Source organism: Priestia sp. YIM B13491, assembly GCF_042787605.1.
GTDB classification, from domain to species: Bacteria; Bacillota; Bacilli; order Bacillales; family Bacillaceae_H; genus Priestia; species Priestia megaterium_E.
In genome coordinates this window covers 671,181-728,851 of the sequence record NZ_JBHZOR010000003.1, presented here as the reverse complement: position 1 = coordinate 728,851, position 57,671 = coordinate 671,181, and the positions used below count along the sequence as shown (strand labels likewise).

Genomic DNA, 57,671 nt, shown 5'->3' with positions numbered 1-57,671 from the left:
CAGCCATTGTAGAGGAAAAAGGGTGGACGCCAGCATTTGGTGGTCTTGCAGGTACAATAGCTATGATTGCACAGTTGCCAGCTACTTTGTTATTGCCTAGTCTCCTGAGAGTACTGCCAAATAAAAGATTTTGGATTACATTCTTTACCCTCAGTGTGATTGTTGGTTTATCTCTTTTATGTTTTACAAACGTAACGCCGATTATTTCAAGTATATGTTTAGGAATTGGTGGCGGTGGTCTTGTCTCGCTAACCTTATTGTTACCAATAGATAAGACAGCTTCACCTATAGAAGCAAGTAATTGGTCAGCAATGACTCAAGCCATTGGATATATGATTGGTGCGGTGGGTCCATTTATAATTGGATTTCTTCATGATTATCTAGGAAGTTTTGTTCCTACATTATATCTTCTTATAATTATGGGTTTCATTGTGATCCTGCTAGGGTGGAAAATCACGAAGCCAGCTAAAGTTAAAGTAGATGGGATACCTGCGAAATAAAAACCACGATCTGCTTCGTGGTTTTTATTTTAGCTGTTAAAAAAGATTGTCTAACAACTTTTAGTATAGAGTACTATTTGAATGGGGAAGGGGAGGTTCGTTATCATGAATATTTTAATCTTAGGTGCAACTGGACGAGTGGGAAGTCAAATAGTGAATCATGCTCTTCATGACGGACATCACGTTACGGTATTAGTTCGCACTTCAGAAAAGATCCAAATAACTAATGAAAAGTTAACGATTATTCAAGGAAATGTTTTAAACGAAGATGATATTGTTCGTTCAGTAGGTGGGATTGACGTAGTTATTAGTGCCCTAAATACGGACGGGACTACTACTTTATCAGACAGTATGCCACTGATTATCGAAGCAATGAAAAGGGAAGGCATACAACGGATTATCACTATAGGAACTGCTGGTATTTTACAAAGCAGAAGCATTCCACAATCAATGCGCTATGAGCTAAGGAAATCAAAGGGTAGGTCAGTCCGTGCAGCAAAAGAACATTATAAAGTTTACACTATGCTAAAACAATCCAGCCTCGAATGGACGATTGTCTGTCCTACGTATTTGCCGGATGGAGAAAGCATAGGTGAATATCGCGTGGACGACAATTTTTTGCCAGAGGGCGGGACTGAAATATCCGTGTCAGACACAGCAGAATTTACATTTAGCCAGATAAAAAGTAGGTATTACATAGGATCACGTGTAGGTATCGCCTACTAATAAAGCCTTATATTTTTCTATCTTTCAGAGGTGACGTTATGGATTTACATGATTTAACAAGCCATCTTATTCATCGTACAGATGTAAAAGTAATGAATTATTTTAAGAAAAAACTCAAACCTTATGGCATGACTCCAGTGCGATGGAGCATTATTAACGTTCTAGACACTCAAAAAGGGATAACTCAAAAAGAACTAGCAGAAGCGATTGATAAGAAACAAACAACTATCGTAGAAATGATTTATGCGATGGAGGAAAAAGAATTCATAAAAAGAACATTCAGTGAACAAGATCGTCGCTCACATTATCTGTTTCTTACAGAAAAAGGGGAAGAGTTAAAGAAGACACTTTCGCCTTTAGTTAAAGACGCGCATCTCTTTGTTACGCGTCAATTAAGTGATGAAGAGATTGATCAACTTAAAACATTGTTGAATAAGGTATATGATACTCCTTGTTAATTGATGTTTCTTGTAAGGATAAACTATCTTTTGATCAAAATTCCTGTATTGATATGCAGGGATTTTTTATGGTGAAATACGATTTAGCATGACTGTAGCGTAAGTTGTTTCAAGTTAAAAGAAGGGGAAACACGCTGGGAATTCTACTATAACCTAGAAAAATCTAATGAAATATAAAAGTCAATTTAACAATTCAAAGAAAACCCTTAGTTTTGTTCTTTTTGCATTTTGAAACATAGTCAAATCAATCGCCCGTAAAAGTATACGTTTACGGACTTTTATTTCAGATAGGAAATCTATCATTTTTATAGTTTGTTTAAGTTAGAAAATTGATTACGGACGTATACTGAAAATCATACACATTTACGAACGTTTTTATTGGAATAAAAGGAATAAATAAACATATGAAAGGATTGATTTTGACCCTTTGTCTTTAGATTTCTAGCTTTGTACCCGAAGTCTTGTATCTAAGTTTTTATTTTCTATTTTTTAGAACTTTAGGCCGGTCAACACAACAAGTATTAGCGATATAACATTTTGCATATAAACAAAAAAGAGTTTATAAAAACTCTTTTTTAGAAATTAACCATTAAGGAAGAGATACTAATTTAACCCTTGCTTTTTCGTGGCTAATAAACGCATCGATAAGTTTATCCATATTACCTGTTGGCTCAATTTTGTTTAGACTATATGCATTTTTGGATCCAATATAAAAATTGACAGGAGTAAGTACTAAATTAATTCTTTTTACATGAACAATGATTGGAAGGTCCCAATCAATAATTATACCTTCTACTTCTCCATAAGCCTCTTTATTATATATAGTTGTTTTTTTTACATCAATTTTTATTTCACTAATGACACCATTCCATCGCTCTAATTTCTCTAAACCACTCATTAAAATCCCTCACCAATAATCGAATTATGTATATCAATGGATAAATTCAACTTTAATTTCCAATTCATCTTTGACTGGATTTCGCTAAATGCAAATAAATTATTCAAGTGATAATGACAGATTGAGGAAACTTCTTTTAGTTCTAAAGTCCTCCATGAATTTTAACTGAGTCAAAATCAAATAAACCTTTTAACTTACTTAAATAATGTTGTATGTGCATATTGGTAATTTTAAACTCCCCCTAGGAATTAGAATTTTTTATTGAGTAAATTTATTATATATCAAAATCTTCCCGGATTCTTCAGATAGTTTATATTTAACTAAAGTCCCTTAAATTTAGTATGAAGATTAAATGAAAATATATTGAAAAGATATCTTGTAGGTGGAAATCCATTGTATCTTCTATATAGCAAGAATTGAATCGTCTTATCTACATAATTTCAACCACCTTAACAATTTGATATGGTAAAATATACTTAGTAATATTGTTCTGTTTTTTTGAATGAAAGTTATTTTAAGAACCTATAAGTTTATATGAAAATTAATTATTGTACTTAATTAAATTTTGGAGAGGTTTTAAATGAATGAAAATTTAGAGAGTCAAAATATACTTGCATGGTTAATACCAACTATGAGTGAGCAGAACGATTTAAATTATCAGCACATATTGTTAAAAGAGAGTAAGAGTAAAAGGACATTTGCACTTGCTGATTTACAACTAATAATCGACAATGCACATCAAGATTATAAAAATCATCGTCGTTCGGTTTTATTGAAAAATTTAGATCCGACAATAAAAATTGAGAATTTAGGATCCAATGATCCAGCTTATTATTACCCTCACAAATTAGACTTAACAACTCTTAAAGGATACTTTGGAGAAGTATTCTCTGGAGTTATTGCTGAAAATTACTCTCCCTTTAATGTAGAGGGATGGAAAGTGCCCGTTTACTTTTTTCGCTTTCATCACACTGCCACAGATCAGTTAGAAAATTACCGAAGAACAGGAGAGATGAAGAAAGCTACCGTTGGAAGAACAGGAGATGATTGTCTAGCTTTTTTGTTAGATTCTAGCGATAGTAAGATTGTGAAAACACTTTTTTGTGAAGCGAAATGCTCAGCAAAGCATGATAGTTCAATGGTAAATAAAGCCCATTTAAAACTTAGTGATCATAACCCCTTGCCTGTAGAGCTCCTGAGGATTTTGGAAATACTAAATGACTATGATACAGAATATTCTAAGAAGTGGAGACTGGCAATATCTAACCTTTTCTGTTCTCTTAATGATAATGAGGAACACGAGCGTATAGATATGGTTAGTTATGTATGCGGACAATTTCCTAAGAGGAACGATAATTGGATTCCTAATGATAAACCTCATGAATTTTATAAAGGAGAAAGAAAGTTACTTGCTGTGGAAGTTCATTTAGAAGAAGTAGATTCTTTAGTGAAGACTCTATATAGAAAGGAAGATTAAAATGGATGACCATAATACCAGCGATAATATAGATTCATATATTGAAAAATACAAACAAGAATTTAATAAAAATAAAATACCTCCAAGAATAGCCAAATTATATAGTCAGTTTTCAAAAATGAATATGAATCAATTAGGGCTAATAAGTTGGTCTAATGAAGAGGCTACAGAAAGATTCGATGAAGCAATTAAACTTATATACTTTGGAGTACAAGAAAAGAATAAACGTAATAACGAATGGAAAATCAACTTTAAAATAGCAGGCGAAATATTAGAGTGGTTGTCACACCCAAGGGTTAATATATTTAATTATCCTCTTTATTTATTATCTGCTGCCTGTTACCAAATAGCAGGCTATCCAGCTCTTGCTCTAGGGTTAATTAACGAACGTCCCAGAGAAGAAAATGAATCGGAAATAATAAGGTTATTACTTAAAAATGATTTTCGGAAAATTGAACAACAATTAATCGATTATTGGAAGCAGACCAACACCAAAAATATTAAAAATGATTTAGAATTGTTCAATACAAATACTGACGAATATGTAATAAGAGAAGTACTAAGTATCATAGGGATTTTATTTGCTTATCTAAAATGGGGAGAAACAGATAGATTAACTCTTGCTATAAATAAAATGGAGGAAATGAGTAAATTATTACTACATGATACAAATTCTTTGAATTGGCTTTTAGTAAAACTCATATCTTTAATGCTAAACGAAATCGTTGAAAATTCCTTAAGAAAAAAAGGTAATCCATTACTAGAGTATAAGAATAACTCACTTGTAGAATCTATAGAAAAATACTATAGAAGAAATTTTCTTCACAATAAAGTGCAATTATGGCCTTCTCAAATAAAAGGAATTAATAAGTTATTAACTGAAAAATCTTTTGTACTTTGTACTCCCACAGGATCTGGAAAAACTACTATAGCAGAATTAGCTACCTTAATTAATTTATTTAGTGACTTAAAAACTCAAAAGGGTTATGAAAGTTTTAACTTAATCAATTTGCTTGAAAACATTGAACCAATAGTCCTTTACCTGGTCCCCTCAAGAGCATTAGCTACTGAGATTGAATGGAAGCTAAATAATGTATTAAAGGATATTTCTAATGAGGCTATTAAAGTAACTGGACTTTATGGAGGTACAGATTGGGGTCCAACAGATGCCTGGATTAACCAAAACGAAAAAACCGTATTGATATGTACATATGAAAAGGCAGAGGCTCTACTTAGATTTATGGGACCATTATTTATTCCAAGAATATCTCTTGTCATTATAGATGAAGCACATTCTGTTCAATTTGATGAAAACATTGAAAGTTTAGTTTCAGGAGATAATCGCACTTTAAGATTAGAATCTTTATCGAACAGGCTAATTAATTTTTTACATGACAATAATCGCTCTGTTGTTGCTTTATCAGCTGTAATTGGAACTGGAGCACAAAAATTATCCGATTGGATAACTCAAACAGAAAACTCTATACCTGAAGAATCTGGGTATAGGAGTACACGTCAGTTAATTGGTAGGCTAGAGTATTTTAAAAATGGAAACTTTGAAATACGATATGATCTTTTAAATGGTTCTTCATTAAACTTTAAAACATTTAATGATAGTAAAACAGAAGATGTTCCTTTTATTCCATCACCCTTTGACACAGCTCCTATCGAACTTAATAATTTACCAAAAAGGTATATTGGTAAAAAAATGAAATTCACTAAAAGATCTCGACCATATTTATTTTGGGCAGCGATGCAACTTGCTCAAAATAAAGAAAATGGAAAGCAATCGACAGTATTAATATCTATAGCACAACATATTAATGGATATGCTACAGATTTTTTGCATATTATTGACAGAGTTTTTAAAGATAACACCCTACCTTCTTTTTTTAATATACCAACTGTTGGTTACAATAAAATCCTTTGGGAGAAAAGTCTTAAAGTATGTGCAGATTATTATGGCGAAACTTCAATTGAATACAAGTTACTTAAAAAAGGTATAATAGTACATTATGGTAAGATGCCTAGTATATTATCCAGAATGCTAATCGAACTTATAAATAAAAAAGTTATAGCAATTGTAATTGCAACTTCCACATTATCTGAAGGAATTAACTTGCCTTTTGATATCGTGTTAATACCAACTCTTGCAAGAAGAGGAGAAAAGATACCAGTATCTGAGTTTGCTAATTTAGTTGGGAGAGCTGGACGGCCAGGAAATGGTACAGAGGGAAAAGCATTAATTTTCCTGGAAGCAAAATCTTCTTATGTTGGACCTGGTTCTTGGAATGCAAGACATTATTATGAAGAACTAATTAATGATTATGAATTATTAAAGAACAAGGAAAGAAATAATATAAATACAGGTATAAGTCCCCTTGCTACATTAATTTCGTATATAGAGGATAAATGGAGATTAATCACACAATCTAATTCTGAAGAAGAGTTTTTTGATTGGTTAGAGAAAGCCATTCCCTCAGAAAATGAACAAATTTTTGAAGAGAATTCTGGGATGGAAGCTGAACAAGCTCTAGATACTTTAGATAGTATTCTAATTGCTGCGATAGTTGAAATAGAACAAGCTGATGATAATATGAATTTAGTAAGAGTCGAGCATATGCTAACTGAATTGTGGAAGAAAACATATGCATATTACTCAACTTCTCAACAATCTTTAACTCAAAAAGTGTTTGTTCGAAGGGGAGTATCCCTAATTGAGGATATATATCCGGATAGTAAAAAACGAAGAAGATTTTATAAATCAAGTGTAGAACCAAGATATGCAGTTCAACTTATTGAATCCTATGAACAAATTATATCCCAATTAAAAACAGGTTTTGACTATATTAAATGGAATAAAGAGCAACGAGTAGAATTCCTTATAAATAATGTGAAAGAGATAAACAAGTTAAAAAAATTTACAATAAAAAAAGGCGTGGGTAAAGACCAAGCCTTTGTTAGTTGGGAATTAATATTAAATTGGTGGCTTTCTCCGGAAAATGCTACGATAAAACCTCAAAAAAACGTAGCTGGTTGGATTAAGTTTATAAATGAAAACTTTAATTATAAGTATAATTGGGGAATTGGCACAGTACTATCTCTAGCATTTGACGAGGTTTATCAAGGAGAATTAGTAGCTTTTAAAATTGAAGATTGGGAAAAAACAGAACTTCCCTGGATTGTTTTTTGGATAAAAGAATTAATAAATTGGGGAACATTAGACCCTGTGGTCGCTTTTATAATGTCATGTAATATTGAAATAACTAGAAAAGAAGCAAATGAAAAAGCACAAAAGTACTACAGTGAATACTATGCTATGTATGAAGAAATAGATGATAGCATATTTGACGTAAGAAAAATTCAAAAATGGACCGAAAATCATTTTACAAATACAAACAAGAAAACCACATTAACACAAGCTAAAATTCCAGTAAAGCTACTCAGAGAGATTCCAAAGGATTCTAAAGAACATTGGAAAGTGTACCCTATTGAAAAGGAAAATAAAATAATTTGGATAGATTACTCTGGTTACATTTTTGCTGAAAGTATTGGGGGTATAAATTCAGATAGGAACAATGACTACATATTAAATAGCAGAAATAGTACAGTGAAAGTACAAAAATACATAATGAGTTAAGCGGGATAAATATGCATCCTACTTTTCATTATTAGTTTAAAGAAGCCTTTGCTTAACGGGAACAAAATTTCTTTTTGATGAGTTTCTTCTATGAACAAAAGGTACTTTCTTATCAGAATAAGAAAATTTAATATTCACAGCTTCTTCACTTCCAATAGAATAGCAATAATCGGTAAAACTTTAGCGTTTGTATTGAATAAAGAACGTTCGTTCGTATATAATAAAGAACAAACGTTCTTTATTGAGGGGTACTTTCAATGGATTATGGGCAGCTACCAAACAGAGTCATTATTTGCATCGACATGAAATCGTTCTTTGCTTCGGTTTCCTCAGTCATATCAGGGTTAGACCGTTAAAAACTAAGCTTGCTGTTGTAGGAGATATCAAACGCTCGGGATCTGTTGTGTTAGCTGCGACACCTTTATTAAAAAAAGAAGGGATCAAAACAAGAAGTCGTCTTTTCGACATTCCTAAAAGGAAAGAAGATATCCACGTGGTGAATCCATCCATGGAGAGATATATCAAGGCTTCGAACTATATTTCTAGTTTGGTGTTACAATATGTGGCCCCTGATGATTTTCATGCCTATAGCATTGAAGATTTATTTATTGATACGACAGCTTCATTGTATTTGTTTGTTGAAACACCAGAGGGGCTAGCTCATCAAATACATACTGAGATCTTTTTTTAAAAACTATCTCAAAATTGATTAGATTAGGGTTAAGCAATTTATTATTTTGTAAGTAAGGAAGTATCAGAAGATGGGAGCTTTAACTGGATATGCTGTAGGACTAAGTGAAGATGATTGCCATTCAACAAGCTTGGGCCCTTCCTCTAGTTTCTCAGATCCCTCTGTTCCACAATCTAATTTTGATCATACTTTTGCTCAAAGTATTGAGTCCAGCTCGTATAAGCCCTCACTTAGCTATACCTCCATCTAGTCCATTCTAATGGTAATAATAAATTTTTTTATTTTTGTAACTTTTTATTAAGTGCATTATACTATAAAAAAAAAGCGCTGAATTTCAAGGGAATATTTTAGGAATATCCCTTAAGATTAAGTGTTATGAGCCGATTATTCTAAAAAATTAGTAGATAAATATTACTTGAAAAGATAATAAAAGGAACTTAGAACTATTATTATCAAACTCAATTGATGTGGAGGAATGAAACTGGAAAAACTAGCGATGACATATGATGCATTTTGCTCTAAAATTCAACGTTACGATGAAAATGAATTTCAACAATTTTGTAATAGATTTCAAAAAATAATGAATAGAAAATTTCGCGCTACAAGAGCCATTGGGCCATTAGGTGATTTGAGCAACGACGGAATAATAAGCAGGACGAGTAGACTGGCCGTTTACGGGGTACATCATGATACTATAGATAAAGATGGTAAGATTGCATCGAAAATGAAAACTGATTTTACGAAGATGTTACGAACTCACCCGTTCGTTAGGTGTATGGTTTTTATGACAAGAACCGAGAAAGGTATGGGTCCTAAAACTCAAAAGATGAAACAAGAAATTGAAAGTAAAAGCTTTCAATTACAAGTTTATGAAGATTTTAATAAAGAAAGAAAACATCCGTTAAGCGCACAGACCATTGAGTACTTTTCTAGAACAAAAATTGAATATGTAGATTGCTTGGATTGTTTTGAGAGATTAAGAGATATAAGCAAGATTACAACATGGGAATATCTTTTGGATAATAAACTAACATTATCACCTGTGCTAGAATTGCCTAATAAACAGTTAGATGATCCTGCATTCATAGCTGAATGGCTCCAATCCGCGGTTATTCGTTACGATAATTATGAAGCCCCCATTTCAATGAAATACGAGGAATTACAAAAGCTTGAGCAATCTCTATTGGATAAAATAAAACGCGATTTACGAAAGTATAACGTTGATAATATCATAGATATTCCATATGAAAAATGGGATATTATTGGGGTTTTAACACCAAATAGTCAGTCATCCATCTCGTATTCGCCTGCTTTCGAGGTACCTACAGCACTCTGGAAAGATCGAGATGATGTAATTACTTTAACTTTAACACCTGACATATTACTTTATATTGTCAATAGAATGAGCTTATTCATTTTATCTGTTAATGACCCGAGTGTTAGTTTTACTGATCTTTTTCTTAAGGTTTATAGATTAGTAGAAGTGAAGCGTTTAATAGTTGAGAGGCCTGAACAAGATGAATGGAGTATTAAATCAGAAGTCGCAGAAAAAATAAAAAAATGGAGAACTATCATGGCAGAATGGGTTGTTCAATATTCTAACTAACATAACAATTATTATATTTTATGAAAATAAATTAATTGAAGGTATTAAGATTCAAAAAAAGAAAATCACAAATGTGATTTTCTTTTTTTGAAAAGACATGTAAAAAAACACATGTTTATTTTAGGTTTTTAATAATGATTCAGTAGAAAATCTCCTGTGTTTATTTGCTAATTAAATCTTGTTAATTTTATTCATTCTAGAAATTAATATATTAAAAACTTTTGATCTCCTTGAACCCATCCAAAATATAAATCAATTCCATTAAGATGAATAGGACCTATTATCTGATTTTTTACAGCATTTAAGCCAAAAAGAAAACTAAACTTTTCATAGTCTACAAATCCTTTCTCGCTTTCACTAAAAGAATGAATTAACATAAGAGCATTAGGAGGCGTAAATTTTTGAGCAAGAAGGATTGCTGAAACTGATCTGTATAATAATTGATATCTAAGTCTGGAAATATCCGTGTCAGGCAACCTTTCTAATCCAAGTGTTTCAAGAAGAAATTGAACTCTTTTTCTTAAACTATTACTAGGTTCGAGTCCTAGTCTTTTACCAATTGTTCTACCGAAATCCTCATTTACTTTTCCCTCAAAAGCAATTGTAATCAGTTGCTCTGACTTCTCGTGTAATAGTCCTTTAGCTAAAACAAAGATATCGTTTTGTGAAGCACGACTGCCACCTGGTGAGCTAACCTTATACTCTGGTAGACCTAACAGTAATTCAACATTTTTAAATAATTCAATATTGGAATCGAGAAATGATGATTTGATATCCGATAGAAACCCATTTTGGTTTTCCCAGCAATATGCTAGCGTTTTTGCAGAATATCCTGATTTAAACTGCTCAATCTCATTTACTAATAATTCTCCCCAATTTTCGGGTCCCTTACTTGGTATATAAAAATTTGTGGTTTTCTTCTCTCTTGAACGATTCAGAATCTATCCCTCCTATTTAGTTAACAGTTCTATTCTAGGTTATTGCGTCTATACTTTCTTTAATTTTATGATATGACACTGGCTGGCTAGTTTTTTTAAAAGGTTCAAAAAAATCTTTTTAGCTATAGATAAAAGTTGTAATATTTAACTATTTCTCGTGATATGATGAATAAAATAACTAAACAATAAGACCTATTATATGGATATATAGACTTATTAACTATACTAACTCCACTAACTCCACTGGCTTCATACATTGGTTCTTATTATTGTTTAAAGGTGTGATTAATTGTGTGGAATTTTTTCAATAGAAAGCAAAAAGTATCAAATAAAGAACCTAAAAGATCAAAATATGAAATTAGAAAAGATGAAGTTATGAGTAATGCAAAAGAAAAGTTTGCTGATTTTAGTTTCAATTATCAGTATATTAATGCCCCTCTGAATCAAGTTCTTTTTGTAGACGAGAAAAAAAGAAAAATTGGTATTTATGAGAGTAATCAAAAAAATAAATATGCTCACTCAAACATCCATAAGCATAGCGAAATTTATCAAATAAATTTTAGTGAAATAGAAGAGATAGGTATAGATTTTGGTTCTGAATCTGTTATTTTATGGAGTAATGATGAATTATATCTTCTAGCAAGAGATCAAAATGTAGAAGAAATTCTGGCAGAATTTAAGCAAAAGCTCACATCTAATGTCCCTAACTTATCTTTAAAGATAAAAGAAAGGAATCAAGATCTATATTCTCACGCTATTTCTATAACATTTTATAATAAAGGTGACCTTAATTGTGATCTAGAAAGAAATGTATCAGAAATAGAACAAGTATTTCAATTGCTAGCAAAACATATGTTGGACGGAGAAACAGAATTCCTAGCAGAAAGAGAACGGAAGCAACAGATTCAGGATTATAAGGAATTAGAACAGAGAGTAGAGTACCTTGAACAAAATGAATCATTAATTGATGGTGAGTTTATCCCATTGCTAATAGACTTAATTGATAATTGGGATTTTTTAATACACGATTTTAAATTAGAATCTAATTATAAATACAATTTCGATACACTTTATTTAAAAGCAGTAAGAGATAATACACTATTCATTGGATATGATTCAGAGCATATTGAATTAACTGAAAATCCTTTGATTAATAGATTAATAGAATATACCTTGAGAACAAGAGGGTTTGCTGACATCAAGATTTCCCCCAATATAACGGAAATAGAAGAAGTCTCTCTTGAAAACAACGAGTTAATGTGGAATAGGATTTATGATACATTAGTTCAAATTTTAATTCATAATAATAAGCAATATTATTTCGATATGATAAAAGTGCGAACTTTCCGAGATGGAAGGCTGTTTATTGACTGCCATGGAGATGAAATAGGCGCATTAAGAAAATGGTGGAAATCGTCACAGACCGATATTAATAATCTTCTTCCTTTTACTCTAAATACTTTGACTGGTAATAGTGTTGAAATCATCTTTGTAAATAGTACAGATTCAATTGAATTTATTCCTTTAGATAATCTTGATAAGCTCTGGGAGGTTGTTACTCAAAATGTGTGTACAAATATATGGAATTCGCGCGACCGCGAAGCTCTAGAATCAAGCAAAGTTCATATACTTCAAGATGATACCTTGGCTATATATTTCCCAAGAGAATATAACCTCATTTCCCGTATACTATACCCTTGGGAACCTTACGTTTTATATGATTTGTATATCCATACTAATAAAGATATATATGTCAAAGTTATTGATAATCCAGAACCAATAGAAAATAGGGAAGGGCCAATTCCAGAGAATATAATGAATTGGATTAATGAATTAGAGACACAGCATAAAAATCACTTTAAATTAATGGATTTAAGAGAAAGCTATAGTTGTATCATCATTTTAGTGGATGATAAACTATATTGCCATTCATATTCAAAGTGGAATCCATCTACACATGTGGTTGATTGGCAGCAGTTACCGACTGATTCCGAAATAATGAAACATTCTTTGCGCATATTTGATCACGGCTCTTCGAAGAGTGTATTTATAGGACAAAGAGAATACGAACCTAATGATGAATTTGAGCAAGGTATCAAAGAATATTTAACAGAACTAGATAATACTCAAAAAGAGGAACTTAAAAAAATAAGACAATCCCTAAATACTGGTAAACCTTTTGAGTTAATCCAACGTTTTTATATTAAGGAAATTAAGAATCATTATAGACTTACTGAATTAGTATCGATGTTCGAATGGGAAGAATCTTTTGACGAAACTATCTCCCCACTCTCAAATTTTTTGAAGGAAAAAGGGTATGTATTAGGTGAGAATTATTTAATTGATTATGAAATACGAAACATAGTTAAAGAGGTCATAGTAGCTGATATATCTTCTACATTTTTAAAGGAAAATGCAGAATCTTTTAAGAGCATAAAAGATATGACACTTTCGAATTGTTTAATGGCCTGTAGAGCATTAGATTTTTTCAACCTAGAAAATGATGATGATATGATATCTTTTACATTCTTTTTATTAAATCAAAATAAAGTTTCATACGACTACGATTCTTATCATAGGCATAACCCAGATCCGTACCACCAAATGGTACAAAATGTTAGGGATTTAATTAATGAGATTGGCAAGCAGGATGATTTAGATGAATTTGAAGCATATCTATATTCAGATGATAGTTCATCTAATCAAGAAGTTACGATTGAAATGATTGATACAATGAATGGATATGAATTCGAATTCTTTATAGCTAAATTGTTTACTCGCATGGGTTACACTACCGAAATTACAAAAAGCTCTGGAGACTATGGTATCGACGTAATTGCTAAGAAGAAGGGTACCTCCATAGGTATACAAGCTAAATGTTATAGTAATAAGGTTCCTAATAAGGCTGTTCAAGAGGCAATTGCCGGAGTGTCATACTATAATTTAGACAAGGGTATGGTCGTGACAAATCACTACTTTACTAAACAAGCACAAAATCAAGCTATTAGTTCTAACATTATGTTATGGGATCGAAATATACTCAATCAAAAAATAACTGAATTATACACTTCAGGAACTGTACTCTAAGTTCTAGAAAGAGATAGTTAGAGACTAATTAAAATAAGCATCATGAAAAATTTATCAATTATGTAAAAAACCATCCTTTGTTCATTAGAACAAAGGATGGTTTTTGTCTACTATATTACTTTCTACCAAAATCATTAAAATGTTTTTTTACGATACAGACTTTTCATAGAGTATGAATTCAATCTTTTCAACTTTTATCACTCAGGGAGAAATACCTAATACCCCATGCTTATCATCATAACAAGATTCTATACAAAAAGAAGTATTGATAAATCCATTGGCTCAATATGACAAATTCAGAACATTAAATAACAACTACTTTTTGTATCCAAAACAGTTATAAAATAGTAAAATAGTAACTGTTATAATTGTAGTACTTTAGTTCCGTGAGAAATTTCAATGTATTAAGGATTAATGTAATTGAGGTGAGCTAAAACCTAAAAATATCAGACTTTTCATCAATACTTTATTCTATTAAGTGGAGGAAAAATAATGAACTACGGTTGGTGTGGAACTATTGAAAGTCTTATAAAGAGTGATATAGACGACATAAGGAATCAAGTTGAAAACTATATTCATTTAAATAATTTGAAGTATGAAAGAGAGCATGAAATTTCATTGATTGATTGTTTGAATTTCTTACACAAACATTTGAAAAATCTAAGCGGAAATTTAAAGCAGCATTATATCATACTTGAATACAAAATGGATGATGGGCGACGCCCCGATATTATTATACCCACCCAAAAAAAATTATTTATCATTGAGCATAAGATGTCTTCTGTACCAAAACCAGCGCACTTTACTCAACTATCTCATTACGCAAGGAATATTAAGAATTATCATAAATTAACTTGGAACAAGAACCTTGAAATTATCGATTACCTTCTTTTCACGGGAAGATCTGCATTAGTTAATGAACAGTCTATTTTAAATGATAGAAATTTTACATCTTTCTTAGAAAAAAATCTTGACCTCCCTCTTTCTAAGGAAGGTGTATTAGAATGGGTAGAATCAAGATATGAGCCTATACCCTCAATTACTAGTGCAGTCACAGAGATATTTACAAAAGAGAATTTATCCGAAATTATGAAATCTAAATCAAATATTGTGCAAACTATGAACTATTTAAAGGAACAAGTATTAACTAATAAGAGCAATAGGGGGATAAATATCTTTTTTGTATCTGGTTCGCCTGGGTCAGGTAAAACATTGGTGGGCTTAAAGCTACTGCGTGATTTGATCAAAGAAAAAAATAATTGTATATACCTTTCAGGAAATAAAACCCTAGTTGAAGTACTACAACATCAAGTTGATAGCGTATGTAATAGCAAGAGTGGATATTCCATAGACTATGGCAAATCAATAATAAAGCGCGTAGATAAATACATTGATAACCATATAATATTTAATAATAAAGTGAATTATAAAGAACTTGATCATCAGACTATTATCTTTGATGAGTCTCAGAGAATTTGGGATAGTAAAAAAATGTCAAAGAAATTTTCGTTAAGTGACAAATCAGAAGCTGACGTGTTATTAAATTTAGCTAGACAATCTGTACAAAACAATAACAAGTTAATTAACTTTGTGTGCCTTGTTGGAGATGGACAAGAAATACATGAAGGAGAGGAACGGGGGATTCTAACCTGGACAGAAGCAATTAATAAAATGTTAATAAAAACAAATTTTAACATCAATATTTATTGTCCGGAAAAATTTAAACCTTTAATAGGAATGCATGTTGTGCAAGATGAAAAACTTAACCTTACAAATTACCTAAGGGGGCACGAATCAAACTTATTGCCAATATGGGTCGATGCAGTTTTAGATAATAAAATAGATGAAGCAAAGAAAGTGTTAGAGAAAATAAATAAATTGAACACATTTCCGATATTTATTTGTAATGATCTATCAGTTTGTAAAAAGCATCTACGAGATATTTATTCAAAAACAACAGCTTCTTATGGTCTGATTTTATCATCACATATTAAAAGAGCTATGAAGAATAGAATTAACCCTGGTGGTATTGTTGATATTAAAAATTACGGTGAATGGTTTTCAAAAGAATGTACCAAATTAGATAGTTTTGTCACCCAATTTGATGTACAGGGTCTTGAATTAGACACATCTGTAGTTTATTTTGGAGGAGATTTTAGATATGACTATAATGGTGGCGGTTGGAAAAGAGATACTATTATCTACTGGAAGGAACAGGGGAATTGGAAATTTCGCGAAAAATTGGAGAATTTCCTAGACAAGGAGAAAATTATAAGGAATATCTATAGAGTACTATTAACTAGAGGGCGCGATAGTCTAATTTTGTATATTCCGAAGGATGAAAAACTAAAGGATACTTACAAGTTCTTTAAAGATCTAGGCGTTAAAGAATTAATATAACCTATGGCTTAATATTTATAATGTAACAATCCGTATTTTAACTTTGAAGAGTCTATACATTAGACGCATCTACACTTAATTCTAGAAAGTAGAATTTCTTCCGAATAAAAATATTTAGGCACGTCACATTAGGCGTGCCTCGTTTATATTCTTAATATAACCTTGAATATATAAAAGTTGTAGTAGAGCCTATTAAAGAAAATAATTATGTAGGCAGGATAACATGTTAATCCACTATAAAGGAGAATAATTAAATGACGAAATTAACTACTTTTAATGTACAAGGTGATGCATTTCTCCTGGAAAAAAAGATGGAAGGAGAGGAGAAATGCTACTTTCTTGTAGATGGTGGAGAAAATGAAAAATTTGCTCAAATCCATAAAAAAAAATTCAAAAAAAAAGAAATTAAAATAGTTGTTTGTACTCATACAGATACTGATCATGCAAATGGAATAATAAGTTATTTTCAGGAGGGATTTACTTGTGAAGAACTATGGTTACCAGCCCTTTGGACTTCTAACTTAAGTAAAATTCTTAATGGAGAGGGTACTTTTCTACAAGATTTGGCTAATGAATTAAAGGAATTAAATGATAACCAAGAGTTTAGTCCTAGAAAATATCTTAAGGACACTCAAAGAAAAATAAAAGAGGAAAATATATCAGTTTTAACAGAAGCTATTGATAATTTAAAGAAAGAAAAATTACAATTATGCTCCCACCACAAACCTAATATTCATGAATTCTTTATATACAGAAATTTTTCATTAGAAAATTTTAATACCTTTGAGGAAGTTAACCAAGTTATTAGATTACAAGCTTTGTTTAACTTTAAAGATATAAGGAGGTTTTATTTAGATACTAGATTTATAAAACTCAATTTAAAAGATAAGGTATTAAAATACTACGGTAAAATTATCACAATTGTTCTGTTAGCCCTTCTTAGGGGCGTGAAAAAGATAAGATGGTGGGAATTTGTTGAAGATAATACGCTTATACAAGGGAAAATTGACAAAAGCTCTGAAGTCCTTACCCCATTATGTCATAGAGAATTAAATGGTTTTTTTACAAATTACAAAGCACTATACCAATACGCACTAAGTAAGGTGAATAAAGAGAGTATCGTACTTTTGGCAAAGGAAGATAGACTCTTAATCTCTTCTGATTCCGATTTTAGTGCCTGTAATTATATACCAAGCTCAAAGTCGGATTCTCATGTTTTAATTACTTCCCCTCATCATGGCTCATTTTATAACTCCGAAGCTTTTGAAAGAATAGATAAATATTTAAAGGATACTAAATCAAATGGTATTTGGATTAGAACAGATAGTGGGCATATTAGTATGGGGGATAATTTCCCAAGAATACAGAGCAAGTTAAAATACTGCGTAAATTGTTACAGTTGGGATATTAAGCGTAAGAGAAAGGCTATAATAGCAAAGGGTGCAAATTTAATTGAAGCTGAGTTAAAAGGGAAATGGATAATTAAAGAAAAGAATTGTAGCTGCCAATTTAAATTTAAAAAGTAAATTATTATTGAGTAAATTTTTACTGTAATAATAAAGGTTTTACATAATAAAATCAAAGGTGGTGCAGGAGAATTTTAAATTAACCGCAAAAAAAGAATAGTGAATTTTCAAATCATCTATTTGACAGATGGAACCACATGCGGTTTATTGAAATAAGCTTCTTTTTTAATGATTTTTCAAAAGTATTTTCTTTTATATCTTTTAGAGCCAAAATAATTAAAATCAGGCTATAAATTAGATAAGTAATTTAAATGAAAAAGGATTCTAGTGGTAACTACTATAATTGTAGAACAGGTTATTCCAAAACTTTGTAAAGAATGATATGGAATAAAGACGGGTATCTAAATAAGAAAAGAGCAAACTTTAGTGGTAGGGAGTTTGCTCTTTTTTATTTCTGCATATATCCATGTTCTACAGACAATCGGCCTTTTTGAGTTAATCAAAAACCTCTGTTGATAATACATAGATTCTAATATAAATTTTAAAATAAAAAGGTGGTGTATTTGAACTCAAATTTGTGAATAAAAAAATTAGATAGGCGAACCTTCTCACCCTTTACTGTACCACCTGTGCCATATGAAGTCGGCTTTAAATCTACACCGTCTGTTTTTTCTAGTTCAATATTACCCTCAAATACTTTCTGGTTACGATAATACTGAAGTGCTACATCATCAGCCATGTGTATATCTTTATCTTTATTACTTCGGGGTAGCTTACGTAATAAGTAGTTCAAATAGATATACAGTTTATGTAATTCAACATCAATGAATGTCGCAATTTGTAAAATGAATGCGTAGGTACGAACAAACTTAGTTGTAGAACCTTTAAAAGCTTCTTTTTCTTCCTCGTTTAATTTCTTAAAACGGTCTACTCCTTTGTCAATGCATGCATTAAGTTCTGCTTGTGCCTTTGTTGACTTTTTGAATCCCCCTTTAATCTCTAACTCATTTACTGCTTGTATTTCTTCCTCTGTAAAGATTTGATACGGTCCCAGCTCTGCGTGTAAGTCATATAAAATGTTTGGATCTGTGACTTCTCCAAGACCTGTTGTTTCATAATAAGGTTGAAAAGAAGATTTAATATCTTCTGGGTCATTCACAAAATCAAGAACAAATGTATCATCTTTTCCTGGGCATGTACGATTTAAACGGGATAGTGTTTGAACAGCTTTAATACCATTAAGTGGCTTATCAACGTACATCGTGTGCAATAGTGGCTCATCAAATCCTGTTTGATATTTTTCTGCCACAAGCAATACCTTATACTCATCCGAATTGAACTTATCGGGCAATTCCTTTTCACTAAAACCATTCATATCGGGCTCAGAGTAAGGAATTTCACCGTCTTTCACAATACCAGAGAAGGCAACAACCGTTTTTAAATCATCATAGCCCTTTTCGTTTATATATTGATCAAATGCAATTTTATAACGTACTGCATGTAAACGACTTGCCGTTACAACCATTGCTTTTACACGCCCACCAATTTTATGACGGGTGAAATTACGATAATGCTCAATAATAATTTCTGTTTTTTGTGCAATGTTATGTGGATGTAGCGACACATGTTGAGCTAACTTTTTTGTTGCTTGCTTTTGCGAAACTAAGGGATCGTTATCGACCTGCTTTGCAATTTTATAAAACGTCTTGTAGGTTGTGTAATTACTTAACACATCTAAAATAAAACCTTCTTCAATTGCTTGACGCATTGTATATTCATGAAATGCATGTGGTTTTCCATCTGTACCTATCGTTCCAAACTTTTTAATCGTTTTCGGCTTTGGTGTTGCGGTAAAGGCGAAGAAGGAAAGGTTATCTTGCTTTCCACTTTTCATAATAGTCTCAACGATTTGTTCATCTAAATTATTTATATTCTCCTCAGCAATACGGTCTTCATCATAGGCATCTTCTAACGTCTTATCTGATAAGATATTCGTTAATGCAGTCTAGGCTTTACCACCTTGGGATGAATGTGCTTCATCAATAATGACTGCATACTTTTTACGTGAAAAATCAGAAACCTTCTCCATAATGAATGGGAATTTTTGAAGTGTAGTAATAATAATACGTGTCTCTCCTGTTATGGCCTGTGCAAGCTGGCTAGAGTCCTTATTAATTCGCTCTACCATGCCAGCTTTATGTTCTAGTTGATAGACAGCATCTTGCAATTGCTTATCTAATACACGACGATCTGTAATTACGATTACACTGCTAAACACTACATTGTTTTCTTCATCATGGAGCTTTGCTAGTCGATGCGCTAGCCAAGAGATTGAGTTCGTTTTCCCACTACCTGCACTATGCTGAATGAGATAATTTTGACCGACTGACGTTGTCTTTACATCTTTTTCAAGCTTTCGTACGACATCTAGTTGATGGAAACGTGGGAAAATAAGCATCTTACGTTCGCCAATCGTCTCGCCATCGGCATCCAAAATGTCGTCCTTCTTTACAAATACAAAATAGAACAATGTGAGCTATAATAGTAATAGGAATATTAATGAAAATGAGTGATTATTTATATTAGGTGGGTAAAGTTACAATGTTTAAATCTGAAACACAATTATTGAAATATACTGAAGATATATTAGGAAAAACTTTTCGTGAAATAGATAAGTCTAACATAATAGGCAAAAGGTCAGTAATTCGTTTGCAAAAAGTAGTTGCAGGCTTTTATGGTTATAATAGTGTTAGTGAAGCTGAATCTAGTTTTAATAAACTGGGGATTAACCTTAAGGTAGTGTCTTTTAGAAGACAGAAAAATGGGGAACTAGCAGCCAGAGAAACATTATTTCTAAAACAATTAAACTATTTTGACATTGTCGATGAGGTATTTGAGTTTAATAAAACTCTACCAAAGAAGCTACTAATTATTTGGTATGAACATAATAACGATAGGGCTTATGCTGATATGAAAGTCAAGTATTATCAGTTATATGACTTATCACAAGACGAAGAGCTTTTGAAAAATGATTTTGAAATAATAAGGGAAAAAGTAATTAATGGTGAAGCAGATAAACTTACAGAAATTAAGACAAAATTTCTTACGGCGAGAACTAGAAGCCCTCGGGACGATAAGGTGATGCCGCAACCATTCTCAAATAATTTGGCTACGAGAAGGGCCTTTTCCCTAAAAACATCCTATATGACATATTTGTTAAATATAGTAGCTGGTCAAAAACATCCTAGTATAAGCACTTCTAATCCTAACGGAAAAGGTGGCGTAAATGATGAGGTGTCTGTAAAAGATTTACTGGGACGTAAAACTTTAATTGAAGAACTTAGCAATTTTTTTATTGAATACACTGAGAATAATTCATCACCTTTTTACTTTGGAATATTTGCAAGGTGGGGAATGGGAAAAAGCTCTGTTGTGCAAATGTTAATGGATCGTATAAAGAACGAACATTCTGATACAACTGAGTATATAGTGTGTAAGTTTGATTGTTCGCTATTTGATAGAAAAGACAAGCTATGGATAGCTATCTTAAAACAGGTTTTAAATGCTCTTTCCGAAAAAAAGTTAAAGCAAGTTTTTAGTTTTAACTTTTTCGGCCTTTTTTCATTTAAAATGAAATATTTTTGTTTTAATTTATGGAAATGGTTCAAAAGTAAAGGGTGGCTAGCCTTTGGATACATAATAATACCAGGAATTTTATTGGCTTATTATATGTACGAATTTTCTTCATTTCCGAAAATACCAAAAACACTAATGCCAGATGACTATAAGGAAGGAGCAGCACTTATAACTATAATTACAACTATAGTTACTTTACTTGTTACATTAATTAAAATGGGAGTCTCAATATTTAAACAAAATGTCCTGTTACTTGATAAAAGGAATGAGAATAACAGTTTTGTGCAAAGTCGTAGCGAGTACAGACAACTTATAACTTTAATAAATAAATCTAAGAAGAAAAAGAAATTAAAGATATTACTAGTTTTAGATGAGTTGGACCGAATGCATAAAGATCTATTACCAGATGTAATAGAACTAATCCAATTGTTTAAAGGGTTAAATACTGAGCAAATTATGAAAGAAAGACATAAAGATAGAAAGAGACTCGGAAAGGACAAAATGAAACAAACTTCAGAAAATCAATCAGGAATATCATTCATGTTTTCATTTAACCACGATGTACTTTTTCTAATAATAGGGAAAGAAATATCGTTAGGCGATAATCAATTATTAACAAGTAGTTACCATAACTATAAACACTACATAGAGGGCGAAGGGAAAGACGCTCGAATGAATTACTTCAAACTAGGTAAGGAATTCATGGACAAATACCTTGATTTATCACTATATCTTGAAGAAGAAATTGATTATACAGAACTAATAGAAGAATTATTTACAGATTATATCAAGCCGAATGTAGATAATAATTTATCTTCATCAGAAAAGCCAAAAGAAGGTTCTGAACTGGATGAAGTTGATGAACTGGATGAAGTTGATGAACTAGATGAAGTTGATGAACTAGATGAAGTTGATGAACTAGATGATTCGGAGCAAGACTTTAACTCATTTACAGAAGCAGAAATAGCAGTAATTAAAAATACCCTGTTGAAACATGGATCTAGAGTAGAGCCAAGAAAAGTTAAACGGCTTAAAAATGCTCTAATTTTGCTCAAAAAGCTAAATAAAGGTGATAATATTAAGGACTTTAATAAGTACGAAGAGGAATTCGCAAAATTCATTATGGACTTTCTTGAGATTAGGGATTACCAAGAGAGCAATAAATCTATATTAACTAGTTCGGATTTGGAGAGAAAGGTTAGGAATCATATAAAATTTACAGATTATTTTATACATAACAAAAATAGAGTTACAGTAAACAGAAAACCTTTGGCAGATGCTTCAGGAACAAAAGTTGATAAATAAAACTGAAATTTATATCCTGATAAACAGAAAAAAGCATACTAAATGTAAGTATTAAGTATCGTCTTAAAGAAACATTTGTACTGAATATTCATCCATATCAGTTATGTAGAATGTTTTTCTCACTTACATGATGACAATGTGGAACGAAGAAGAGTATAAAAATAATTTATTTTTACTATAAGTGAATAAATAACAATAAAATATAAGTTCATAATTATATACTTGGAGCAAGTTTTATTAATTATATTACTCCTCTTTCTATTAATGATAGATTTAGAGAAAGAAAAGTTTGATAGAATTATTAGACATAAGGGTAAATAAGTTGGAGGATAATAATATATACGAAGCCATTGATGCGATAAAAGAGGAGTTAGAAAAGTTAAATATCATACAAGTGAAAATAGCTCTATTCAGACGACCAGGGGCAGGAAAATCATCGTTAATTAATGGGTTAGTTTGGGAAGATGTAGCAAAGGTTTCTCAAGAAACTAATACTAAAACTCCACTATTTTTCCGCTACCACCTACTAACCCCCTACTGCATTAAGTTTAATAAAATCTTTAGAAAACAATAGGCAAACGAGGCCTATGACTAAATAGAATAACTTTAAAAACAAAAAACTTAAGTCTAGCTAATTTTTTTTGTTTTGCGCCAAATTAAATATAAGAATCTGTCAACTCATAATGTATTTTCCTTTTATTAAGGTCTCTTAATGTAAAAATCCTTATTTGATACATTTAATATTTCTTTTTCTAATGGAAAGATTCTAATGGGTTCCGATAATCAAACTTATGTAAACTTGAAAAGAAGAAGCCCATGTACTCATAAGCAGTACATGGGTTTCTAGTAATTAACACTATGAATATATACACTACTACTATTACCCCAATAACCGCTTCATCTTCTCTTCTGTCTCATTCTCCCGACAAGGCTGATAAACAGTCACTTTTAATTCGGGCGCATCATAAACTTGGAGCGTAATATGATCCATAATCATTTTTCCTGCCACAGGATGAATAATGGTCTTTTTTCCACACGGTGTACCTAAAACTTCATGATTAGACCACCACTTGTAAAACTGAGGGCTTTTCTCGCTAAGTTCACTAATCATGGTTTTAAACCACTCATCCCCGACGAAACGTGTGTAAGCTAGGCGGAATTGGGCAATTAGTCGTTGGGCATGATCTTCCCAATTCTGAAAAAGGTTTTGATATTCTTGGGAAGTGAAGCAGCGCCACACTGCATTGCGGTTTAGCTCGTCCATTTCATTAAAGTTCCCAAATACCTTCACAGCAGCTTTATTCCAGTCTACAATATTAAGTTTTTCGTCTGTTACATAAGCAGGGCAATGACCTAATTGGTTTAATAGATTTTTTACAACACGATCTATATTTTCTCTTTCATTCTGCACGGTCTCAGATGGAAGCGGCTGATTGCCTAGTAAAAATAAATGCTCCATTTCCTCTTTATTTAATTTAAAAATACGGGATATGGCTTCTAATACTTCAGAAGATACTTGTATATCCCGTCCTTGTTCCAGCCACGTATACCAAGTTATACCGACTCCTGCTAGTTGAGACACTTCTTCTCTGCGTAATCCTTTGGCTCTTCTCCTTGGTCCAATAGGCAAGTTAAAATCTTTTGGAGACAATCGCTCTCGTCTTATCTTTAGAAAATCCCCTAGTTCTTTTCTTCTTTCTTTATCGCTTACCATGATTTTACTCCTTTGTGTAGGTAGTACTTTTACTACTAGTATAACTAGACTCCTATTACCATTATAATCCTTATTTTATGATCTAGGTAAGGGAGGTGAAATAGATGAGAGTAAAAGATAGCGAAAAGACGTCTGATATATCAAAAGGATTAGTTCTTTTAATGGTTACAGTTTGCGGATTTACAGTGGCTAACGTCTACTTGAACCAAACTCTTTTAGTAAGCATGTCCGCCAGTTTTCATGTTTCTGCAGCCAGCATAGGCATTATAGCTACTTTAGCTCAAATTGGATATGCACTAGGAAATCTTTTGATAGTACCGTTAGGAGACATCTTTGAACGAAAAAAATTGATTTTGTTTTTATTATTCGTTATATGTATTGTTCTCGCTTTGAACGCTTTATCTATCAACAAAACGTGGCTGATGGTTACAAGCTTAGCTTTAGGGATGGTAACGGTTGTTCCTCAAATTATTGTTCCGCTGGCTGCAAATATCGCTTCAGATCATAATAGAGGAAAAGTTTTAGGGAATGTCGCCATTGGATTAGTTTGTGGTATTTTAGGCGCTCGGCTTGCTAGTGGTTTTATTGATGTTCATTTCGTCTGGCGAATGGTGTATTGGACGTCTGCTGCGGCTACACTTTTTTTGATTTTGTTAGTTTACGTCTATTTTCCAAGAAGTAAAGGAGGAAATGCGACCAGTTATAAACATTTGCTCATGTCGTTAGGTCCGTTATTTATAAAAGAAAGAACCCTGCAACAAGCATGTGTAAGTCAGGGAATGATGTTTGCTTCTTTTAGCACATTTTGGACCACGCTTGTCTTTTTATTACATACACATCCCTATTTCTATGGAAGTGACATGGTGGGGGTAATAGGGTTAGTCGGGATAACGGGAGCATTTGCCACGCCGATTATCGGACGTTTAATTGATATAAAAGGGGCAAAGTTTGCAAGTCTTTTGTGTATGTCCATATCTTTACTTGCTTTTATAGGTCTTATACGGGGAGGGTACTAGTTACCTGGATTAATTTTAGGAGCTCTCCTTATAACGGTAGGGACTCAAGCGAACCAAGTTGCCTGTCAGTTTACTATTTTCCAATTAGGAGAAGAGAAAAGAAGTCGATTAAATGGATTATATATGGTTTCCACATTTTTAGGCGGGTCCCTAGGATCTTATGTGGGTTTACTTGCATGGAGTAAGTGGCAGTGGTATGGAGTCTGTGCCATAGCCATACTGGTGATAGCCATTAGCTTTTGTTCTTTAATTCCCATGAAAATTCCTAAAAAAACAATAGGAAATTTAATGAATAAGAAAGGAAGTAATATGTAATGAGAACACATACAGATAACTTTCAACGAGGATTAGATATATTAGCTAAGATTGATCCAGAGAATTATGAGGATATAATGGCAGGCTTTGAACAGTCAGCTCTCCCTGATTTAGGAATGCTAGCTGTAGAGTTTAATTACGGACAAATTTTCTCGAGACCAGGTTTAGACTTAAAGTCACGCCTTCTTGCTGCAGTGGCTGGCCTAACTGCATTAGGTAATACGGAACAGCTGAAATTTTATATAAACGGGGCGTTGAATGTTGGGTGGACACAGGAAGAAATTTTAGAAGCAATGTTACAGATGGTTATTTATGCTGGATTTCCTGTAGCTTTAAATATAATTTTGACAGTTGCTAATGAAGTCTTTTACGAAAGAAATGAAAAGGAGAAACAAAATGATTATTGATAGTCATGCACATGTGGCTTTACCTATAGAGAAACATATTAAAATGATGGATGACAGTGGAATAGATAAAACCGTATTGTTTTCTACTCTTGTTCATCCAGAAAAAAGCAGCAATGTTAAAGAATTTACCACGGAAATGAACAAACTAAATCAAATTCTAAATAACGAGGTAAATCCCGTACAAGCACGCTTAAATGCGCTAGAAGAAGTAAGCGGTGCGATTAAGCAGCACCCAAATCGGTTTGCAGGGTTTGGTTCAGTTCCTCTTTCTTATTCTCCGGGTGATGTAACTCTAAATGACTGGATAGAGAAACTTGTCAAAGAGCAAAAGATGAAAGGTCTCGGAGAATTTACTCTTGGTACAGGTCAAATTCCATTGTTAGAACCTGTATTTAAAGCAGCAAGTGACTATATGTCTTTGCCGATTTGGGTACATACTTTTCATCCTTTGAACTTAAAGGATATTCAAGAGTTATTTCTTCTCACTCAAAAATATGAAAATGTGCCGGTTATATACGGGCATATGGGAGGAATTCATTGGCTACAAACGATAGAAATGATAAAAGACACTAAAAATGCTTACTTAGATATATCTGCATTTTATACAACATATGCCTTGTCTTTGGCTATAAAAGAGATACCTGAAAGAACGTTATTTAGTTCAGATTTTCCATATGGAGATCCATATTTAAATTTACAGGCTGTTAAGCGTCATACATCTAGCGGAGAAGTTGCAGATAGAGTGTTGGGTGGAAATATCTCAAATCTGTTACATATATAAATTCAGCGTTTTTGTTTGATGTTATGTTGTATGGGATAACTAGCAGTGAATTTTAAAATTATTTTCTGCTTTGAAATAAAAAAAGGCAGCCCTCTGTTTGGCTGCCTTTTAAACAAGATTGAACAACTAGAATTACGTTTTATCACTACATATGATGAATTCCGTTTAAAATATATCATATTCTGTAGTCCTCCAGTTTCTTAATTCCTCTCTCGGGGATAACTTTAAAGACTCACACTGTAAAATCTACTTACTTAATTTTGTTTATTGCTAACAAGAGTGACATGCGGAGTTTTACCTTTTGATTTCCTAGATGAAAGATAAACGCCCACAAAGATAATAAGTAGTCCAATGATTACGTTTGGAGTAATTGTCTCTCCCAGTAGTAAATAACCCCATACCATGGCCGAGGCAGGGATTAGGTAAGTAACCGTCGCTGCTAATTCAGGGCCACCATTTTTATTGATATAAAAATAGATTAACTGACCCAATCCTGAGCCAAAACAGCCGAGACCCACAATTGCCAGAATCGGAAGTGGATGAATCAACAAATCTAATTTAAATGGTTCGGTAATCAACATCCCAACTAAACCGATGATAGCACCTGTTAGTAAGGTAAAGGTTGTTATAGTTAGTACGCTCACCTCAGACAAAAACCGTTTTGTTAACTGCCCAGCAAGCCCATAGCAGATACAAGCAACAAGCATTGTTCCAATTCCAACAAACCCTTTCCCGAAAATCTGACCAAATTGAAAATCCATAAGGACGAGTATCCCGAAAAAACCGATAAGAATACCAATCCACTGACGTCCGGTAAGTCGATAAGAAAAAAGAATAAATCCGATGAGACCTGTCCAGATTGGAGTGGTCGCATTCAGAATGGAGGCAGTCGTACTGTTTATCTCAGTTTCGCTTAAGGAAATTAATCCCCAGGCTAAACCACAGTTAAATATACCAACAACAATCAACGCCTTCCAGGGCAGTTTCTCTTTAACTTTTCTACGCTTCCACCATAAAAACGGGAGCAAGATGATTGCACCTGCTAAACAACGAAAAAATACAATTCCCCATATTCCAGCTGAGGGAAGCAGCCACTTCATAAATACAAAAGATAAACCCCAAATTAAACTAAGCCCAATTAAGGCTCCATACAATCGAAACATAATACACCTCCTTACTTCACTTATTATGGCAAATTTTGTTGATTATTTCATTCCGGAATTTTGCTTTGTAGAACATTTTCTCATGTTTTTTTGTTTTCGTTATCTCGACAACTTTCTCTAGGTATATAAGGTATTTCTTTTTTTATAAAATAATAAATTCGACGTTATTCATAGGAATAATTCGGAAAACTTTAGATTTTTTATTGAAAAGGGAACGTTTGTTCTTGTATAATATAGAGAACGAATGTTCTTTTTGATAGGTTCTTTGGATCGATTATGAGCAGCTACCAAACAGAGTCATTAGGTGTATCGACATGAAGGCATTCTTTGCTTTGTTTTTTTCTATATTAAATGCAAACGTTGAAGAAGAGGAGAAAATGAGCTTGTTGGAGGATGTTGTAATCAGCGTGAAAGAAGCCTATGCCCTTGCCAAAACGATTGATTAAATTGGGCTTTCTCTTTAAGAGCACCCAACTATACCATCATCTTAAAGAGAAAAGATAACCAATATATAAATTATATAAAATTAGTTTTCTAAGGAGAAATAACATTGAACTCTACACTCAATAATTCAGAAGATATAAAAAGGGAAGAAGGACAAAAGCAGCTGCTTGAAAAAAGTCTTCAAGCTCATAGAAATAAAAAATGGATAATCAACTTTACTTGTACTATATCTTTTCTTTTAGCAATCTTATGTTTTTGCTTTCAAGTGCCGGACGCTATAATTATTACTGTTATCTTACTGTTCATATGTGTAACTTTCCAAATCGCACATAAGATGTTAGATAGAAAAATAGAGCTGCGCTTGAAACGTATAAAGCAGGATCATAGAAAGATCATATTCAAGATAAAATAAATCCTAACTTCCTGCCTATACTTTTCTAAAGTTTAGAAACTCTTGCCACGAATCAATAACACGTCATCTTTTTGCTTGTTCGTTTAAAGTTAGAGGTTTTTGAATAGATGTAATCCAAGAATGAACGCTTTTTTACTTGTTATTGGACTCACTCGATGCTTTAGTTTAAAAAAGGAGGGCTTTATGAATTACTCTAAACTGCTTCAATATCCAGGCTGTATTTATTTAAACTCTATATTTGAACCTGAGGATAACGCGTTAATAGTGGATATTGAACGTTGCAAAATTAGTGGGAATGTAACTGAAGAGATAACAGGAGAAAGCACTTCTTCTTCATATGCCTCTATTGATGTGGATTACGCACTCCCTATAATTCGACTTACATTTGATTGGTACATTGCATACTCTGTTAGAAACGAAAGTTTTACTGCGATAGATGAGTATGAAATGTATAAAGGAAGCGCTTTTGCAGTTTATTCAAAGTCCAGATATTTAGATTTTATTGAAGTTGATACCATAGCTGACGATATACACCCTGGCCCGTTTAAGCACTATGGAATACATGCTTTGAATCATATAATTGATGTGGTTTCAACTGAACCTCCAAGTATTTCAGTAATACAAAGAGATCGCGAACAAGAGTAAAAAATGAGGTTAATATGTGGCACATTAACTATATTAAGAGGTAGCAACGCTTAATGGATCAAGAGGTGTTATAAAGCAAGGGTAGCTTTGCTATACCATTTTGGAATATTTAAGATATTTAGACATGCTTTAGAGAAAAGAAATACAAACAACTTATTATTAATTGAAGAGGGCTATAAACATACGAGGTAAAAATAATGAAATTTTATGAGGCGTTAACCTATGTAAATGAGAGCTTTTATGAACCCAATCACTTCGTTATAAAAGCTATTCGAGAAGAAGCTCAGAATTCAGCTTATGGCGCTGGTACCTTTCAGTTAAATTTAAAATCTGTACGATTTAGGGTGGCGAAAACTACCCCTAACAAGGTAGGGCAGTTTGTATCCTTTTGGGAAAAAGATGCGACCTATAAAAACCAGGCCTTTTCGTATGGAAAAGCTACCGATCTATTAGTTATTAATACCTTCACTAGTACAAATAGATTTGGACAATTCGTTTTTCCAAAAGAAGTTCTTTTAAAACAAAAAATCCTTAAAACGGCTACTACAAAAGGTAAAATGGCAATTAGAGTGTATCCGATATGGGATAAACCAACTAGCAAACAAGCTATGGAAACACAAAAATGGCAATTAGAATATTTTGTTGAGACGAACGATGCGAATAATTTGCTCCATCAAAAATTATTAAAGCTATACACCTAGATGGGTAACGATTGAAGCCTTACATATGAATTAGCAAGTACACTTTACATAGTATAAGAAGGGTCAATGCATAACAAAGACAGGATTCATTCAGTTTGTTGATGCTCTTAGTAATTTATTTATCTTCATGGATCACATGCGGTTAAGTAAACTAATTGATGTTCGCATTGTATAATGAGCGAACCTACTTGAAATGTTTATAATTTTAATAACTATCACGTCAGTTTAAGAAGGGCATTTCCTACATTTGAAGAATAGTAACACCATTAAATGAATTGACGGCTGACTATATCATTGCTAGAGCCACAGATTAAAAAATTGAATAGGAGTGTTCCTTGATGACAAATAGTAAAATGAATCCTAAGGTTGATGAATTTTTAACTAAAGCTAAAAAGTGGAAAGAAGAATATGAGACGTTGAGAAAGATTGTTCTTGACTGTGAGTTGACCGAAGATTTTAAGTGGATGAATCCTTGTTACACGTTCGAGAAAAAAAACATTGTTTTAATGCATGGATTTAAAGAATACTGTGCGCTGCTGTTCCCCAAAGGTTCTCTGTTACAAGATTCTCATGGTATTCTAATCCAACAAACGGAGAATGTACAAGGGGCACGACAAATTCGGTTTACCAATGTGCAAGAAATAGCTGAAAAGGAAGCCATCTTGAAAGCTTATATTGATGAGGCCATCGAGGTGGAAAAAGCCGGATTAAAAGTCCAAGTTAAAAAGCCTGAAGAACTCATTATTCCTGAAGAGCTGCAGCATAAATTTGATGAAATACCTGCTTTAAAAACGGCTTTTACTACACTGACTCTAGGACGGCAAAGAGCATATATTCTTTATTTTTCTGCGGCCAAACAATCTAAGACTCGAGAATCAAGGGTTGAAAAATGCATTCCGAACATTCTTAATGGAAAAGGATTAAATGATTAGTACATTTTATTTAAAACGTGGCCAATATAAATTGTTAATGTATTTGAGTCAAAAGTGAAACAAGGTTAAGTGAACTGACTGATGTTCCATTTGTATAAAAGTAGAGTAAATTAAAAAAAATTTATTTGAGGAGAAAATGCTATGGAAGTTTTTGCAGAATATTTAGCGCGTATAGATAGCCCTGACCACCGTGACCGAACAGAGGAGGTTTTGACTTGGATTGCTAATACTTTCCCGAATTTGGAACCACAAATCAAATGGAATACGCCAATGTTTACTGATCGTGGAACATTCATCATCGGCTTTGCCTCAGCGAAACATCATTTGAGCGTTTCACCTGAAGAAACAGGCATGGCGCACTTTAATCATGACATTGCCCAAGCTGGATACAGCGCTACCAAAGGCCTGTTCCGAATTCTATGGACTGAGCCAGTAAACTATGAATTACTTAAAAAAATAATTGAGTTTAATATGTTAGATAAGAAAGACTGTTCAACTTTTTGGCGGAAATAAAAAGCAGGTTATGAACGGAGAAGAAGGAGGGGACAGAACGGTGGACTTTGAAATGGTTATGAAAGACCTTGAAGCGCTTGGTACGGAACGAATTAAAAAGACTTACATAAACAATGGTGCACACGATCCACTTTTTGGAGTGGCAACAGGAAAAATGAAGCCGATTGCAAAGAAAATTAAGAAAAATCAGGCTTTAGCCGAGCAGCTTTATGCGTCTGGTAATTATGACGCTATGTATTTTGCCGGTATCATTGCAGACCCAACAGAGATGACTGCGGAGGATTTTGAGCGTTGGATCGATAAAGCGTATTTTTACATGCTATCCGATTATGTAGTTGCAGTAACGTTGTCAGAAACCGATTTTGCGCAAGTTGTTGCTGATAAATGGGTGGCAAGTGATGAAGAACTTAAAATGTCGGCAGGATGGAGTTGTTACTGCTGGCTTTTGGGTAATCGTCCTGACAAGGAATTTAGCACAAGCAAGATTGCCGATATGCTTAATCAAGTGGAAAACACGATTCATGATTCTCCAGATCGAACGAAATCGGCTATGAATAATTTTATCTATACAGTCGGTGTTTCATATTTGCCGCTTCATGAGAAGGCGCTTGAAACTGCAAGGGCAGTAGGTCCAGTCGAAGTTAAGAAAGATAAGAAAAAAAGTAGTATTCTTCTTGCTGCCGAAAACATTCAAAAGGATATAGATAGAGGAAGGCTTGGTTTTAAACGCAAACATGTAAGGTGTTAGCATGATTTGTGATGGAGTTGCACTATCTAAAAGGAGACTAACAAGCATTTAATAATAATTAGTTTACTATACGTAGGATGTTTTGTTCCTTCATAAACCATCCGTTGAAGAAGTGGCAGAGGATGAAAGCAAAAAAGTTCTTGGGAAAAGGGGAGATTAAAGATGAACATCCGAAAGGAAAATCTAAGGATCTGTCATAAAGGACACAAATATTATAAAAGCAGTAACTGTCCGACCTGCCCAACCTGTGAGCAAGAACGCAAACCTAAAGAGGGATTTATTTCCATGCTATCAGCACCAGCAAGACGAGCATTGGAAAGCAACGGGATAACTTCTTTGCAGCAGCTATCAACATTTAGTGAAAAAGAGATATTACAATTTCATGGCATGGGGCCGGCTTCTTTACCTAAACTTAGAACAGCTTTGCAGGCCAATGGGTTAGCCTTTAAAAATTAAACATTAAGAACAGTTAAAACAAGAAATAGATCTGGATAAAGTGTACGAATACGCTGAATTTATGGATATGGAAGGAGGTTAAGAAATAAAAAAGTAGTGGGAAAAAGAAGGGTTGGAGATTTAAGTTGAATAACAAATTAGATAAAGCATTAGCGTTACGAAAGAATGGAAATCACAAAGAATCTAACGAGTTGCTAAGTGAATTAGTTAAGGAATTCCCAGACAATGCTTTATATAACTATCAATGTGCTTGGAGCTTTGACATATTAGGAGAAGAAGAAAAGGCAGTGCCCTTTTACAAAAATGCCATAAAGATAGGGTTACCTTCTAAGGATATGGAAGGTGCAGTGTTGGGGTTGGGCAGCACATATAGAGCCTTAGGGGAATATGAAAAGTCAAAAGATATATTTTTAAAAGGGATGGAATTATTCCCAGATAATCATGTAATTAAAGTGTTTTATTCTATGACCTTGTACAATTTAAAAGAACATAATCAAGCGATGGAACTGTTACTGAAATGCTTACTACATACGACAAATGACAATGAAATACTAAGTTATAAAAAAGCCTTACATTTTTATTCAGATAAACTGGATCAGACTTGGAAGTAGCTTGTGAAATTCACTGAATATACGTTCTTTTTCTGAAACGAGGAGATGACTTTTTTTGTAACATTATTGGCAGAGTTCCTTTGATCAAATGATAGATTGTGAAGAAATACATTTAAACTATAGGAGGCTTTGATAAATAAGAAAGCCCTTACATATTATATATGTCTAATATGTAAGGGGCCCTATAAGAATTACATTTGAAATAGGAGATCTTTTCTTTTAATCTTGCGGTTCTTTCTTTGTTGAAGCATTTATGTTTGTACAACTCTATCCTTACTAAACTCTTCTTCAATTAGCTTATCCATGAGAAAATGATAAAAAACGTGATAATTTGTTTTAGTTAGTTTGTCCAGTTCCTGGTGAGTGATAATGTTATGTTGGATGAGTAAACCTATAGCAGCTGATATACAATTTACTTTTAAATCTTCTTCCCCTAACATATAAATCACCTTCCCTTAGTTACTAAGTAACCCATTCTATATAATAGGCATACTTAAGACACGGACTTATATAAGCTCTTTTCTCAATATTGCTCTCGTGCTGATAGAAAATGATAATAAAATGTTCTTAACACTTTTTAATGCATACTGTTATTTTTATATACTTCGCTTTCTTTTCCTGCAAAAAAAACTAAATGATTTAAAATTTCCCTTATTATGGAATTTTACATTTATTTTTAACAGTTAGGGAAGCTTTTGAACACTCAGTATGTATCTGAATGTCAACACCAAGAACTTATGAACGCCATCCAAAGAAAGTGAATAATGGAATTTATTTTAATGGGTTCTTATTATTCATCTTATGTAAATGCGAAATAAATGTGGTTTTCCTGTAAGTAAAAAAGGCAGCTTTAACTATGTCATAAACCTCCCTATAGGTAATTATTAAATTATATAGGGAAATTTACATCTCAATAAAATACTGTTATTACAAGTTAGTGAGGTAGAAGTATGAAAGAAACCAATAGTAAGAATTTAAAATCTGAAATTATAAAAAAGCATGAGGTATTATTTGCAAAGAGACTAGAACTTGAGAGTGAAGCAAGCCGTTTGATGTTAGAAATTAATTTATTAGATGCACAGAATACTCTTGATAAAGTAAATCAATTAAACCAACAGATAGATGATATAACCTCTGAAATGGATTATTTGAAACAAGCCCTTGAAGCTATCAATTAAGCTATATATCAAAGTGTAACTAATTCTATAAGTATAACGACGAGCAAATTTAAGGGGGATTAAACGGTCTTTTCCCGATAGAATAAATCATGGAACGTGCAAGGTGAAGGTTATTTTTCCAAGTGCATTTTGAGCCACTGGAATACGTGAGTTAATGTATAAAATTGACTCTGATACATTAAATAAAATCAAAAAGACTATTGAAAAAAAAGAAAATGAATTCGAATAAAAATTCATTGCAGACAGATAGAAAATGTTTCTGTCTGTTTTTTATTTGTCGATAACAGAGTATAATTCTACTATATAGGTACTTCCAAAAGATGGAGAGATATAGATGATGAAATCAAGGTTGATTGCTATTTTTCTATTACTCTTAGTAGTAGCAGCTGGTTGTCAGAATAAGGATGAAATGGATAAGAAGGAAATTAGTAAACTCGCTTCAGCAGTAGCGGCTACGTATATGAAAGACGAAGGAGACATTGATTTTGTTCCCAAAGATGTTGAATTTTTAGGTGGAGAAGATTTAAGTACAGTATTAGTCCACGGGTATGCTAAGGGTAAAGAGAAGAAAAAAGAAATGTCTGTCACAGTAGATTATGGCGATGATTACCGAGTAACAGGATACGGATACCATTAAAAAGAAAACCCATGCATAGAACTCTGTACATGGGTTTTTCGTATGTGACGAGCGACAAGCTATGACTATGGATTGGAACTGTCATTTAGAAGTATAAACAAAAAGAAACAAAAGGTGACTTAAAAGAAACAGAGGATACACTAAATAGTGCGAACACTAAGCTAGCTGAGCTAACAAAACAATTAGAGGAAGCTAACAATCAAGTCATGAAAGCCAAAGATGAAGTGGAAACTACCAATGCGAAAGTAGAAGGGGCTATGATTTTGAAATGGTTCAATAGGAGTACAAGGAACAGATGAATGCTTATAATAATTAGAAGAGGAAGTTAGGAGGGGATAGCCGAGGCTGCTATGGATTTAGTTTCGGTTATACCATCTTTCTATAAAAATATTAACAATCTATAAAAAAACCTGACTTTATTTCTTTAACATTTGAAAGCAGATTGAAAATCAGGATCCGTAAAGGTATGATTTTACGAACTTTCAAATAGACTTTAAACTTCACTTCAAGTTATTTCCTCCTATTAGTTAAAAAGATTATACTTTCATGTTTTTTACTACATATGCAAACCAAAATATAATGGTGATTATTGAAGCAATGAATAACTGAGGATAAGTTAAATATATCGGAATTGCAATTGCTACTATTACTATTACACCTGAACCTGCTATTTTATTCTTGGAGTAGCTTATTCAAGTTAAAGGAGAGTGTTTTATATGTTTAGTAAGAAAAGAACATATCAAATATTAATAGCTATTGTTGGAGTTTCATTTGTCATCTATAACTACACATTAAAATCTAGTGTAAGTGAACAGACTGACTCCTATATTATTTTTCCTATTAGTATTGCATTGTTTTTGTTATTTGCCTTTATGTACATTAAACTAGATAAAAAAAGCGATTAAAAACGCTACTTTTTTTATGCATTCTTAGAACATTTACTTTTTTTATGCATTCTTAGAACATTTACTTTTTTTATAAACCTTATGAAATCAAGGATGTATAAAAAGCTGCATACTACTGTTTGGACGACAAGCTTAGAGCCCTTGATACATAAGAGCTCCTTTTTTCCATATCTTCCGGAAAGAGACATTATGTAAACTAGATCTGTATATGGTATGCAATAGGTTTCCTGAAGTACATCCGTTAAAATTATGTAAATATGTAACTTTTATGAAACTTATTCGTATATATTATAGGAGGCGATAGTATGAACATAATAAGTATTAATTGGGCAGATATAATCTTTCAAATCTTTTGGTTAGTTTTATTAGTTTCTCTAGGCTTGTTTATTTGGAAAGTTATTAATGTTAGAAAACAGAATAAGCGCTTGAATAAGAACTGATAAGCTGTTTGCTTATACATAGAATAATGAAATTTTTATTGCTGTCTTAGTAATTATTTCGATTCCGTCCTTGGTTTGTTTTTTTGGACGAAAAGAAGAGTAAACAGTAAAAAGAGCACCTAATTACTAGAATAGGTGCTCTTTTCGTTCCTAGAATCTGGATTATGGTAACTAGCTTTGCATATGATATGCCTAACTTTGATTATTGGATTGTTTCTAACGATAGCTTATAACAGATATGCTTGTTCTGATAAAAATCCTTAAGTATCTAATTTTTCTGTGAATTACATATTATAAAAAAGAACAAAGCTTCATTTGATTTTAAACTTTGTTCTTCCTGTTTATCATTTAAAGTATAGAAGGTAGACAGTTTAGACAGATTAAAAAGTCAAAAAAGAGTATCTAATTAACTTTTAGCAAGTCTAAAAAGCTTTGATAGCAAGTCTCTTTGTAATATTGATGGGAATTTATATCTTCGTTCATTAGCCATTGAATGAGCAATCCATCTATAATAGCGCGCATGGTTTTTGAAGTGTTTTCTATATTAATATTCTGTTCAAACACTCCTGTTTTCTGACCAGAAGTAATAATGTCAGATGTAATGCCCCAACAGTTTTGATAAAAATGATGATTAATTTTTCTATATGTTTCATTTTGACCTGCCTGAGACAAGAAATCTAAATAAACTCTATAAAATTTTGCATTTTTCCCAGGGGCGACAAACACTGAGTTTACATAAGCTTTTAATTTACCCAAGGGAGTAGACTCTGAATTCACTGATGCAAGCTCATAGTTATAGATTTTATTTGTAAGCCACTCAAGGAGTTGAGATAAGGTATCTTCCTTATTTTCAAAATAATAATGGACGACTCCTTTACTAACTTCTGCATGATCAGCAATACTCTGTAAGGTAACCGAATTATAACCTTGTACTGACATAGCTTGGAAAGCTGCTCTTAATATTTGATTCTTTCTCTCTTCTGCTTTTTTCTTCATAATAAACCTCCAGCAAACTAAACATACAAATTAGTATACAACATTTTATAAAATTTGAACAAAAATTATTCTGACCGGTCAAAAAAGTTTGACCGGTCAGAATAATAATGTATACTAGAAGTAGTTTCACAAAGGAGGAATGACAAAATGAAAGATCAATTCAAAGCGCTAGTAGTAGACAAAGTTAATAATGAATTTTCAATGAATGTAAAAAATATTTCTCTAGAATTTTTGCCTAAGAGTGATGTCTTAATCAAGGTACATTATTCGGGGATTAACTATAAAGATGGGCTAGCAGGTACTCCTGATGGTAAAATCGTAAGAAATTATCCATTTATACCAGGAGTAGATTTAGTAGGTGTAGTCGTTTCTTCTAATGACCCTCGCTTTCATCAAGGAGATGAAGTCATTGCAACAAGTTACGATATAGGTGTTTCCCACTTTGGTGGATACAGCGAATATGCCAGTATTCCAGGTGATTGGATTGTACCTTTACCTGAAAATTTGACTCTTAAAGAAGCCATTGTAGTAGGAACAGCAGGCTTTACGGCAGCCCTATCTATACAACGTCTAGAGGAGAATGGGGTGTCACCAGAAAAAGGAAAAGTTCTTGTGACAGGTGCAACCGGTGGCGTTGGCAGTTTTGCGGTCTCATTTTTAAACTCTCTGGGTTATAAAGTAGAAGCTAGCACAGGGAAAGAATCGGAGTATGAGTATTTACGAAAACTCGGAGCTTATACCATTATTTCAAGGGATATGACGTATGGAGGAAAGGTTAAAGCTTTAGGGGCACAAAAATGGGCTGCAGCAGTTGACCCTGTTGGGGGGGATCCTCTTTCCTCTGTTTTAAGCCAGATTCAATATGGAGGTTCAGTTGCTGTTAGTGGGTTAACAGCTGGGACAAAACTGGCCTCTACTGTTTTTCCATTCATTTTAAGAGGCGTCAATCTACTTGGAATTGACTCTGTATACTGTCCAATGGAAACACGTTTAAAAATATGGCAGCGCATAGCAACAGATTTCAAACCATCTAATTTTGAAGATTTTATCTCACAAGAAATTAATTTAAATGAGCTTCCTACTGTTCTTCCTAACATTTTAAAAGGGCATGTAAGAGGAAGAACGATTGTAAAATTAGTCTGATAAAAAATTTATATTGAGATTTCTTAATGTAAAAAATCAAGCACTATAAAGGATTTTTAAAATATTTGAGAAATACATCCAAAAAAGTTAAGGGTTAAACCCTTAGCTTTTTTCGTGCCTAGAAGGTACATTATGGTAACTAGCATTAATAAGCAAGGCTATTTATGTTAGAGTGTACATAGAAACATGTATGAGTTTGGAGGCAGAGTCGTGAAACGTGCAATAGGGATATTTCTTCTTGCTCAAGCTTTATTAACATACTTAACTATTAAGATGATGTATACTCCGTTTATCGTTAAAACATTAAATAGAGATACTGGAGTTATGACAGTTTCATATAGTTACCCTTTAATGTACTGGTTAATTTGTATAGCTTCGGGCATTATGCTTATAGTGGGAACGTATCTAGTTTTCGCTAAAGAAAGAAAACAGATCTTTAACTAAAGGTCTGTTTTTTTATTTCTACCGATAACACGTTTTATGGTAACTAGAAATGAATAGCTTATGAAAAGTATTTTGAGCCTTATTTTGTATAGTTATTTGTCTGTTTTACGATAATCTTTGAAATAGTAGATTATAAAAATGGAAATAAAGAAACCGATGAAAAGTCCAATAAGACTTTCTATCTGAACATCTTTATCTCCGATTATTTGACCATAAATTATTCTAAATACAATGCCAATAAAAGATAGAACAGAAGCTATTATGGTAATACGTAAAAACTTGATAAAAACCCCACCTTTTCATTGAGTTTATTACCTTTTTTCAACATATCCAAAAGACTTATACATAAAAATCAGCATTTTGCATTGCTAATTTTTCCCGGAAAAAACATTATAGCAAATAATACAGCTAGTTTTTTTGTTGGTTTTTAATATTTTTATAATACATTTGTATATATGCCATTATAGAAATATAAGATAACTAATATATTAATATACACTCTTTTTTTGTTACTTTTTATCTTTTCTGGTTCATCGTTTACGGACTCTTTAATGAATAAGAGTCTAATTTGTATCACGCAGCTCACAGAAGCTATCATAAGCGCAATTAACACCATAATTTGAAAAGAAGGTAATTTGAACATCTTTTCCCTCCTGGTATTTGTAAATATGTTCTATTTTTATACTTACCCTCTATATCTCATTAAACGCATTATTTATAATCTTCTCTTGGTTCCTGTAATGTTGATTGTATAAATTTAATTCGGGGACAATGTAACATATATATTGAATAATGTAATGTATATGTTACACTTAAATTAGGAAGGAATTGGTTTATATTGAAAAACAATGTAAAGATATTTCGTGTACAGGCTGATTTAACTCAGCATCAATTAGCTGAAAAAGTTGGTGTTACCCGTCAAACCATTAGTCTAATTGAAAAAGGAAAATATAATCCTACATTAAAACTTTGCTTAGAAATATGTTATGCAGTCAATAAAACCTTAGATGAGATTTTTTGGGTTGATCAGGAGGAGATTTAAATGAAAGTAATAACAGACGAAAGACTTGTTATCAAAAACTTAAAAAATATTCGTTTTGCGTTTGCTTTTCAAACTTTAGCACTTGTGGGGATTGTACTATACGACGGTATTACGAAAGGATTCAATAATATTACCGATAATCCTATATGGCTAGTTTTGATACTTACCAGTGTCATATTAGGGTATTTAAACTTAAGTATTTCCGTTGACTCCTATGAAAATGAGAGACGAATTAGAAAATTGCCTTATTACTTATTAGTATTATGTTGTTTAGCTGCCGGAGTTATTTTTGGCTTACTAACAAGGATAACATCTGATAGTAGCATGGCTGATAGCATAATAATTGGTTCAGTTATATTTTTATGTTTTTTAGGAACTTTTTCATTTGGTTATTTTTTAATAAAAAAACGTTCTAAAGAGGATGAAGAATAATCTATAAACAATTCCTGGAATACGTTTTATATTAACTACACTTTTATACTCTAAATAAACTGTTTTTCGATAGGGGTAAATTCATAATTACTTGATTTTGGACAGAAGGTTCCAAAAAAATATCCCCTCATTACTTAACGATTATCTAATGTGAGATACTTTTTTTATTTGAATTCTTTTTTCATAATAGAATTCAGATTCTTTTTAGCTTGGTGCCTCTTTTTCACATAAGTCTTCTTCACTCTATAAAAGAAACCTCAGTTCAAGTCATACATTTGAACTGAGGTTTCCTATTATCCTCGAAAGATTAAATTTATTTTTTATTTACTTGGCGTCCACTTTTTTTCTGGCTCTGGGAACTTGTGTTGCCAGTTTGAAATTCATTGCCTAATTCAACATCATTTCTTTTATCTTGCTTCTCTACTTGCTCTCTTGTTTGATTCTTTTTCTGTGTCCCTTGTTTTGACATTACTTATCTCATCTCGCTTTCATTTAGTATTGTTTTTAATATGTGCAACTATAAGAAAAAACATATAAATTAAATAAATAATTTGTTAGTTGCTTCTGAATCAAAACCCTATTGATCACCAAGCCAACCCTAGGATATAAACAACCGAGCACATCTTACATTACTACTTACACTTCACCTAATGCAGTAATTACTCTTTTTTAGTTTTAGGGGGGACGGACAAGCTTTATGGAGTTAATTTGATTTTGGAATAGGTAAGAATAGTATCGTAAAAAGGACACATAATTAGTAAAACAATTATTGTTGTTTAATGTGTCAAGAGATGAAGATTTTACTCATTTTTGGAGGAAGTTGTAATGGAGAAAGATCAAACGTTGAAAAATGCGATGAATGAATGGGCACGTGTAACTGAGGATCCACAAATGTTAATGACTTATGAAGTAAAACAGGAATTCCAAGTAGATGAAACATGGACATTAAAAAAAGCTGAAAAGCAAGGAGAAAAAAGAGCTATTAAGAGAGTAGCATTAAGAATGCTGCAAAAAGGTATGGATAATCAAACAATATTTGAATTAACGGAGCTTACAGAAGAAGAGATTGAACAGATGCGTAAATAACGAATGTAAACCGAGGGCAGGAAGGAATAGATCCAAAACAACATTTTAGTTTATCACAATAAAAAAAGGGCTACCCCAAAATAGGAAAGAGGTAGCTTGCTCTATTCAAGCAAAAAGTTAAATACGTTGGTTGAGTTAAAACAACTACATTATTTTAACATGTATAAATTTTTTAGTAAAACGCTATCATTTCCAGTTTTATTACCTGATTTCCTCTGCTAAAATGGAACCATAGGGATGAAAAGAGAAGGGTAGATGAGGCATATGAGTACGAGTCTATTGCTAACTTTAGGGGTTATATTTTTGGCAACAATAGCTATAGCCATTTTAATTAAGATTCCAGAAGAAGATTAAACTGAATAATAAAATGAAAAGCTATCTCAAATTATGAACGAGATAGCTTTTTGACTGCTTTATGTCTCATTTGAAAAATTAAAATTGATTTTATATAGAGGAATTAAATGCATAAAAATTAATTAAAAACAAATACTTTCACTGTCATAAATAAAAAGGAGGCTAGATAAAGATGGATGCACAAAGAGCACAAGAAATTGCCGATTCAGTGGACATGGCCAATGTCATACATAACGGGAAAAGCATTTACATTGAGCATGTAGACCAACAAAATGGGGTAGCTACAATTCATAACCTGGATGAACCAAATAGTAAGCAAAGTGTTTCTATAACTGAACTAACAGAACAATAATTTACTCTTAGAATAAAAAAGCCGTTTTATGTAGGCTTTTTTATTTTTCTCCCATAGGATAAGAAGAAAAATAACCGCATCAGAAAAGTGTTGTCAGATCAAGGATGTATAAAAATCTAATCGTAATGAACTTCACTTTTAAGTGGAGGACTCAATATAATGAAACACGACTCCTTATAACTTCCATCTTTCAAAGGAATCCCTTCCCAACAACAGAAAATCAAGCAAATAAGAAAACATTGAGAGTTAGGAGTTGTTTTTTCGTTTATGTTGACTTCTACGAAATTTTATTGTAGGATAATCTATATCATCAATAAACACATTAAATACTTATCCTACGATGTACGTTATGCCCTATTTGTTTTGAACCGTACTGTTTATTTGGGATTCCTACATTTGTTGACTGATGCCATGCCTGTCTTTGACACAGGATCGCTGGAACGTTAATATGCGGAAACCCACCTGCGAGATCGCGGGTTCACAAAACAGATTGGGAGGACGACATAGGTGGGAATCCCTTAACTATACATACCGTGCTAGACGGGGAGATGGCGGTGCCCTGTAACCTGCAATCCGCCTTAGCAGGGTTTAATTCCTAACAGAGGTATGAGTCAGGTAAGGTCTGACTTGGACAAGTGGTGTTGACAACTAGGTCCTGCACAACAGAAACCTATGAACATGGTCAGGTCCGGAAGGAAGCAGCCATAAGTAGATTCTTCTGTGTGTTGCAGCACAGCCCGGTCGAGCTAACTGTACAAGTAACGCTTATTTGATCATGTCAATGACGGGTGCACGGTGTTTTTTACTTAGCAATTTTTATTTAGTGTTAAGAAAACTATCTTTAATAGGTCTGGTGGCGATAGCAGAGAGGTCACACCCGTTCCCATATCGAACACGGAAGTTAAGTTCTCTAGCGCCAATGGTAGTGGGGACTTTCTCCTCGTGAGAGTAGGATGTTGTCAGGCAAAAAAACAGCCCATCATATCAATGATGGGCTGTTTTTTTGTATATTAATTTCGTTTGAATTGATTTCTACGAAATTAAATGTTATGTTTTACGTAATTTATTAGTACATGTAGGAGGATTTAGAGTGAAAAAAAATAGCCTAGAAGTTATTCCGTTGATTGATGAATTTAGCCGATGGTTAATAGAATCAGGCAAATCTGATAATACGATTAAAACCTATCGAGCAGTGCTAAACCAATTTCATGAATGGCTTCTAAGTGAAGGTAAACATTTAGATCAAGTAACAAGAAATAATGTCCAAGCTTATATGATTAACCTTGAATCTAATAATAAAAGTGCGTCGACTATAGAAAAAGCTTTTGTCACAATTAGCGTTTTTTCACGCTTTCTTGAAAAATCAGAAATTGTTCAAAATATTGAACGTAAACAAAAAGAGAAAAATAACGAGGGTGTACCACAGTCATTAGAAGCAAGTGAGCGTGAGCGCCTTTTATCTGAAGTAAAGCAACAGGGAAACCTTCGTGATATTGCTATTGTATATACTTTATTACATACAGGGATTCGAGTATCAGAGATTTGTGCTTTGAATCATAAAGACGTAAAGGTTAACAAATCTGACGGTTTTTTAATTATCCGTAATGCTAAAGGGTCTAAAAAGCGACTTGTTCCTCTTTCTACAGAAGCAAGAAATAGTTTAAAGAAATATATTGATTCACTTGATTCTAATCATGAAGCTTTATTTGTCTCTAATTTTGATAGAAGAATGTCTGCACGTACGGTTCAGTACATGTTAAAAAAATATAATGTAAATCCTCATAAATTACGCCATACTTTCTGTCATGAGTTAGTTAAGAAAGGGATAGATATTGCAACAGTTGCCGAATTAGCAGGCCATTCTGATGTGAATGTTACAAAACGATACCTAAAATCTTCTACAAGAGATTTAGAAAATGCGATTACGCAAACCTTTTTATAAAAATAAGCTCTGTAACAAGAATCATGATTCTTGTTACAGAGTTTTTTTATTTAGGTGTATGTTCCTACTTAAATAATTGCAAAATTAAGTATTAAAACACATTTTACATAGATATTGACTTCTACGAAATTATAAGGTAAAATAATTTTTGTTGGTAGCGAAACAGATATTAATTATTAAATTACTAGTCCATGTTTCATAAGAATGGGGCAGCCTACCAATAAACGCGACTTACTGTAATTTCTTTCTATACTTATTGGTGGCATAGCTACGTGGTAAGGTCAAGGTGTGCAATACCTTTCCTTTATCACCGATCAAATTCGGTTGCCGTCTCCACATTCTAAGAGAGAACTTAGAAAGGACCTTTAGCTCAGCTGGTTAGAGCAGACGGCTCATAACCGTCCGGTCGTAGGTTCGAGTCCTACAAGGTCCACCATTGAACCTGAAATATGGAGGAATACCCAAGTCTGGCTGAAGGGATCGGTCTTGAAAACCGACAGGGGTGTCAAAGCCCGCGGGGGTTCGAATCCCTCTTCCTCTTCCATTGTCTCTTTATTATTATCGCGGGGTGGAGCAGTTCGGTAGCTCGTCGGGCTCATAACCCGAAGGTCGCAGGTTCAAATCCTGTCCCCGCAACCATTTTTCACATGCGGATGTGGCGGAATTGGCAGACGCGCTAGACTTAGGATCTAGTGTCTTATGACGTGGGGGTTCAAGTCCCTTCATCCGCACTATTTTAGGAAGCGCCCGTAGCTCAATTGGATAGAGCGTTTGACTACGGATCAAAAGGTTAGGGGTTCGACTCCTCTCGGGCGCGCCATAAACGGGAAGCAGCTCATTTTGGTAGAGCCCAAGTCTGATAAGCGTAAGGTCGGTGCCAATCCCACTTAGGCCTACTATTATTCCACAGTATCTCTCAGTAGGAGATCCATACAGAGAAGTACCCAAGTGGCTCAAGGGGCTCCCCTGCTAAGGGAGTAGATCGTTAACACGGTGCGAGGGTTCGAATCCCTTCTTCTCTGCCATTTTATAATTTTATCTGGTCCGTTGACCGAGTGGTCGAGAAATTGTCCTTTTAAAAAGGTAACACGGGTTCGAATCCCGGACGGGTCATTACAAAAAAGACAGTTTGCTGATAAAGCAAGCTGTCTTTTTATTGGATAAGAGATATTGCTTTAATCCAATATGTAAAACTAATTTAAATGTTATTAGAATGAAGATAAAAAGCATTTGATAATAGTGCCTATAACTCGGAGTATGTCAACAGAGATATTTAATAAATTTCAACATTGTAGAAACGCTCCAGCTATAACCCCAAAAGAACCAGCCCTAACAAAAAAGCACTCACCACAAGTGAGTGCTTTTCCATTAAATAAATAATCCAACCATAATACCTGTTAAAATCGAGCCCATTGTCGCGACTAACAGCATCTTTAAGCCGAACTTCGCAACGCGTGAAGCTTGTTCGCCATTGATTGCTTGAATCGTACCAAGAACGATGCCAATTGAGCTGAAGTTGGCAAATGAGATTAAGTAAGCTGATACGATACCGACTGTTTTTTCAGAAAGGTGAGGCATCATTTTTTGGAAGTCAAGCATAGCAACGAATTCGTTTGCTACTACTTTTGTTCCCATTACGCCGCCGGCTCTCATTAGTTCGTCTGCCGGAATACCCATGATAAAGGCAATTGGGTAGAAGATATAGCCTAAAATGTCTTGAACCGTTAATCCGATGACGCCGTTTAAGACGTAGTTCACTAATGCTAAAAGACCAACGTACGTTACAAGCATCGCTGCTACGATTAACGCAACGCGTCCACCGTCTAGTGCTCCGTCGCCGATTGCTTCAAACAGGGTGCCTTGCTTAGCAGGTGCTTTGATATCCACTTCGTTTTCATCTTCTACTTTTACTGGTGCAACGATAGAAGAAACGATTAAGCCAGAGAATACGTTTAGCGGAAGGGCAATTAAGACGTATTCCGCCGGAATCATCTGCATGTACGCGCCTAGAATCGAACAAGAAACGGATACTAAAGACGTTGTTGTAACGATAAATAAACGGTTTGGTGTTAAACCCCCGATGTGGTTTTTCACCGCAATTAGCGCCGTTGTATCACCGAAAATCATTGCGTTCACGGCTGTGAAGCTTTCAATTTGGGGAAGTCCCGTAATTTTTGAAACAAGTCCTCCGATATATTTGATCCCAAAGGGTAAAATACGAGAGTAGTTTAAAATACTTAATAATGCTGAAACGAATACAATCATAACTAACGTTTGGATAAAGAAAATGCCTTTTCCTGCAAGATCTCCAAACACGAACGAAATTCCGTCGTTACCAAATGATAAGATCTTTGTAAATACACTTGTGATAAAGTCAAGCACCTTGCGACCAATCGATGTATTCATCATAAAAGCAGAGATAGCAAGCTGGATAACCAGCATAACTGCGATGCCTTTATAGTTGATAAGTTTCCTGTCGTTCGACATGAGGAATGCAACTGCTAAGATAATTACAATCCCGATAATTCCCATTAAAATTGACATTTACTTTTCTCCTTACATGTATTCTATATTTATAAAAGAGGGACGTGCATAGAAATGACTATGTAAATCGGCCTCTATTTTATACAAAAACGGAACTTTTACGCCAATTTTGTTAAAAATGGGCAAAATTTTTTAGGCCATTGTAAAAAATGACGTAATTGTAAAATAATATTTACTATGTGCTATTATGTAAAGAAACATGCAGAGCTGACATAATAACTTATATTTCGACAGCCTCTACTATCTTAAATCATTTCGAACAAAAGAAAAAGAGGAAATGAAGATATTTTTAATATAATTGTGAAATATTTTTTAAACTTTCATGATATTGCCAAGATTTTAGTGGGATACACAAAAGATAAGAACGCCATCTTTAAAATGTGGTAAAATATGACGTAATTAGTAAGGGAAAAAGGGGAAGGGAGAGGTACAAATGAATGAACGTAAAATAATTCATTTAGCAACCGGAACGCCTGAACAAATGGCTTACAGTCCTGACAAAGAAATGCGTACAGGCATATGCAAGAAGCAAGTAGACGAAACGTTTTTAGCAAAAGAAGGGTTTCAAGGTGACGGCGTAGCGAACTTAAAGTATCACGGCGGTCCGGATCGTGCGGTGTGCGTATATCCGTATGAGCACTATAAAAAATGGAACGAAGAGTTTGATACGGAGCTCCCCATGTCTGCGTTTGGAGAAAATCTTGTTGTTGCAGGCATGCTTGAAAAAGAAGTATGCATTGGAGACGTTTATCAAGTAGGAGACGCCGTTATTCAAGTGACGCAAGGTCGAAATCCATGCGACACAATTACAAAGCGAACGGGCGTTAAAGGAATTTTAAAACGAATGATTGAGACAAGCTATACCGGCTATCTTTGCCGCGTGCTGAAAGAAGGTACGATTACGCAAGATGCGGAAGTGAAATTGATTGAAGCTCATCCAAACCAAGTATCCGTTTGGTTTACGCTTGATTTATATTTCCATCGCTCAAAAGATGTAGAAGGAATGCAGCGGGCTTTAGAAGTGGCTGAGCTGGCTGAAGACTGGAAGCATAAATTTCAAACGCGCATTGAAAAGGCGCTTTCCGTCGCGCAGCGATAAAAAGTAAATGCCCTCTAATCGTTAGAACGTATCTAACGATTAGAGGGCATTTTTTTCTTAGAAGCGTCCGTATCCTAAGAAATGATCTTGATAATAAGAAACATCTAGGTCAGCTACAGCTACACCGTGTGAACCAGCATGAATCATTTGGCCGTTTCCGATGTAGATTCCCATGTGAGATGGGCCGCTTGTGTATGTGTTTTGGAAGAATACTAGATCGCCTGGTTGTGGAGACGAAATTTTTGTCGCCATGTTCCAGTAGTTGGCTACGCTTGTACGTGAAATGCTGTGACCGCTATGGTTGAACACGTATGCGATAAAGCCTGAGCAGTCAAAACCGCTTGGTGTGTTTCCTGCCCATTGGTAAGGTGATCCTACTAAACTACGTGCAACATTTACTGTGCTTCCAGAAGCCGTGCTTGTTGTTGGAGCAGGTGCTGGTGTGCTAGTTTCTTGTGCTGCAGATGTAGATGCAGATGCTGTAGAAGTAGAAGGAGTTGATGTGCTTACACCTTTTACTTGGCTTGCGCTTGGTTTACCTGATGCAATTGTTACGTAGCTTGAGCTTTTTGAAATCCATTTGTTTGGTGCAATTTCAACTAAGCCGTTTGCTTCTTTTAAAATAGCAAACTCTTGACCTTGTGTTGCAGTTCCAACGACTGGAGATGAAAAGCTAGCTCCTTGACGAATATTTAACGCACTCACGTTTACGATGACTTTTTGATTAGTAGTAGTAGTTGCTTGTTGTTGAGGTACGCTTGGCGTTACCTTTTCTTGTACGGGTGCTGGTGCAGCGCCTCCGTCATTAGCACTTGCTGAAGTTGTGCTAAATGTTAGGGCAGCGGGAACAAGTAATGCTGCTAACCCCATATTCATAACTGTACGATTTGCTTTCTTTAGCATGTTCTTTCTCCCTTTCCATAACTTGTTTTATTCACAAGTGTGAGTCTATCAATCCTGACAGGAAAAGTAAACATCTAATTCCAAATTACGACATTTTGTAACATAGTTTTAATATTAAAGGGCGATATAAGTAGAATTGTCACCTTCTCTGTAATAATTCTGACAATTTATCTAGGTAGAAATGTTTAGGAGATTCATAGATTTATTAGAAAATATGTAAGCTAAATGAAAAATGGGAGCAGAAACCCAGCAGCTGAATGGCTTCAAGGCTTTTAGGATGTATAAAAGCTATAGATAAAAAGTGATATCGTCACTAGCGATGCACTTTATTTTTTCTGGATGAGCACATAGAGAAGAAAGATAAGCTGTCATAATAGAAACTCAGTTACTATAACTGCTATACATGAAGTACATTAAAAGCGTGCAATTGAAGTGAGCAAAAAAGAAGCGTAGTATACAAGGAGGAATGAACGCGTGAGTCATTTACATTCATATAGGTAGGAGTGGTTGTTGTATGAAACAGTCATCATCTTTTATTAATGGAATTCTTTTAGCTGCTCTCGTATTGATTTGGGGATTAACGTGGCCGATGTCGAAGCTGGCACTTGGCTATTCATCGCCTATTTTGTTATCTGGACTGCGGTCATTAAGTGCGGGAATCATCTTATTAGCAGTCGCACTGCCAAGATATAAACAGCTTCACTGGAAGCAGAACTGGCGTAAATATATGGTGTCAGGTCTATTTAATTCAATCTTATTCTACGGTCTGCAAACGATTGGACTTATGTTTATGCCAGCAGGGGTCTTCAGCGTGATTGTCTACTTGCAGCCGGTGCTCATCGGCATCATTGCATGGATGTGGATTGGCGAAAGCATGAACGCTGTGAAGATAGGGGGGTTGCTTCTTGGCTTTGTAGGTGTAGCTACCATCAGCACGGGAGAATTATCTGCTAATGCTTCAGCCGTTGGAATTTTTTTAGCTGTCCTTACGGCACTGAGCTGGGCGATTGGAACCGTTTATATCAAGCGTATTAGCGACAGTGTAGATGGCATTTGGCTTATTACCGTTCAAAGTCTTGTCGGCGGAGTGGTTATGACAGCAGCTGGAAGCGGAGTGGAAGGATGGTCTCATATGGTGTGGAATTCATCATCTATGCTGCTGCTTTTATTTTTAGCACTGTTTTCCGTTGCCGTTGCGTGGCTCATTTATTTTTATTTAATCAGTAGAGGAGAGGCCAGCAAAGTGGCGTCCTTTAATTTTCTTGTTCCGATTATTTCAATTGTCATCGGTACACTCTTTTTAGACGAACCGTTTACGTCGTCACTTCTTGTAGGGCTGGTGCTTATTATTATCAGTATTTATTTAGTAAATAAAAAAGCGAAGAATCAAAAGTTAAAGCCCTCTGATGGAGGAGACCAGGCAGCGTAAAGCTATCCATAAAAAAACCGTATTCGCAACTCGAATACGGTTTTTCGTTTATTCAGCAACTTCAGTTTCATTTGCTTTTAGCTTTTCATAAAATACGCCAAGCGAAGTCGTTACATACGGAACGAGCCATAACAATCCGATGCCAAGCGTGATGATACTTAAAATTCCCCAGCCGATAAAGCTTAAAACAAGTAAAAAGTAGGTCCACTTGTAGCCGTTCATTAATCGTCTGCTTTCAGTAATAGACTGGTTGACCGAATAATCTGGGTTATCCCGGAATACGTAGTAAGCCTGTGAATAGGCAAGGCTTTTGATGATGCCGGGAATAATTAATAAAATACTCCATAGCACGGTATAAATAATCGTTAGCAAGTAAAGTCCGAGGGTTCTAAAATATAATCCCGCACATGAAAACGAATCAAACACGTTTCCTACACGTACACTTTCTCCTCGCACCAGACGCAATAGTACCCAGTAGTAAGAGAAAAAGAGCGGTACGAGCAGCAGGGATACAATATTAGCTAAGGTAGACTGAGAGTATTCGGTTTCAGACCCGCTTGGAAATCCGTTGATTAAAAAGTCAATAAGTCCTGGAATACCGGCAGCAATTAGATACGTAACGAACGTAAGCAGTACGGCAAATCCCCAGCGGTTTTTCAGCGCTGCGAGTGCACCTTGCTTCACTTCTTTTATTCTCATAACTTGATGTCCCCCTCTAGGTGAGTTTATACAGAGAATTCAACCTGTACATTAGTCAATATATTAGCGATTTTTGAATATATGAATGCTTGCACTAATAAGTTGTGTAAAGATTTTTTAGACGCTTGAAATTTGTGGAAAGTTCTTTAAAATGGAAGTATAAGGATATTTTCGATCGGAAGGAGGAATGAAAATGACGCTTGTGTATTTGTTGATTCTGGCAGTTGTTTATATCTTTCTGGATCTTGTCATGCGAAAAAAGCTCCATACAAAGATGAAAAAAAGCTATTGGAGAAGTTTTAAAGGAAGGCGTCCGCTGTTTGTCACAATTGAAATGGTGATGCTTGCTTCGTTTTTAGTGCTCATCTTCGTTATACCTCCAGCCTACACCTCGGCTTTTATGTTTCTTTTCTTTTTTCTCCTATACGTAATTCGAGGTTTCGAAGAATGGAAGTTTGAAAGAAAGTAAAAAGAGCACTACCACTCGTGGTTTGGTGCAACTTTTTTCTTATTTGGGACGTTTATATTACTGATGACGGATATGTAAAATAAGATTTAGACATAACGAAATAAACCGCTGTTGATTTCCGTGCAAGACTTCGCTTTCCGCGGGCGGGCGGTGAGCCTCCTCGTCGCGTGTGCTCCTGCGGGGTCTCACCTGTCCCGCTTTTCCCGCAGGAGTCTTCGTCTTGCCCTCCAATCAACCACTAGAAACACCTGCATATATGAAACAAGCCTACGTTCACTATACCCATAAAAAAACCCGAACGAATTTGATTCTCCATCAAAAATCAAGTTCGTTCGGATCTTCCTTTAATCAAACTACTTTTATACAAGCTTCTTTTTTTACGTAAAGTATTGAACGACTGTGCCTTTATTTTTCTTTACGTTAACACGAGCATACGCGCCGTTAATAAGCGTGAGCTGAGGAGGGAGGTGGCCGCAGTCGATGTCATAGATAACTGGAATATGTAAATCAGAGGCAAGGTCATGATACACGTCTTCAGCGGTGTAGGAATCAACGGGCTTATTAGCGCTGCTTCTGCCGAATAAAATACCTGAGCAGTTATCAAACCAGCCCGCTAGCTTAAGCTGAAGAAGTGAGCGGCGAAGGTCAGGGGTCGTCAGTTCACAGTTGTCAAAGTACCAAATGACCGGCTCAGCAGGAATGTATGTTTCTCTAAACGTTTTTACATCTCCAAAAGGAGTTCCTACTAAGTGCCTGATCACGTCAATACATCCTCCGAGAAGACGCCCTTCGATGTGCACGTCGCTTAACTCTGTATGCTTCCAAGCGGTTTGTTCGGTTAAATGAAACACGCATGGTGACGGGTTGTCATGCTGCCATTCTTTTTGATAGTGATCAGAAGAAACTTGAGCCACGCTTTCTCCTTTTTGGGTCGTCAGCACCTGCTGCCACATCGCAGTCGTTGGATCCCAGTGCTCTCCTCGCAAGTCCACAAAGTTGGTTCCATGAGCCGTTGCAATCCCGGTGTTAAGTGTAATAGCCAGCAAAAGAACGCTGGTGTCAGAATAGCCAAGCACCCATTTTGCTGTCCATTTTGTAAAGTCTAGATGTTCAAGAATTTCAATTAGCAGCTCGCCTCCCCAAGGAGGAATAATGATATCGATGTTTTCATCAGCAATCATGGCTTGAAGCTCATTTGCACGTTTTTTAGGAGAAGCGGATTTTGCTTTATGCTGCGTCCACACGGTTTCGCCCGGTATAACAGAAAAGCCTTTTTCTTTCATGCGTTCACATGATAAAGAAAACATGGAATGAAGAGCTTGAGGTACACCAGAAGAAGGTGCGGTTATGCCGATGGTTGGGTTGGATGTAAAAAAAGGATAGGTAATCATAGCGGCCTCCTTCAAAGGTTTTAGCTTATTTTACCAGCGAGAGAAATACGGAACAAGCTTATTTTTCATTTAATTTAGGAAGATTGATAGGTTTTGTAAAAAGAATTCGTATTAATAGATGTAAAAGCAAGCGGAAAGGAGCAATGTCATGGAAGATGACTGGATTGTTGCGAGTATAATGCGTAAAAAAGAAAAAGGGCTGGAGCTGTTAATTGATCAGTACGGAGGTTTAATTACGGCCATTGTACGCAAACATTTAGGCACGCTGAAAAGCTATGAAGAAGAGTGTATAAACGACGTATTATTAGCGGTATGGCATCATATTCACCGCTTTGATTCGGAGAAAAATACGTTTAAAAACTGGGTTGCGGCTATTGCAAAGTACAAAGCCATTGACTATCAGCGCAAATACATAAAAACGCAGCACGAATCGCTTGGCGAAGCGGGAGTGGGTGAAACGTCAGAAGTTCATAACATTCAAACAGACGACGTGGAAGAACTTTTAGATCACTTAAGCGAAGGAGACCGCGAGCTGTTTAAAGCGTATTACTTACAGGAAGTCGAGCTGAAGCAAATTGCTGAAAAACAGCAGACCACTATCAGCAATTTATATAACCGGCTGTCGCGCGGACGAAAAAAATTAAAAGCCATTTTTAAATGAGAAATAAGGAGGGACAAAGATGAAAAATCAATACGACTTATTAAACGGATCTTCTGTAGATTTTGATGAATATGAAGAAATTGAGCTAACGGCAAGCGAGAAAAAGCGAATAAAAAAACGTTTAAAACGTGACATAAAGCCGGTGCGGAAAAAAGCGCGTCCGCTAATTGCCGCTGCGGTGCTGCTGCTTGCTGTGACGCCTGTAATGATGCAAAACGAAACGGTATGGGCATCGGCTGTGCGAATCAGTCAGCAAATTGGCCAGCAAATTGAGCTGCTTATGAACAAGCCTGAAGGCAGCTTGAGCAGCTATAAAAAAACGGTAAATGAAACGGCAACGGACCAAGGCATTCAAGTAAAAGTAAATGAAATGATGCTTGATGACGGACAGGTGCTGCTCGGATTAACGATTAGCGCAGATGAATTTAGAAGAACTGCACTAGGGCTTAACCGAGACGCGCCAATTCGACCGGGAGAGCTGCGCGTGAAAATTGGCAATATGTCGTTTTTTGATTCCGCTTCAAGTATTAGAGAGGAACCAATCAAAAATAAAGACGGAAGCTGGAACTATCTGTACGCTTTAAAATTAACGCAAGCCGACACGGACGGAGACGGAAAAATCGATGTGAAAGGCTACAATGTGCTGGATCATATTGATCCGAATAAAAACTATCAAATCAGCGCTCAGTTCACAAGCCTTGAATTTGAAAAGAATCCTGCTCAGACGAAAAGCGGGAACTACCGAGATTCTTACGGGGAGATTAAAGGGAATTGGACCGTGCATATAAGCGTAAACGGCTCGAAAATTATTGCTGACACAAAAGTATATCCGTTGAATAAAGAAGTTCCCATTAACGAAAATGGGATAAAAGGCGTGCTGTCGATCAAAGAAGTTCGCGTATCGCCTGTTTCGATTAAGCTGCACTATACGTTTACATCGTCAACAGGAAGTATTCGAAACGGAACGAACGTGGGCGTAAAAATAAAAGACCAAAATGGAAGAGATCTTTCTGAAAGCGGCAGTGGAGGCGGAACAGACAGAGTGATAGAAATGGACGAAGAGTACCGAAATGACAAAGGAGTGGTTATGCTGCGATTTGTTCCGTATGTAAGTGATTACGAAAACGACAGTTCAAAAGATTTAACCTCGGACGCCTTTAATTTGAAGGTGAATGACAAATAACAAAATAAAAACCAGATGCGCTTAGCGAGCATCTGGTTTTTTATTAGATATCCATTTTATTTAACAAGCAAAGAAACGTTTGTAATTCTTCATCCGTAAAATGGCTAAGCTTTTCACCATATTCTTTGGTGAGTACTTTTTCCATTTCTTCTGCAAACGCTTTTCCTTTATCCGTAATGGATAAGTAGACAACGCGGCGGTCTTTTTGACTGCGTACGCGCGTGACAAATTCTCTTTCCATGAGGCGGTCGCTGACGCACGTCATGCTGCTGTTTGAGATGTGCATATGCTCTGCAATCTCAGAAACGATATGATTGCCTTCTTTATACAGCAGGCGAAGCGCTAAAAATTCATTTAAAGGAATATATGATTTTAAAGTGGGGATAACCGATAGCTGCATTTTTTTCGTTTGGTTTCGCATCGTGGAAACCACATTTTGGATAAGTTGATCTCGTGTATTCATAGAGGTTGCATGCTCCTTTTTCCGTTCAAACAATTCTTTTTCTTCTATTGTACCATATTGATTGTACATAAAGAGAAGCGGCAGGTTTTTTAGTGGAAAAAAGAGAAGTAGTACATATCTGTTGCGATAGAAAGGGGCTTGAGTGATGGAAAAAGTAATTGAGTTTAAAACGACGCTGCTTCCTTTTGATGGAGCAAAAAAGCTTGTGAACGCAAATAATTCCGAAAGTGACTTATTATACAAGGAATATTATGATCTCGGAGACGGTAAGCAGATGTGTACGCTTGTGTTTGAACGCTATTTTTTTCGCACCGGCGGCAGAGGATCATTAACGATTATTTTAGAAAATGTGTCGGGTCCAAACAAAGTAAAGTGTATTCCTTCTGGAAGCGCAGAAGGGATATTAAATATTGATTGGGGAGCAAGCAAAGATTTTGTACGATGGGTAGAAAACGCACTCTCATCGTACACGTTAGAAGAACCGCAGAGATAAAGGCAAAGCTGGAGAAGGCAATAAGCTTCTTCAGCTTTTTTTGTGGAGCGAAGGGCGAGTAGAGAAATGAAAAGATGCAAAAGCTACTGTAGAAATAAGAACTTTATGTGGACAATAAGCATTTTTTCTCTTTTTACCGGATAAATGAGTATAATATGAAATTGCAGGAAGACTTCACATTTACATAACAAAGGAGAACAACATAATGAAAAAACTCAGCATCGTATTATTCGTTTTAATGATAGCTATAGTAGGCTGTTCAAAAGGAAATGATTCAAGTTCAAAAGAAGTAAAAGGAACGATTGAAGTACCGGAATCAATTCAAGCAAATGAACAAGTCAAGCTTAAAGTCCTTGTGACGCAAGGAGATAAAAAAGTGGAAAACGCCGATGACGTGCAGTTCCAAGTTGAAAAAGAAGGCTACATCAATCAAGAAATGACAAAAGCACCGCACGAAGGAAAAGGTGTATACAGCACGGACTATACGTTTAAAGAAGACGGTGAATACATGATTACCGCTCACGTTACGGTAGACGGTGACATGAAAATGTTTACGAAAAAAGTAGAGATAGGTAAGTCTAAAGAGTAAAGTTTATAGCTGAAGAAGGGCTTATATAGCCATGTAAAAGAGAATGACTCGTGCATTCTCTTTTTTAGTAAGATGGTTTTAATCTAAGTAGTTCGATAGCTCAATCAAATTGTAATCAGGATCTCTAATATAAACAGAAACAATAGGGCCTACAGCACCTGTTCGTTTGACGGGTCCTTCTTCAATTTCTACATCATGTTTTTGTAAATGACTAATTACGCTTTGGATTTTTTCTTCTGTAATAAAACATAAATCAGCAGAGCCGGGAAGAGGGTGCTTTGCTTTTGGCTCAAATTCATGTCCCGCTTGATGTAAGTTTATTTTTTGTTCACCAAAACGAAGCGCTATTCTTCCTTCTCCGAATGTCTCTTTCTGCATGCCTAAAATAATCGTATAAAAGTGAATGGTTTTTTCAACGTCTTTTACCGTTAGTACAAAATGGTCCAACTTTTTAATCATGTCGTTTCCTCCTAACAATGTGAGCTTTCTTCGAAGATAGAGTAAGTATTTGATGAGATCTGAGAGGCTTTTCTATAAGCAAGTATATCATTTGTAAAGTGGAGAATAGACAAAGACAGCTGTATGTCTATTTTCAGTTCAAAAGAGTGTTTTATAAAGGGCCTGTTTTTTAAAATATTGTAGTTTTACACAATGCATTAAATGATTATGGGATTTTATGTTAATATTGGATGAGAAGTGGCATTTATTTTAGTAACTTGGTCTGGAAAGTTTGTTGATTAGATGTGTTGAAAATCTAAATACATATATGAATGGAGAGGCTCGTATGTCTATGGTGATACTTTCTTTAATCACTTTTGTTGTCTGGTTTGCAGCAATTCAAGAGTTTTTAAAACCTGAAAAGAATCAGAGTAACCGAAAAATAATGATGTTAACATCCGCAGGCTCCTTGCTGACGTTAGTTCTGACCATTTCTCTTTTTCAAACACTATAAAAATACCTCAAAAAGCAGTTCTCCTCGGCTATCAGCAGCGTAATGTAGGCAGCCCTGAGTTCTTCCATGGCTGTATAATTTGATTTTCTGCAATATCCGAAAAAATGATGGTAAAAGGGAAGGGGATTAGGAATAACCTTTCTTTTTTGCTCCGCTTAT

General features: G+C 34.4%; 53 protein-coding genes, 6 tRNA genes, 1 rRNA gene, 2 other RNA genes and 2 pseudogenes (1 of these 64 only partly in view). 49 read left to right on the top strand and 15 right to left on the bottom strand.

The genetic code is table 11. The features are described from left to right. The 3 genes from ACFX4E_RS14950 to ACFX4E_RS14940 form a co-directional block, all read left to right on the top strand. Positions 1–500 carry the final stretch of an MFS transporter gene (locus ACFX4E_RS14950; RefSeq protein WP_377238612.1) on the top strand. The gene continues 688 nt to the left of window position 1, outside the view, so 500 of the gene's 1,188 nt are visible here — the last part of the coding sequence; its start codon lies off the left edge, out of view; it ends in the stop codon at positions 498–500. Positions 501–605: 105 nt separating this feature from the next. Next, positions 606–1,226, top strand: coding sequence for an NAD(P)-dependent oxidoreductase (locus tag ACFX4E_RS14945; RefSeq protein ID WP_377238621.1), 621 nt, complete (start codon positions 606–608; stop codon positions 1,224–1,226). 38 nt (positions 1,227–1,264) lie between these two features. Next, complete coding sequence (locus ACFX4E_RS14940; RefSeq protein WP_377238611.1) at positions 1,265–1,684, top strand: MarR family winged helix-turn-helix transcriptional regulator; 420 nt, start codon at positions 1,265–1,267, stop codon at positions 1,682–1,684. Between the two features lie 589 nt (positions 1,685–2,273). On the opposite strand, the gene ACFX4E_RS14935 is transcribed toward ACFX4E_RS14940, so the two are convergent. Beyond that, positions 2,274–2,582: a hypothetical protein gene (locus tag ACFX4E_RS14935; protein ID WP_377238610.1), complete on the bottom strand. Its 309-nt coding sequence runs from the start codon at positions 2,580–2,582 to the stop codon at positions 2,274–2,276. A gap of 580 nt (positions 2,583–3,162) precedes the next feature. On the opposite strand from ACFX4E_RS14935, the gene ACFX4E_RS14930 reads away from it, so the two are divergent. The 4 genes from ACFX4E_RS14930 (at position 3,163) to ACFX4E_RS14915 (ending at position 9,996) form a co-directional block, all read left to right on the top strand. After that, complete coding sequence (locus tag ACFX4E_RS14930; RefSeq protein WP_377238609.1) at positions 3,163–4,059, top strand: hypothetical protein; 897 nt, start codon at positions 3,163–3,165, stop codon at positions 4,057–4,059. A gap of 1 nt (position 4,060) precedes the next feature. Then, on the top strand, positions 4,061–7,699 hold the full coding sequence (locus ACFX4E_RS14925) for a DEAD/DEAH box helicase (RefSeq protein ID WP_377238608.1): 3,639 nt from the start codon (positions 4,061–4,063) through the stop codon (positions 7,697–7,699). 292 nt (positions 7,700–7,991) lie between these two features. After that, the gene (locus ACFX4E_RS14920) at positions 7,992–8,390 is read left to right on the top strand and encodes a Y-family DNA polymerase (RefSeq protein WP_377238607.1); all 399 of its coding nucleotides are present in this window, start codon (positions 7,992–7,994) and stop codon (positions 8,388–8,390) included. Between the two features lie 475 nt (positions 8,391–8,865). Further along, the gene (locus ACFX4E_RS14915; protein WP_377238606.1) at positions 8,866–9,996 is read left to right on the top strand and encodes a hypothetical protein; all 1,131 of its coding nucleotides are present in this window, start codon (positions 8,866–8,868) and stop codon (positions 9,994–9,996) included. 203 nt (positions 9,997–10,199) lie between these two features. Here the strand turns inward: ACFX4E_RS14915 and ACFX4E_RS14910 are convergent, their stop codons facing one another. Beyond that, entirely contained in the window at positions 10,200–10,895 is a 696-nt protein-coding gene (locus ACFX4E_RS14910; protein ID WP_377238620.1) for a DUF6946 family protein, read from the bottom strand. Between the two features lie 330 nt (positions 10,896–11,225). Here ACFX4E_RS14910 and ACFX4E_RS14905 point away from each other — a divergent pair, with 330 nt between their 5' ends. The 3 genes from ACFX4E_RS14905 to ACFX4E_RS14895 all read left to right on the top strand — a co-directional run bounded on the left by ACFX4E_RS14905 (position 11,226) and on the right by ACFX4E_RS14895 (position 17,947). Continuing rightward, positions 11,226–14,021, top strand: a complete 2,796-nt coding sequence (locus ACFX4E_RS14905) for a restriction endonuclease (protein WP_377238605.1) — start codon at positions 11,226–11,228, stop codon at positions 14,019–14,021. A gap of 492 nt (positions 14,022–14,513) precedes the next feature. Beyond that, on the top strand, positions 14,514–16,421 hold the full coding sequence (locus ACFX4E_RS14900) for a DNA/RNA helicase domain-containing protein (RefSeq protein ID WP_377238604.1): 1,908 nt from the start codon (positions 14,514–14,516) through the stop codon (positions 16,419–16,421). Positions 16,422–16,675: 254 nt separating this feature from the next. Then, positions 16,676–17,947 carry an MBL fold metallo-hydrolase gene (locus ACFX4E_RS14895; RefSeq protein WP_377238603.1) on the top strand — a complete coding sequence of 424 codons (1,272 nt, stop codon included), beginning with the start codon at positions 16,676–16,678 and terminating at the stop codon, positions 17,945–17,947. A 529-nt stretch (positions 17,948–18,476) separates the two neighbouring features. Here ACFX4E_RS14895 and ACFX4E_RS14890 read toward each other — a convergent pair. After that, a pseudogene (locus ACFX4E_RS14890) lies at positions 18,477–20,417 on the bottom strand (type I restriction endonuclease subunit R); the annotation flags it as partial. Between the two features lie 71 nt (positions 20,418–20,488). On the opposite strand from ACFX4E_RS14890, the gene ACFX4E_RS14885 reads away from it, so the two are divergent. Beyond that, positions 20,489–22,828 carry a P-loop NTPase fold protein gene (locus ACFX4E_RS14885; protein ID WP_377579764.1) on the top strand — a complete coding sequence of 780 codons (2,340 nt, stop codon included), beginning with the start codon at positions 20,489–20,491 and terminating at the stop codon, positions 22,826–22,828. 289 nt (positions 22,829–23,117) lie between these two features. Next, on the top strand, positions 23,118–23,402 hold the full coding sequence (locus tag ACFX4E_RS14880) for a GTPase (RefSeq protein ID WP_377238600.1): 285 nt from the start codon (positions 23,118–23,120) through the stop codon (positions 23,400–23,402). 306 nt (positions 23,403–23,708) lie between these two features. Here the strand turns inward: ACFX4E_RS14880 and ACFX4E_RS14875 are convergent, their stop codons facing one another. Then, positions 23,709–24,542, bottom strand: coding sequence for a helix-turn-helix transcriptional regulator (locus ACFX4E_RS14875; RefSeq protein ID WP_377238599.1), 834 nt, complete (start codon positions 24,540–24,542; stop codon positions 23,709–23,711). 104 nt (positions 24,543–24,646) lie between these two features. Between ACFX4E_RS14875 and ACFX4E_RS14870 the strand changes: the two are divergent. From ACFX4E_RS14870 to ACFX4E_RS14860, 3 genes and pseudogenes are all read left to right on the top strand, one after another. Further along, positions 24,647–25,873, top strand: a pseudogene (locus ACFX4E_RS14870) (MFS transporter). Beyond that, positions 25,873–26,280, top strand: a complete 408-nt coding sequence (locus ACFX4E_RS14865) for a carboxymuconolactone decarboxylase family protein (protein WP_377238598.1) — start codon at positions 25,873–25,875, stop codon at positions 26,278–26,280. The pseudogene ACFX4E_RS14870 and the gene ACFX4E_RS14865 overlap by 1 nt, the downstream one beginning before the upstream one ends. Then, positions 26,270–27,061: an amidohydrolase family protein gene (locus ACFX4E_RS14860; protein ID WP_377259106.1), complete on the top strand. Its 792-nt coding sequence runs from the start codon at positions 26,270–26,272 to the stop codon at positions 27,059–27,061. Before ACFX4E_RS14865 ends, ACFX4E_RS14860 begins: the two co-directional genes overlap by 11 nt. 254 nt (positions 27,062–27,315) lie before the next feature. Here the strand turns inward: ACFX4E_RS14860 and ACFX4E_RS14855 are convergent, their stop codons facing one another. Further along, on the bottom strand, positions 27,316–28,224 hold the full coding sequence (locus ACFX4E_RS14855) for a DMT family transporter (protein ID WP_377238596.1): 909 nt from the start codon (positions 28,222–28,224) through the stop codon (positions 27,316–27,318). A 314-nt stretch (positions 28,225–28,538) separates the two neighbouring features. On the opposite strand from ACFX4E_RS14855, the gene ACFX4E_RS14850 reads away from it, so the two are divergent. The 8 genes from ACFX4E_RS14850 (at position 28,539) to ACFX4E_RS14815 (ending at position 33,686) form a co-directional block, all read left to right on the top strand. Further along, positions 28,539–28,670: a hypothetical protein gene (locus ACFX4E_RS14850; RefSeq protein WP_255256546.1), complete on the top strand. Its 132-nt coding sequence runs from the start codon at positions 28,539–28,541 to the stop codon at positions 28,668–28,670. A 593-nt stretch (positions 28,671–29,263) separates the two neighbouring features. Continuing rightward, the gene (locus ACFX4E_RS14845) at positions 29,264–29,725 is read left to right on the top strand and encodes a hypothetical protein (protein WP_377238595.1); all 462 of its coding nucleotides are present in this window, start codon (positions 29,264–29,266) and stop codon (positions 29,723–29,725) included. A 194-nt stretch (positions 29,726–29,919) separates the two neighbouring features. Continuing rightward, on the top strand, positions 29,920–30,426 hold the full coding sequence (locus tag ACFX4E_RS14840; RefSeq protein ID WP_377238619.1) for a MepB family protein: 507 nt from the start codon (positions 29,920–29,922) through the stop codon (positions 30,424–30,426). Between the two features lie 338 nt (positions 30,427–30,764). Continuing rightward, a complete protein-coding gene (locus ACFX4E_RS14835; protein ID WP_377259103.1) occupies positions 30,765–31,358 on the top strand; it encodes a YdeI/OmpD-associated family protein in 594 nt (197 codons plus the stop codon). Between the two features lie 141 nt (positions 31,359–31,499). Then, the gene (locus ACFX4E_RS14830) at positions 31,500–31,871 is read left to right on the top strand and encodes an iron chaperone (RefSeq protein ID WP_377238593.1); all 372 of its coding nucleotides are present in this window, start codon (positions 31,500–31,502) and stop codon (positions 31,869–31,871) included. 40 nt (positions 31,872–31,911) lie between these two features. Beyond that, positions 31,912–32,619 carry a DNA alkylation repair protein gene (locus tag ACFX4E_RS14825; protein ID WP_377238592.1) on the top strand — a complete coding sequence of 236 codons (708 nt, stop codon included), beginning with the start codon at positions 31,912–31,914 and terminating at the stop codon, positions 32,617–32,619. Positions 32,620–32,781: 162 nt separating this feature from the next. Then, on the top strand, positions 32,782–33,075 hold the full coding sequence (locus ACFX4E_RS14820; protein WP_328240888.1) for an RNA polymerase alpha subunit C-terminal domain-containing protein: 294 nt from the start codon (positions 32,782–32,784) through the stop codon (positions 33,073–33,075). A gap of 125 nt (positions 33,076–33,200) precedes the next feature. After that, complete coding sequence (locus ACFX4E_RS14815) at positions 33,201–33,686, top strand: tetratricopeptide repeat protein (RefSeq protein WP_028409553.1); 486 nt, start codon at positions 33,201–33,203, stop codon at positions 33,684–33,686. 251 nt (positions 33,687–33,937) lie between these two features. On the opposite strand, the gene ACFX4E_RS14810 is transcribed toward ACFX4E_RS14815, so the two are convergent. Further along, entirely contained in the window at positions 33,938–34,126 is a 189-nt protein-coding gene (locus tag ACFX4E_RS14810; RefSeq protein ID WP_014458940.1) for a hypothetical protein, read from the bottom strand. Positions 34,127–34,636: 510 nt separating this feature from the next. Here ACFX4E_RS14810 and ACFX4E_RS14805 point away from each other — a divergent pair. Both ACFX4E_RS14805 and ACFX4E_RS14800 read left to right on the top strand, forming a co-directional pair. After that, on the top strand, positions 34,637–34,864 hold the full coding sequence (locus ACFX4E_RS14805) for a hypothetical protein (RefSeq protein ID WP_221840950.1): 228 nt from the start codon (positions 34,637–34,639) through the stop codon (positions 34,862–34,864). A gap of 334 nt (positions 34,865–35,198) precedes the next feature. Further along, on the top strand, positions 35,199–35,501 hold the full coding sequence (locus ACFX4E_RS14800; RefSeq protein WP_377238590.1) for a hypothetical protein: 303 nt from the start codon (positions 35,199–35,201) through the stop codon (positions 35,499–35,501). A gap of 1,747 nt (positions 35,502–37,248) precedes the next feature. On the opposite strand, the gene ACFX4E_RS14795 is transcribed toward ACFX4E_RS14800, so the two are convergent. Further along, a complete protein-coding gene (locus ACFX4E_RS14795; protein WP_377238589.1) occupies positions 37,249–37,842 on the bottom strand; it encodes a TetR/AcrR family transcriptional regulator in 594 nt (197 codons plus the stop codon). A 147-nt stretch (positions 37,843–37,989) separates the two neighbouring features. On the opposite strand from ACFX4E_RS14795, the gene ACFX4E_RS14790 reads away from it, so the two are divergent. The 4 genes from ACFX4E_RS14790 (at position 37,990) to ACFX4E_RS14775 (ending at position 40,903) form a co-directional block, all read left to right on the top strand. Beyond that, the gene (locus ACFX4E_RS14790) at positions 37,990–38,985 is read left to right on the top strand and encodes an NADPH:quinone oxidoreductase family protein (protein ID WP_377238588.1); all 996 of its coding nucleotides are present in this window, start codon (positions 37,990–37,992) and stop codon (positions 38,983–38,985) included. Between the two features lie 210 nt (positions 38,986–39,195). After that, positions 39,196–39,429 (top strand): hypothetical protein, encoded by a 234-nt coding sequence (locus ACFX4E_RS14785; protein WP_377238587.1) that lies wholly within the window; start codon positions 39,196–39,198, stop codon positions 39,427–39,429. A gap of 838 nt (positions 39,430–40,267) precedes the next feature. After that, positions 40,268–40,471 (top strand): helix-turn-helix transcriptional regulator, encoded by a 204-nt coding sequence (locus ACFX4E_RS14780; protein WP_033580110.1) that lies wholly within the window; start codon positions 40,268–40,270, stop codon positions 40,469–40,471. Then, positions 40,472–40,903 carry a branched-chain amino acid ABC transporter substrate-binding protein gene (locus ACFX4E_RS14775; RefSeq protein ID WP_377238586.1) on the top strand — a complete coding sequence of 144 codons (432 nt, stop codon included), beginning with the start codon at positions 40,472–40,474 and terminating at the stop codon, positions 40,901–40,903. It abuts the gene before it with no gap. 313 nt (positions 40,904–41,216) lie between these two features. On the opposite strand, the gene ACFX4E_RS14770 is transcribed toward ACFX4E_RS14775, so the two are convergent. After that, positions 41,217–41,372, bottom strand: a complete 156-nt coding sequence (locus tag ACFX4E_RS14770; RefSeq protein ID WP_176524009.1) for a hypothetical protein — start codon at positions 41,370–41,372, stop codon at positions 41,217–41,219. Positions 41,373–41,728: 356 nt separating this feature from the next. Between ACFX4E_RS14770 and ACFX4E_RS14765 the strand changes: the two genes are divergently transcribed. The 12 genes from ACFX4E_RS14765 to ACFX4E_RS14710 all read left to right on the top strand — a co-directional run bounded on the left by ACFX4E_RS14765 (position 41,729) and on the right by ACFX4E_RS14710 (position 45,662). Further along, entirely contained in the window at positions 41,729–41,989 is a 261-nt protein-coding gene (locus ACFX4E_RS14765; protein WP_377238585.1) for a hypothetical protein, read from the top strand. A 526-nt stretch (positions 41,990–42,515) separates the two neighbouring features. Further along, positions 42,516–42,695: a small acid-soluble spore protein H gene (locus ACFX4E_RS14760; RefSeq protein ID WP_028409545.1), complete on the top strand. Its 180-nt coding sequence runs from the start codon at positions 42,516–42,518 to the stop codon at positions 42,693–42,695. A 329-nt stretch (positions 42,696–43,024) separates the two neighbouring features. After that, positions 43,025–43,213: non-coding RNA, 6S RNA (ssrS, locus tag ACFX4E_RS14755), on the top strand. A 13-nt stretch (positions 43,214–43,226) separates the two neighbouring features. Next, positions 43,227–43,491: signal recognition particle sRNA large type (gene ffs / locus ACFX4E_RS14750), an RNA gene on the top strand. A 53-nt stretch (positions 43,492–43,544) separates the two neighbouring features. After that, positions 43,545–43,660, top strand: a 5S ribosomal RNA gene (gene rrf, locus ACFX4E_RS14745). 125 nt (positions 43,661–43,785) lie between these two features. Then, positions 43,786–44,637 (top strand): tyrosine-type recombinase/integrase, encoded by an 852-nt coding sequence (locus ACFX4E_RS14740; RefSeq protein ID WP_377238584.1) that lies wholly within the window; start codon positions 43,786–43,788, stop codon positions 44,635–44,637. Between the two features lie 359 nt (positions 44,638–44,996). Further along, a tRNA-Ile gene (locus tag ACFX4E_RS14735) sits at positions 44,997–45,073 on the top strand. A gap of 15 nt (positions 45,074–45,088) precedes the next feature. Continuing rightward, a tRNA-Ser gene (locus ACFX4E_RS14730) sits at positions 45,089–45,181 on the top strand. An 18-nt stretch (positions 45,182–45,199) separates the two neighbouring features. After that, positions 45,200–45,276: transfer RNA gene (locus ACFX4E_RS14725), tRNA-Met, on the top strand. Between the two features lie 10 nt (positions 45,277–45,286). Further along, positions 45,287–45,368: transfer RNA gene (locus tag ACFX4E_RS14720), tRNA-Leu, on the top strand. A gap of 12 nt (positions 45,369–45,380) precedes the next feature. After that, positions 45,381–45,457 (top strand) — tRNA-Arg (locus ACFX4E_RS14715). A 114-nt stretch (positions 45,458–45,571) separates the two neighbouring features. Then, a tRNA-Ser gene (locus ACFX4E_RS14710) sits at positions 45,572–45,662 on the top strand. A gap of 343 nt (positions 45,663–46,005) precedes the next feature. Here ACFX4E_RS14710 and ACFX4E_RS14705 read toward each other — a convergent pair. Continuing rightward, a complete protein-coding gene (locus ACFX4E_RS14705; protein ID WP_025750788.1) occupies positions 46,006–47,181 on the bottom strand; it encodes a NupC/NupG family nucleoside CNT transporter in 1,176 nt (391 codons plus the stop codon). 433 nt (positions 47,182–47,614) lie between these two features. Between ACFX4E_RS14705 and ACFX4E_RS14700 the strand changes: the two genes are divergently transcribed. Then, on the top strand, positions 47,615–48,280 hold the full coding sequence (locus tag ACFX4E_RS14700) for an MOSC domain-containing protein (RefSeq protein ID WP_377238583.1): 666 nt from the start codon (positions 47,615–47,617) through the stop codon (positions 48,278–48,280). Positions 48,281–48,337: 57 nt separating this feature from the next. Here the strand turns inward: ACFX4E_RS14700 and ACFX4E_RS14695 are convergent, their stop codons facing one another. Continuing rightward, on the bottom strand, positions 48,338–49,183 hold the full coding sequence (locus ACFX4E_RS14695; RefSeq protein WP_043981056.1) for a C40 family peptidase: 846 nt from the start codon (positions 49,181–49,183) through the stop codon (positions 48,338–48,340). 514 nt (positions 49,184–49,697) lie between these two features. Here ACFX4E_RS14695 and ACFX4E_RS14690 point away from each other — a divergent pair. Beyond that, the gene (locus tag ACFX4E_RS14690; protein WP_098247858.1) at positions 49,698–50,612 is read left to right on the top strand and encodes a DMT family transporter; all 915 of its coding nucleotides are present in this window, start codon (positions 49,698–49,700) and stop codon (positions 50,610–50,612) included. 48 nt (positions 50,613–50,660) lie between these two features. Here ACFX4E_RS14690 and ACFX4E_RS14685 read toward each other — a convergent pair whose 3' ends face one another. Next, on the bottom strand, positions 50,661–51,311 hold the full coding sequence (locus ACFX4E_RS14685; protein WP_060745119.1) for a DUF975 family protein: 651 nt from the start codon (positions 51,309–51,311) through the stop codon (positions 50,661–50,663). Positions 51,312–51,504: 193 nt separating this feature from the next. On the opposite strand from ACFX4E_RS14685, the gene ACFX4E_RS14680 reads away from it, so the two are divergent. Further along, on the top strand, positions 51,505–51,780 hold the full coding sequence (locus ACFX4E_RS14680; protein ID WP_377238582.1) for a DUF4181 domain-containing protein: 276 nt from the start codon (positions 51,505–51,507) through the stop codon (positions 51,778–51,780). Between the two features lie 52 nt (positions 51,781–51,832). Here the strand turns inward: ACFX4E_RS14680 and ACFX4E_RS14675 are convergent, their stop codons facing one another. Both ACFX4E_RS14675 and ACFX4E_RS14670 read right to left on the bottom strand, forming a co-directional pair. Further along, entirely contained in the window at positions 51,833–52,015 is a 183-nt protein-coding gene (locus tag ACFX4E_RS14675; RefSeq protein ID WP_323618025.1) for a hypothetical protein, read from the bottom strand. Between the two features lie 142 nt (positions 52,016–52,157). Continuing rightward, the gene (locus tag ACFX4E_RS14670; RefSeq protein WP_377238581.1) at positions 52,158–53,171 is read right to left on the bottom strand and encodes a S66 family peptidase; all 1,014 of its coding nucleotides are present in this window, start codon (positions 53,169–53,171) and stop codon (positions 52,158–52,160) included. A gap of 148 nt (positions 53,172–53,319) precedes the next feature. Between ACFX4E_RS14670 and ACFX4E_RS14665 the strand changes: the two genes are divergently transcribed. Beyond that, positions 53,320–53,832, top strand: coding sequence for a sigma-70 family RNA polymerase sigma factor (locus ACFX4E_RS14665; protein WP_098524872.1), 513 nt, complete (start codon positions 53,320–53,322; stop codon positions 53,830–53,832). 19 nt (positions 53,833–53,851) lie between these two features. Then, positions 53,852–55,015 carry a DUF4179 domain-containing protein gene (locus tag ACFX4E_RS14660; RefSeq protein WP_377259100.1) on the top strand — a complete coding sequence of 388 codons (1,164 nt, stop codon included), beginning with the start codon at positions 53,852–53,854 and terminating at the stop codon, positions 55,013–55,015. Between the two features lie 43 nt (positions 55,016–55,058). On the opposite strand, the gene ACFX4E_RS14655 is transcribed toward ACFX4E_RS14660, so the two are convergent. Next, on the bottom strand, positions 55,059–55,478 hold the full coding sequence (locus ACFX4E_RS14655; protein WP_377238579.1) for a MarR family winged helix-turn-helix transcriptional regulator: 420 nt from the start codon (positions 55,476–55,478) through the stop codon (positions 55,059–55,061). 145 nt (positions 55,479–55,623) lie between these two features. Between ACFX4E_RS14655 and ACFX4E_RS14650 the strand changes: the two genes are divergently transcribed. Continuing rightward, positions 55,624–55,971 carry a DUF6054 family protein gene (locus ACFX4E_RS14650; protein WP_028409537.1) on the top strand — a complete coding sequence of 116 codons (348 nt, stop codon included), beginning with the start codon at positions 55,624–55,626 and terminating at the stop codon, positions 55,969–55,971. A 205-nt stretch (positions 55,972–56,176) separates the two neighbouring features. Beyond that, the gene (locus tag ACFX4E_RS14645; protein ID WP_043981069.1) at positions 56,177–56,560 is read left to right on the top strand and encodes a FixH family protein; all 384 of its coding nucleotides are present in this window, start codon (positions 56,177–56,179) and stop codon (positions 56,558–56,560) included. A gap of 78 nt (positions 56,561–56,638) precedes the next feature. On the opposite strand, the gene ACFX4E_RS14640 is transcribed toward ACFX4E_RS14645, so the two are convergent. After that, positions 56,639–57,019 (bottom strand): VOC family protein, encoded by a 381-nt coding sequence (locus tag ACFX4E_RS14640; protein ID WP_377238578.1) that lies wholly within the window; start codon positions 57,017–57,019, stop codon positions 56,639–56,641. A gap of 325 nt (positions 57,020–57,344) precedes the next feature. Between ACFX4E_RS14640 and ACFX4E_RS14635 the strand changes: the two genes are divergently transcribed. Next, entirely contained in the window at positions 57,345–57,512 is a 168-nt protein-coding gene (locus ACFX4E_RS14635; protein WP_377238577.1) for a hypothetical protein, read from the top strand. Positions 57,513–57,671 lie beyond the last annotated feature (159 nt).

What these genes read in the sequence shown, in the direction of transcription:
- ACFX4E_RS14945 (WP_377238621.1), top strand. Translation starts at nt 606, where the DNA reads ATGAATATTTTAATCTTAGGTGCAACTGGACGAGTGGGAAGTCAAATA.
- ACFX4E_RS14940 (WP_377238611.1), top strand. Translation starts at nt 1,265, where the DNA reads ATGGATTTACATGATTTAACAAGCCATCTTATTCATCGTACAGATGTA.
- ACFX4E_RS14935 (WP_377238610.1), bottom strand. Translation starts at nt 2,582, where the DNA reads ATGAGTGGTTTAGAGAAATTAGAGCGATGGAATGGTGTCATTAGTGAA.
- ACFX4E_RS14930 (WP_377238609.1), top strand. Translation starts at nt 3,163, where the DNA reads ATGAATGAAAATTTAGAGAGTCAAAATATACTTGCATGGTTAATACCA.
- ACFX4E_RS14925 (WP_377238608.1), top strand. Translation starts at nt 4,061, where the DNA reads ATGGATGACCATAATACCAGCGATAATATAGATTCATATATTGAAAAA.
- ACFX4E_RS14915 (WP_377238606.1), top strand. Translation starts at nt 8,866, where the DNA reads ATGAAACTGGAAAAACTAGCGATGACATATGATGCATTTTGCTCTAAA.
- ACFX4E_RS14900 (WP_377238604.1), top strand. Translation starts at nt 14,514, where the DNA reads ATGAACTACGGTTGGTGTGGAACTATTGAAAGTCTTATAAAGAGTGAT.
- ACFX4E_RS14895 (WP_377238603.1), top strand. Translation starts at nt 16,676, where the DNA reads ATGACGAAATTAACTACTTTTAATGTACAAGGTGATGCATTTCTCCTG.
- ACFX4E_RS14885 (WP_377579764.1), top strand. Translation starts at nt 20,489, where the DNA reads ATGTTTAAATCTGAAACACAATTATTGAAATATACTGAAGATATATTA.
- ACFX4E_RS14875 (WP_377238599.1), bottom strand. Translation starts at nt 24,542, where the DNA reads ATGGTAAGCGATAAAGAAAGAAGAAAAGAACTAGGGGATTTTCTAAAG.
- ACFX4E_RS14865 (WP_377238598.1), top strand. Translation starts at nt 25,873, where the DNA reads ATGAGAACACATACAGATAACTTTCAACGAGGATTAGATATATTAGCT.
- ACFX4E_RS14860 (WP_377259106.1), top strand. Translation starts at nt 26,270, where the DNA reads ATGATTATTGATAGTCATGCACATGTGGCTTTACCTATAGAGAAACAT.
- ACFX4E_RS14855 (WP_377238596.1), bottom strand. Translation starts at nt 28,224, where the DNA reads ATGTTTCGATTGTATGGAGCCTTAATTGGGCTTAGTTTAATTTGGGGT.
- ACFX4E_RS14850 (WP_255256546.1), top strand. Translation starts at nt 28,539, where the DNA reads ATGAAGGCATTCTTTGCTTTGTTTTTTTCTATATTAAATGCAAACGTT.
- ACFX4E_RS14845 (WP_377238595.1), top strand. Translation starts at nt 29,264, where the DNA reads ATGAATTACTCTAAACTGCTTCAATATCCAGGCTGTATTTATTTAAAC.
- ACFX4E_RS14835 (WP_377259103.1), top strand. Translation starts at nt 30,765, where the DNA reads ATGACAAATAGTAAAATGAATCCTAAGGTTGATGAATTTTTAACTAAA.
- ACFX4E_RS14830 (WP_377238593.1), top strand. Translation starts at nt 31,500, where the DNA reads ATGGAAGTTTTTGCAGAATATTTAGCGCGTATAGATAGCCCTGACCAC.
- ACFX4E_RS14820 (WP_328240888.1), top strand. Translation starts at nt 32,782, where the DNA reads ATGAACATCCGAAAGGAAAATCTAAGGATCTGTCATAAAGGACACAAA.
- ACFX4E_RS14810 (WP_014458940.1), bottom strand. Translation starts at nt 34,126, where the DNA reads ATGTTAGGGGAAGAAGATTTAAAAGTAAATTGTATATCAGCTGCTATA.
- ACFX4E_RS14805 (WP_221840950.1), top strand. Translation starts at nt 34,637, where the DNA reads ATGAAAGAAACCAATAGTAAGAATTTAAAATCTGAAATTATAAAAAAG.
- ACFX4E_RS14800 (WP_377238590.1), top strand. Translation starts at nt 35,199, where the DNA reads ATGATGAAATCAAGGTTGATTGCTATTTTTCTATTACTCTTAGTAGTA.
- ACFX4E_RS14795 (WP_377238589.1), bottom strand. Translation starts at nt 37,842, where the DNA reads ATGAAGAAAAAAGCAGAAGAGAGAAAGAATCAAATATTAAGAGCAGCT.
- ACFX4E_RS14790 (WP_377238588.1), top strand. Translation starts at nt 37,990, where the DNA reads ATGAAAGATCAATTCAAAGCGCTAGTAGTAGACAAAGTTAATAATGAA.
- ACFX4E_RS14775 (WP_377238586.1), top strand. Translation starts at nt 40,472, where the DNA reads ATGAAAGTAATAACAGACGAAAGACTTGTTATCAAAAACTTAAAAAAT.
- ACFX4E_RS14770 (WP_176524009.1), bottom strand. Translation starts at nt 41,372, where the DNA reads ATGTCAAAACAAGGGACACAGAAAAAGAATCAAACAAGAGAGCAAGTA.
- ACFX4E_RS14765 (WP_377238585.1), top strand. Translation starts at nt 41,729, where the DNA reads ATGGAGAAAGATCAAACGTTGAAAAATGCGATGAATGAATGGGCACGT.
- ACFX4E_RS14760 (WP_028409545.1), top strand. Translation starts at nt 42,516, where the DNA reads ATGGATGCACAAAGAGCACAAGAAATTGCCGATTCAGTGGACATGGCC.
- ACFX4E_RS14705 (WP_025750788.1), bottom strand. Translation starts at nt 47,181, where the DNA reads ATGTCAATTTTAATGGGAATTATCGGGATTGTAATTATCTTAGCAGTT.
- ACFX4E_RS14700 (WP_377238583.1), top strand. Translation starts at nt 47,615, where the DNA reads ATGAATGAACGTAAAATAATTCATTTAGCAACCGGAACGCCTGAACAA.
- ACFX4E_RS14695 (WP_043981056.1), bottom strand. Translation starts at nt 49,183, where the DNA reads ATGCTAAAGAAAGCAAATCGTACAGTTATGAATATGGGGTTAGCAGCA.
- ACFX4E_RS14690 (WP_098247858.1), top strand. Translation starts at nt 49,698, where the DNA reads ATGAAACAGTCATCATCTTTTATTAATGGAATTCTTTTAGCTGCTCTC.
- ACFX4E_RS14685 (WP_060745119.1), bottom strand. Translation starts at nt 51,311, where the DNA reads ATGAGAATAAAAGAAGTGAAGCAAGGTGCACTCGCAGCGCTGAAAAAC.
- ACFX4E_RS14680 (WP_377238582.1), top strand. Translation starts at nt 51,505, where the DNA reads ATGACGCTTGTGTATTTGTTGATTCTGGCAGTTGTTTATATCTTTCTG.
- ACFX4E_RS14670 (WP_377238581.1), bottom strand. Translation starts at nt 53,171, where the DNA reads ATGATTACCTATCCTTTTTTTACATCCAACCCAACCATCGGCATAACC.
- ACFX4E_RS14665 (WP_098524872.1), top strand. Translation starts at nt 53,320, where the DNA reads ATGGAAGATGACTGGATTGTTGCGAGTATAATGCGTAAAAAAGAAAAA.
- ACFX4E_RS14660 (WP_377259100.1), top strand. Translation starts at nt 53,852, where the DNA reads ATGAAAAATCAATACGACTTATTAAACGGATCTTCTGTAGATTTTGAT.
- ACFX4E_RS14655 (WP_377238579.1), bottom strand. Translation starts at nt 55,478, where the DNA reads ATGAATACACGAGATCAACTTATCCAAAATGTGGTTTCCACGATGCGA.
- ACFX4E_RS14650 (WP_028409537.1), top strand. Translation starts at nt 55,624, where the DNA reads ATGGAAAAAGTAATTGAGTTTAAAACGACGCTGCTTCCTTTTGATGGA.
- ACFX4E_RS14645 (WP_043981069.1), top strand. Translation starts at nt 56,177, where the DNA reads ATGAAAAAACTCAGCATCGTATTATTCGTTTTAATGATAGCTATAGTA.
- ACFX4E_RS14640 (WP_377238578.1), bottom strand. Translation starts at nt 57,019, where the DNA reads ATGATTAAAAAGTTGGACCATTTTGTACTAACGGTAAAAGACGTTGAA.
- ACFX4E_RS14635 (WP_377238577.1), top strand. Translation starts at nt 57,345, where the DNA reads ATGTCTATGGTGATACTTTCTTTAATCACTTTTGTTGTCTGGTTTGCA.